The following is a 56,265-nucleotide window of genomic DNA, read 5'->3' as shown; positions in this document are numbered from 1 at the left end:
CCGAGGTGGCCGCGCACCGCGCGTCGCTGGAGGAGGCGTACATGGAGCTGACCCGGGACGCGGTCGAGTTCCGCGCCACGGCCCCCGGAGACGAGACGGCGACCTCATGACGGACCACAGGACGGGCGGGCGCGACGGCTTCCGGCGCCTGGTGCGCGCCGAATGGACCAAGTTCAGGACCGTACGCGGCTGGGTGGCCGGCATGGCCGTCGCCGTGACGCTCGTCGTGGCGCTGGGGCTGCTGTCCGCGTCGGGCAGCCACGCCTCCTGCGGCATGAACGGCGTCGAGACCGCCTGCACGCTCACGGCCGGCCCGGGCGGTGAGGCGGTGAGCGACCGCTTCTTCTTCGTCCACCGCCGGCTGGACGGCGACGGCTCGCTCACCGTGCGGGTGAACTCCATGACCGGGCAGATCAGGCTCCCCGACGCCGTCCCCGGGACGCGCAGGGTCGTGGCCGGGGTCGTGCCGTGGGCCAAGGCCGGAATCATGGTCAAGGACGGCGTCCGCCAGGGCGCGTCGTACGCCGCGGTCATGGTCACCGCCCGGCACGGCGTGCGGATGCAGCACGACTTCACCGGGGACGTCGCGGGCACGCCGGGCGGCGTCTCGCCGGGATCGCCGCGCTGGCTGCGGCTGACCCGGTCGGGCGGCACCCTGACCGGCTACGAGTCGGTGGACGGCAGGCGGTGGACCGTGGTCGGCACGGCCCGTCCGGCCGCGCTGCCCGCCACGGTGGAGGCCGGGATGTTCGTCGCCTCTCCCGGAGACCTGACGGTGAGCAGAGGCGACCTGGGCGGGGCGTCCGTCCAGGTCCGGTTCACCGAGGCGACCGCCGTCTTCGACCAGGTGCGGGTGGAGGGCCGGGCGGGCGGCACGTGGAGCCACGACGACGTCGGCGTGGCGTACGAGGCCGACGGCAGGACACCCCACCATCCGGGCCGGTTCGCCGAGGCCGGCGGCACGTTCACGATCACCGGCGTCGGCGACATCGCGCCGAGCGCGGAAGGCACGCGGATCGAGAGCACGCTCACGGGCCTGGTCGCCGGGCTGATCGCGGTGATCGTGGTGGCGGTGTCGTTCGTCACCGCGGAACAGCGGCGGGGCCTGATCCGCACCACTTTCCTGGCCGCCCCCCGGCGGGGCCGGGTGGTCGCGGCCAAGGCGCTGGTCGTCGGCGCGGTGGCCTTCGCGGCCGGCCTGGCCGCCGCCGGCGTCACCGTTCCCGTCGGCGCGGGCATCCTGCGGGCGAACGGCAACGCCGTCCTCCCGGTGAGCACGCTCACCGAACTGCGGGTCGTGGCCGGTGCCGCGATGCTGACGGCGGCCGTCGCGGTCCTCGCCCTCGCCTGCGGCGTCCTGCTGCGGCGCGGCGCCGCGGCGGTCACCGCCGTCGTCGGGCTCGTCGTGGTGCCCCACATCCTCGCGACCGCCTCGGTCCTGCCCCTGGGCGTGGCGCAGTGGCTGCTGCGGCTCACTCCGGCGGCCGGGTTCGCGGCGCAGCAGAGCGTGCCGGAGTACGCGCAGGTGCTCGGCTACTACAGCCCCCAGGGCGGCTACTATCCGCTGCCGCCCCTGGCCGGGCTCGCCGTGCTCTGCGGCTACGCGGCGCTCGCCGCCGTCCTGGCCGTCGTACGCACGAGCAGGAGGGACGCATGAGCAGGGGGGACGCATGAGACGCGAACTGCACGCGGAGTGGACCAAGACGCGCACCGCCCCGGGCACGGCCTGGCTGCTGTCCGCCGTCGTCGTGCTCACCGCCGCGGCGAGCGCCGCCGTGGCCGCGACCGTGTCCTGCCCGGAGACGGGCTGCGACCAGGACGTCGCCCGGCTCGGCCTCGCCGGGGTCCAGGCGGGTCAGGCGGCCGTGGCCGTCCTGGCCGTACTCGCGGTCAGCGGGGAGTACGGCACCGGCATGATCGCCACGACGTTCGCGGCGGTGCCGCGCCGGGGCCGGGTCCTGGCCGCGAAGGCCGCCGTCCTCACCGGCCTGACCCTGGCCGCCGGGACGGTCGCGGTGCTCGCGTCGGTGCTGGCCGCGCGGCTCATCCTGCCGGGCAACGGGTTCACGGCCGCCGACGGCCACCCGCCGCCGTCCCTGTCCGACGGCCCGACGCTGCGCGCGGCGGCGGGCACGGTGCTCTACCTCGCGCTGATCGCCCTGCTCAGCCTCGGCGCCGCCACCGTCCTGCGCGACTCCGCGACCGCCGCCGGCGTGGTGTGCGGCCTGCTGTACGTGCTGCCGCTCGTCCCGCTCATGATCGGCGATCCGGGCCTGCGCCGGCTGCTCTGGCAGGCCGCGCCGGCGAACGCCGGGCTCGCGATCCAGACGACCACGCACCTGGACGACCTTCCGATCGGCCCGTGGGAGGGCCTCGGCGTGGCGGCCGCCTGGGCCGCCGCCGCGCTGCTCGGCGCCTGGCTGCTGCTGCGGATCCGCGACGTGCGGGCCTAGAGGCGCTCGCGCCAGCGGGTGGTGATGGGCAGGCGGCGGTCGCGGCCGAAGTTCTTGGGCGTGATCTTCGGGCCCGGCGGGTACTGGCGGCGCTTGTACTCGGCCAGGTCCACCAGGCGGATGATCTGTGTGACGAGCTCGGGGTCGTGCCCGGCCGCGACCAGCTCGTCACGGCCCATGTCCCGCTCGACGTAGTCGCGCAGCAGCCGGTCGAGCACCTCGTACGGCGGGAGCGAGTCGGTGTCGCGCTGGTCGGGACGCAGCTCCGCGCTCGGCTCCTTGGTGATCGAGTTCTCCGGGATCGGGGGCTGCCCGGGCTGGGCGTTGCGCCACTCCGAGAGCTTCCAGACCACGCTCTTGAGCACGTCCTTGATCGGCGCGAACCCGCCCGCCGAGTCGCCGTACAGGGTGGAGTAGCCGGTGGCCAGCTCGCTCTTGTTGCCGGTGGTCAGCACCAGGTGGCCGTGCTCGTTCGACAGGCTCATCAGCAGCATGCCGCGCACGCGGGCCTGCAGGTTCTCGGCCGCCAGGCCGTGCAGCTCGATCTCCTTCTCGAACGCCGAGACGATGTCGGCGATCGGGACGACCTGGGAGTTGAGCCCCTGGCGGCGCACCAGCTCCTCCGCGTCGGTGATCGAGTGGTCCGAGGAGTAGCGCGAGGGCATCAGCACCACGTGGACCCGCTCCGGCCCGACGGCGTCGGCGGCGATCGTGGCGGTCAGGGCGGAGTCGATGCCGCCGGACAGGCCGAGGATGACCGACCGGAAACCGTTCTTGCGCACGTAGTCGCGCACGCCGAGCACGAGCGCGTTGTAGATCTCCGCCAGGTCGTCCAGCCGCTCGGCGACGACCGGCGTCTCCGGCTCGTACGGCTCGACCGGCGCGGCCGACAGCAGCACCCGCTCGACCGTGATGACCGTGCCGTCGTGGGCGTCGTGGCGCGACTCGCCGAGCTCGCCCGTGCCCTCCGGGAGCTCCAGGTCGGTGACGAACAGGTCCTCCTCGAACTGCGGCGCGCGGGCGACCAGTTCGCCGGAGGCGTCCACGATGAGCGAGTCGCCGTCGAAGACCAGCTCGTCCTGGCCGCCGACCATGTTCACGTAGGCGAGCGCGCAGCCCGCCTCGCGGGCCCGCCGCGCGCACAGCTCCAGCCGCACGTCGTCCTTGTTCGTCTCGTACGGCGAGCCGTTGGGGACGACGAGCAGACCGGCGCCGGCCTCGGCGACCACCGAGACGGGGCCGCCGTCCTGCCACAGGTCCTCGCACACGGCCACGGCGACGTCCACGCCGTGCAGGCGGAAGATCGGCAGGCGGTCGCCGCGCACGAAGTAGCGGTACTCGTCGAACACCCCGTAGTTCGGCAGGTGGTGCTTGGCCGACTTCGTCACGATCCGGCCCTCGTGGAGCAGGGCGACCGCGTCGAGCGGGGCGCCCTTGGGCTGTCCCACGCGCGGGGCGAGGTCGGCCCGGTCGAGGTAGCCCACCACGACGGGGAGATCGCCGAGCCCTTCGTCGGCGAGTCGCGTGGCCGCCTTCGACAGCGCCGTGATCGACGCCTCCACGAACGACGACCGGAGCACCAGGTCCTCGGCGGGGTATCCGGTCAGGAACATCTCGGGGAACACCACGAGGTGCGCGCCGCGCTCGGCGGCCCTGCGGGTCCACTCGACGAGCATGTCGGCGTTGCCGGCGATGTCACCGACGACCGGATTGGTCTGGGCGAGAGCGATACGCAGTTGAGCCACGGTCCCCACCCTAAGGTGTCCGATTAGTTGTCGTCAAAGCGACGATAAGGGTCAGGCGCCGGGTGACCCGGGGCTGACCAGCCCTCTTTCGTACGCCAGGACCACGAGCTGGGCCCGGTCGACCAGGCCGAGGCCGCGCAGCAGCGCCGTGACCTCGTCAGCGACCTCCTGTTCCGGCACGGCGAGCGTCATCGCGATCTGCCGGTTGGTGAAGCCCCGGGCGACGAGCTTGATCAGGTCGATGTCGGAGTCGGACAGGCCCTCCGGCGCCGCCGGGTCGCGCCGCCCGGCGAAGGCCGCGATGAGGTGCGTGGTGACCGCCGGGTCGAGCAGCGCGTCGCCCGCGACGGCGGCCCGGATCGCCGCGATGAGCTGCTCGGGGGCGGAGGTCTTCAGTACGAAGCCGCTCACGCCGGCCCGCAGCGCGGCGTAGAGGTTCTCGTCGGTGCCGAAGGTGGTCATCATGATCACCTTCGGCGGCGCCTCCGCCGCGAGGATCCGCCGGGCCGCCGCCAGGCCGTCCAGGCGCGGCATCTGGATGTCCATGAGCACCACGTCGGGCCGCACCGACTGGACGAGCGCGATCGCCTGCTCGCCGTTCTCCGCCTCCCCGACGAGGTCGAGCCCCGGCTCGCTGTCGAGGATCACCTTGAGACCGGTGCGCACCAGCGCCTGGTCATCGGCGATCAGCACGCGCAGGGCCGCCGCGCGGGCGGCCGCCCCCTCAGGCACGGACGGCGCGGACGGCGTGGACGGCGCGACCTCCGAGGCCCCGATCGAAGACCCTCCCACGGCCGGGTCGGGGGCGTCCAGATGCTCGGCCTGGACGAGGATGTCCTGCTCGAGCCGCTGCAAGGTGGGGCCGAGGTCGAGCCCGAGCTCGTCGCGCAGCGCCTCCCTGGCCCGCCGCAGCGCGCCGAGCGCGTCACCCTGCCGCCCGGCGCGGTAGAGCGCGAGCGCGAGCAGCCGCCAGGCCTCCTCCCGCAGCGGGTGCGCCGACGCGTGCGCCTCCAGGTCGGGGATCATCGGGCCGGTGCGGCCCAGCCGCAGCGCGGCGTCCGCGCGGCGCTCCACGGCGAGCAGGCGTAGCTCGTCCAGCCGCGTGGCCTCGGCCTGCGCCCAGGCCAGCTCCTGGAACCCGGCGAGCGCGGGCCCGCGCCACAGGGCGAGGGCCGTCTCCATCCGCTCCAGCGTCGCCGCCGGGCCCTCGTGGTCGCTCTTGACCAGATGCTCGAAGCACCAGGAGTCCACGTCCTCGACGGCCGCCCGCAGCGCGTAGCCGGGCGGGGCCGACACCAGGACGCCTGCCTCCTCGCGCGGCGCGCGGTTCGGTTCGAGCGCCCGCCGCAGCCGGGAGACGTACCCCTGGATCGTGGACAACGCCTGGGCGGGCGGCTCGCCGGGCCACAGCTCGTCGATCAGCACGCTCACCGGTACGGCGCGCCCTCCGGCCACGAGCAACCGGGCGAGCACGGCCTGTTGCCGCTGGCCGCCCAGGTCGAGCGTCTCGCCATCGGAAATCGCTTCGAACGGCCCAAGAGCACGAAAAGTCACCATCGCACGGTAAGCGTAGAGGCAGTGGCCCTCCCGGTCGTGCCGTGCGCCTCTCGGTTGGGTCACGAGGCGAGCGAGGCGGGCGGGGCGGGCGCTCAGGCGGCGAGGGGGAACCGGGCCTCGACGACCGTGCCGCCGGTCTCGGGCGCGGTGACCACACAGCTTCCGCCCAGCTCGGCCGCGCGCTCGCGCATCGAGGACAGGCCGACCCCCGCGCGCAGCCGGGCGGGCGGGCCGACGCCGTCGTCGGCGACCGTCACCCGCAGCTCGCCGCCGCCGTCCCCGGCCGGGGAGCGCGTGACGCGGACCTTCACCCGGGCGGCCCGCGCGTGGCGGCGCACGTTGTTCAGCGCCTCCTGCACGATGCGGTACACCGCGACCTCCACGGCGGCGGGCAGCCCGGCCAGGTCGCCGTCCACCCGCACCGAGACGTCCTCGACGCCGTCCGTCCCCGTGGGCAGCGTCTCCTCCGCCAGCGCCCGTACGGCTCCCTCCAGCCCGAGGTCGTCGAGGGCCGGGGGCCGCAGGCCGTACACGAGTTCGCGGATGTCGCCGGCCACCGCGTCCATGCCGGTCCGCAGGTCCCGCAGCAGGTTGTCGGCCGTGTCCGGGGACTTGGCCAGGCTGATCCTGGCCATGTTGATCGTCATCGCCATCGCCCCGAGGGTCTGGCCGAGCCCGTCGTGCAGGTCACGGCGCAGCCGCCTGCGCTCCTCCTCGCGGGCGGCGAGGATGCGCTCGCGCGAGCGCTGGAGGTCGGCGGCCATCCGCACGGCGTGGGCCACGTCCGCCACGTAGGGGAGCAGCGTGGCGAGCACCCGCTCGTCGTGGGCGGCGGCGAACCGCCGGGCCCCCGGCGGGCCGACGAGCAGCCGGCCCACCGGCTCGCCGTGCCAGACCAGCGGCACCTCGCGGGGCGACGGCCCGGTCTGGCCGCTCTCGACGTACCGCGGCCTGCCGTCGGCGATCTCGACGGCGACCCCCTCCACGGCCAGGCCCTCGCGCACGACCGTCACCACCGACGCCAGCGCGTCGGCGGGGTCGGCCCGCCGCACCTCCTGCGTCAGCCGCTCGGCGAGCAGCGCCGGATCGCCCACCCGGCCGTACAGCGCGCGGTCGACCACGCGTTGCAGGACGCGGCGCAGCGGCTGGAAGAACGCGCCGGCGAACAGCGCCGCCGCGAGCCCGGCCACCTGGTGATATCCGGAGACGACCAGGCTGGAGGCCGCCCCGACCCCGAAGTAGACGGCGCTGATCATGCCCAGGAGCCCGGCGGTGACGAACGTCCGGCTGATCACCGTGTCGATGCCGTACAGCCGGTAGCGCAGCGCCGCGAAGAGGATCGCGAACGGGATGAGCGCCGTCCACAGCGTCGCGGGCAGCCACATCGCCGGGCCGAGCAGGTACAGCGCCACGTACACGGCGAAGACGGACAGCGGCCAGGCGATCTGCCGCCGCGTCACGGGATCGGCGTGCCGCAGCCGGAGCACGAGCGAGGCCAGCGCCGCCACCACGCAGACCTGGATGACGAACTGCAGGACGTCCCACGCCGTGCCGTAGTACGGGACGAGGCCCCGGACCTGCAGCGGGTTGTGGATCACCGTCGGCCAGGGGTAGTCCGCGGGATCGGGGTCGGGCCGCAGCAGCCCCAGGACGACCTCGGCGAGGGTGGCGACGGCGCCGGCGGCGACGACCACGCGCCAGCCACGGGAGGGGAGCCTCCCGGTGGGCGAGTAGAGCGGAACCAGGACCGCCAGCAGCAGGCCTCCCACCGCCCAGCAGGTCAGCTGGACCGCCCGGGCCGTGATGGCCGCCCCCATGTCGCCCTGCGACGCCCAGTGGAACATCAGCGCGGTGAAGGACACGTTGGCCGACCCCAGCAGGCCGCCCACGCTGATCAGCCACGCCATGCTCAGCCGGGGCCGCTGGGACACCAGGAACGCTCCCGTGAGCGGGAACGTGAGCGCGACGCCGAAGTCCGGCGTGAGCGGGGGGTGTGGCTGCCACTGCGCGGGGACGCGGATCTGGACCAGCACCCCCACGAGGGTCAGGACCAGTGCCACGGCCGCCATCACCCAGGCCACCGCCCGCGCGGGAAAGGCTGGGGGGTTCTCGTCCATCCTGGGATGGATTATGTCCTGTCCCGTTCCGCTCTGACCAGGAAACGGCCAGTGGGTGAGTCCCCGCGGACCTACGCCGTCCGGGCGGAGCGGCGGCGCACGGCGCGGCCGATGAGGAGCTGGCCCGCCGCCGCGAGCAGGCCGAGGCCGCCGAGCAGGGGCCACACCAGCCCGGGGGCGGCGGCCAGCAGCCGGGTGCCCACCAGGGGCGCGAGCAGGGAGCCGGCCGACCAGGCCAGGCCGTACAGGCCCGAGTAGCGCCCGCGCAGGTGGGGCGGCGCGAGCGCCGCGACGATCGCCCCCGGGATCCCGGCCGTGAGCACCTCGCCGAGCGTCCAGACGGCCACGGCCGCCGCGTGCCCGGCCGCGGACGACATCAGCGAGGTCAGCGCGAACCCGAGCCCGACGAGCGCGAACCCGGCCGCGAGCACCCTGGACGGGTCGAACCTGGCCAGCCACGCGTTGGTGAGCGGCTGGACGACCACGATCAGCAGGCCGTTGACCGCCATCGCCATGCCGTACGCGCTCGTGGGCAGCCCCTGCCCGGTCATGGCGAGCGGCAGCGTGCTGTACGCCTGCAGGTAGACCAGCGCGTACGCCAGGTTGCCCAGTACGAAGGCCAGCATGAGCCGGTCGCGCAGCACGTCGGCGAACCGGCCGGGCTGCGTGTCCTCGCGGGCCGGGCGGGTCTCCGGGATCGCCCGCCACACCAGGAGGCCGAAGATCAGGCAGGTGACGGCGTCCACCCAGAACAGCACCGTGAAGCCCGAACGGGCGAGCCAGCCGCCGGCCACCATCGCGACCGAGAAGCCGAGGTTGATGGCCCAGAACAGCAGCCCGAACGCCCGGGGCCGGTCCTCCGGCGACACCAGGTCGGCGACGATCGCCTGCGACGCCGGCCGGTAGGCGTCCACCACGATGCCCAGCACGAGCATCCCCACGACGAGCCCCGGCACGCTGGTCGTGTAGCCGAGCGCGACCATGGTGACGGCCGTGGCGACCATGCCGCCGGTGAGCGTGACCCGGCGCCCGAGGCGGTCGGCCAGCCATCCGGCGACCGGCTGCGACAGCAGCGATCCCACGCCGAACATCGTCATGACCAGCCCCGCCGTGGCGAGGGAGACGCCGCGCGCCTGCGTGAGGTAGATGCCGATGAACGGCTCCACCATCGTGCCGAGCCGGTTGACGAACGATCCGCCGAACAGCACCCAGAACGGACGGGGCAGGCCGCCGACCTTCGACTGGATGAAGCCGGTCCTGCTGATCACAGTGGTCACGGACGTCCACCTTTGGACAACGGGGACGTGCCGTGCCAATCTTTTAGCCCTGGCTGAAACATCGGGGGGAGCGGCCGTGCCGGTGGAGTGGCGGTTCACGCCGGACGACGTGGCGCGGCTGCGCTTCGCGTTCTCCCCGATGTGGGAGCTGGTGGCCAGCCTCCGGGTGCTGCGCGCCCCCGGCCGCCACTCGCTGCACCTGCCGTGGCTGCGTGCCGTAGGACCGCGCCTGCGCGAGGTGGATCTCACCGACCTGTTCGCGCTGGTCCCGGCGAGCGGCTACATCCCCGACTTCCTCACCCCGCCGCCCGACACCCCGCTGCCGGACTTCGCCGCCGAGCTGGAGCGGGTGCGCGCCACGCCGCCCGCCACGGCGTACGAGGAGACGGTGTGGGTGCAGACATCCGATCCCGTGGCGCTGCGGCGGTTCGCCGACGACCCCGCGGAGGGCGTGCGGCGGGTGGCCGGCCAACTGCGGGAGTACTGGACGGTCGCGTTCGAGGAGTTCTGGCCCAGGATCCGCGCGCTGCTGGAGGCCGACGTCATGTGGCGGGCCCGCACGCTGGCGGCCGGGGGAGTGCGCGAGCTGTTCGCCGACCTGCACCCGGGTGTCTCCTGGCACGGGGACCGGCTCGTCACGGCCAAGAGCTGCGCCTACGACGGCGACCTCGGCGGGCACGGCCTCGTCCTCGTGCCGAGCGCCTTCGGCTGGCCGGACGTCTCGGTGATGTACGAGCCGTACCGGCCGATGCTGTGCTACCCGGCGCGGGGCGTCGGGACGCTCTGGTCGGACGGCGCTCCCTGCACGCCCGAGGCGCTGGCCGCGCTCATCGGCCGCACCCGGGCGCAGGTGCTCACCGCGCTGGCCGAACCCGGCTCGACCACCGGGCTCGCCCGGCGGCTCGGCCTCACGCCGGGCGCGGTCAGCCAGCACCTCGCCGTGCTGTCCGACGCGGGCTTGGTGGCGCGGCGGCGGCTCGGCCGCGAGGTGCTCTACCGGCGGACACCCGTCGGAGAGTCGCTCGCCGCCGTCTGCTGATCACACCCTGCCGATCACGCCCGGCTGATCAACCCGGGCCGGGCGGGGCGGGCACGGCGGGCAGCCGGGCGGTGACCGTCGTCCCGCGGCCGGGTTCGGAGGTGACGGCGCAGGTGCCGCCCAGCTCGGCCGCCCGCTCGGCCATCGAGCTCATGCCCACGCCCGACCTGCGGCCCGGCGGCAGTCCCACGCCGTCGTCGGCCACGACGACCCGCAGCTCGCCGTTCCTGTGCAGCACCACGCGCACGCTCCTGGCCCGCGCGTGCTTGCGCACGTTGGTCAGCGCCTCCTGCACGATGCGGTAGGCCGCGACCTCCACGGCGGCGGGCAGCCCGGCCAGGTCCCCCGTCACCTCGACCTCGGCCACCGACTCCGCGCCCGCGGCCAGGCCCGGGCGCGCCTCCTCCGCCAGGGCCCGTACGGCTCCCGCCAGCCCGAGGTCGTCGAGCGCGGGGGGACGCAGGCCGTACACGAGCTGGCGGACGTCGGCGGTGACGCTGTTCATGCCCTCGCGCAGGTCCCGCAGCAGGGAGTCGGCCGTCTCCGGGGACCGTTCCAGACTGTGGCGGGCCATGTTGATCGTCATCGCCATCGACGCCAGCGTCTGCCCGAGCCCGTCGTGCAGGTCGCGGCGCAGCCGCCGCCGTTCCTCCTCCCGGGCCGTCAGGATGCGCTCGCGGGAGCGCTGCAGCGCCGTGGTCAGCGTCACCGTGTGCGCGGCGTCGGCGACGTACGGCGCCAGCACCGCGATCACGCGTTCGTCGTGGGCGGCGGGGAAACGGCGCCCGCCCGGCGGACCGATGAGCAGGCGGCCGACCGGCTCGCCGTGCCAGACCAGCGGCACCTCCCGCGTCACGGGACCGGGCCGCCCGCTCGTCGTGACGGTCCCGTCGATCTCCACCGCGAGGCCGGTGACCGACAGGCCCTCCCGCAGCACCTCCAGGGCGGCCAGCAGGGCGTGCGCGGGGTCGGCGTGCTGCAGCCGCCGCCGCAGCCCGGCGGCGAGCGCGAGCGGATCGCCGCCCCTGCCGTACAGCGCGCGGTCGACGAGGCGCTGCAGGCCGCTCCGGATGGGATGGAAGAACGCGCCGGCGAACAGGGCCGCGGCCAGACCGGCGAACCGGTCGACGCCGGACAGGACCAGGCTGGAGCCCGCTCCGACGAGCACGTAGACGGCGGCCACGACGCCGACCAGGCCCGCGCCGACGAGGGCCCTGCTGATCAGCGTGTCGATGCCGTACAGCCGGTAGCGCAGCACGGCGACCGCGATCGCGGCCGGCACCAGGGGGAGCGTGAGCGAGGCCGTCCACCAGACCGGATAGCCGATCACCCAGGGGATCACCACCCCGGCCATGGCGACCAGCGGCCACAGGATCTGGCGGCGCTCGATCCCGTCGGCCCGGTTGAAGCGGACGACGAGCGAGGAGAACGCCAGCGCCATGCCCACCGCGACGACCGTGTGCATTACCTGCCGGGTGCCCTGGTAGTACGGCGCGAAGGCCGCCACCTCCAGCGCGTTGTAGCCGGTGCGCACGCTCGACGGGGCGATCAGCGAGCACAGCCAGTCGAGGGCGAGGGCCGCGGCGGTCACGCCCCCGGGCACGCACCACCGCTTGGACAGGATGCGCCCGGTGGGATAGAGCAGGGGCAGCAGCACCCCGAGCGCGTACGTCGTGAGGTTCCACACGCCGTCGGCGAACACCCAGAGCGGGTGGACCAGCGGATGGCCCCCGTTGAGGACGAGCAGCGCCGCCGTGTTGGCGGCGAGGATGTTGGCGGCCGAGCCCAGGCCGCCCAGGCACAGCAGCCAGCCGAGCAGCAGCCGGGGCCGCGAGATGACCAGCAGCGCGCCGAAGATCGGGAACGTCGTGCCCGCCACGTCCTCGGGCGCGAACGGCAGCGGCGTGTAGGGGGAGTCCGGCAACTGGGCGGTCACCCAGATGTCGGCCAGTTCCAGGCAGATCGCCACGGCCGCGATCGCCACCGCGACGGCGGGCCCGAGCACCAGCACCCGGCCCGGCCAGTCGAGCGCCCGCAGCCGCCGCGGCCGGGGTTCCGCGGAGTCGAGCAGCGGTCGTGCCACGGACGGGGGCTCCTTCGGGGTGTGCACCGGCATGCCGGCAAGGTAAGGCGCGCGGGTCGACACGCGATCAACGCCGGATCAACAGCAACGACGACCCGGCCACGCGTTTTGTTCGGTGTGATGTTCGTCACCGTATCCGCCCGGCCCTCCGGGCGCCGCCACGGTCCCCGATCCCCGGTGAGCCGCAGGACAGGCGGCTCACACCTCGTCGTAACCCCTGTGAAACACTCAGAGGGCAGACTGGTAGGCGACCAGACCTGTAACTCCGTGAGGTACGCCTTGGACCGCCAGCAGGAATTCGTCCTCCGCACGCTCGAAGAGCGAGACATCCGGTTCATCCGGCTGTGGTTCACCGACGTGCTCGGCTTCCTGAAGTCGGTGGCGATCGCGCCGGCCGAGCTGGAGGGCGCCTTCGCCGAGGGCATCGGCTTCGACGGCTCGGCGATCGAGGGCTTCTCGCGGGTCTACGAGTCGGACATGCTGGCCAAGCCCGACCCGTCGACGTTCCAGATCCTGCCGTGGCGCAGCGAGTCGCCGGGCGCCGCCCGCATGTTCTGCGACATCCTGATGCCGGACGGCTCGCCGTCGCACGCCGACCCGCGCTTCGTGCTCAAGCGGACGCTGGCCAAGGCGGCCGACATGGGCTTCACGTTCTACACCCACCCCGAGGTGGAGTTCTTCCTGCTCCGCAACCGGCCGGAGAAGGGCGACAAGCCCCAGCCCATAGACGAGGGCGGCTACTTCGACCACACGCCGCACAGCGCGGGCCACGACTTCCGGCGCAACGCGATCATGATGCTGGAGTCGATGGGCATCTCGGTGGAGTTCAGCCACCACGAGGGCGCGCCGGGCCAGCAGGAGATCGACCTGCGCTACGCCGACGCGCTGACCACGGCCGACAACATCATGACGTTCCGGCTGGTCATGAAGGAGGTGGCGCTGGAGCAGGGCGTGTGGGCCTCGTTCATGCCCAAGCCGTTCACCGACTACCCCGGGTCCGGCATGCACACCCACATGTCGCTGTTCGAGGGCGACCGCAACGCCTTCTACGAGCCCGGCGCCGACTACCAGCTGTCCAAGATCGGCCGGTCGTTCATCGGCGGCCTGCTCCGGCACGCGGCCGAGATCACCGCGGTGTGCAACCAGTGGGTCAACTCCTACAAGCGGCTGTGGGGCGGCGCCGAGGCGATCGCCGGAGCCGGCGGCGAGGCCCCCGCGTACATCTGCTGGGGGCACAACAACCGCTCCGCGCTCGTGCGCGTGCCCATGTACAAGCCGCACAAGGGCGGCTCGACCCGCATCGAGTTCCGGTCGGTCGACTCCTCCTGCAACCCCTACCTCGCCTTCGCCGTCATCCTGGCGGCCGGGCTGAAGGGCATCGAGGAGGGGTACGAGATGCCGCCGGGCGCCGAGGACGACGTGTGGGCGCTGACCAGCGCGGAGCGGCGGGCGCTCGGCATCCAGCCGCTGCCCCAGTCGCTGGACGAGGCGATCGTGGCGATGGAGCACAGCGAGCTGGTCGCCGAGACGCTGGGCGAGCACGTCTTCGACTACTTCCTGCGCAACAAGCGCGCGGAGTGGCAGGATTACCGCCGCCAGGTGACCGAGTACGAACTCGGCCGCTACCTGCCCGTGCTCTGACGGGGATCATTCCGTCACCGCGGCGTTACAGCCTGCAAATCTTCCTGACACTCCCGTCTGTTTAGCTGGTCCCTACGCCGGAACAGTAAAATCGGTTCACTTGTTACGACTTTTGCGGGTGAGCCGTATCAAGACGTGATCAGGGAGGGCGTGGGCCATATGACGGCGGCTGCGGGGCTGCAGACCGTTCTGACCGTACCGAAGCGTTTCCGGGGACCCGAGGGCACCGCCAACGGCGGATGGATCGCGGGCACCCTCGCCGGCACGCTGACGGGACGCGGTCACGACTCGCCGGTGGAGGTCACCCTTCGCAGACCGGTCCCGCTGGAGACCGACCTGCCGGTCGAGCACGTCGGCAACGCCGTCGTCCTCAGCCAGGGCGACAGCCACCTCGTCGAGGCGATTCCCGTCGCGGAGACGCTGATGCCGCCGCCGTTCGTGCGGTTCACCGACGCGGCCCGCGCGGAGGCGGGCTTCCCCGGCAGGAACGGCCACGCCATCGCGGGATGCTTCGCCTGTGGCCTGCGCGAGCCGGGCGACGGGCTGCGGATCTTCCCCGGGCCCGTGAAGGACCCCGTGAAGGACGCGGCGGAGGACCCCGCGGAGGGCGCCGAGCTCGTGGCCGCCGGCTGGCGGGTGCCGTTCAACGTGACCGACGAGGAGGGCGTGGTTCCCGACTCGATCGTCTGGGCGGCGCTGGACTGCGTCACCGGGTGGGCGCACTACCGCAGCTTCCCGGACCGGCAGCCCATCCAGCCCCCGCTGCTCGGGCGGCTGACCGGGCAGGTGTTCCGCCGGGTCTATCCGATGGGCCGATACTCGGTCGTGGCCCGCGCGGAGGGCCGCGACGGCCGCAAGCTGTTCGGCACGAGCGCCGTCTACGAGGTGGACGGCGCGCTCGTCGCCGCCGCCAAGGCGACCTGGATCCTGCCCCGCCAGTGACACGGCCCCGGCGGGTGGTCCCGGTGACCCGCGACCACCCGGCCGGTGGAGCCTCGCTCAGGAGGACGAGCCGCCGGACAGGGCCGTCCCGATGCGGCCGAGGATCTCGTCCAGGAGCGCCGGGCTCGTGGCGAAGTTGAGCCGTGCGAACCCGGCGGTGTCCACCGGCGTCTCCTGCGCGAACTCGGCGCCCTCGGCCAGTTTGACCCCCGCCTCCCGCTCCAGGCACTCGGCGGGGGCGACGCCCCCGAACGGTGTGCCGGTGAAGTCGAACCAGCTCAGGTAGGTGGCCTGCGGCGAGTGGTAGCCGAGGTCCCACGGCAGGTCCGCGGCCCACCGGTCGATCGTCCGCCGGTTGTGCTCCAGCGTCCGCATCAGGTCCGCGTGCCAGTCCGCCGACTCCCGCCACGCCGCGACCGTGGCCGCCCGGCCCACCATGGTCGGTGTGCCGAAGTAGTCGTACGGCATGCGCGCCAGCGCCTCCCACACGCCGTCGTGCCCGATGTGGGCGACGGCGCAGCGCAGCCCGGCGATGTTGAACGTCTTCGTGGCGGAGGTCGCGGTGATCGTCCGCGCCGCCGTCGCGGGCCCGAGCGAGGCGAACGGGACGTGGCGGTGCGGCGCGTAGGCGAGGTCGGCGTGGATCTCGTCCGAGACGACCACCAGGTCCAGCTCCTCGGCCGCGTCGGCGAGCGCCTCCAGTTCCTCCCGGGTGAAGACCCGGCCGGTTGGGTTGTGCGGGTTGACGAGCACCAGCATGCGGCAGCCCGCCGCCCGCAGCCCATCGGCCAGCCCTTCGACCGCGAAGCCCCAGCCGTGTCCGGTTCGGGTCATGGGCAGCGGCACGATCCGGCGCCCCGCCCGCGCGATGCTCGCCAGGAACGGCGGATAGGACGGCACGTGGATCGCCACCCCGTCGCCGGGCCTGGTGGCGTGCTCGACCATCACCTGGAGGATCTGGATCAGGTCGGTCAGCACGCGGACGCGGCCCGGCCGCGGCGTCCAGCCGTGCCGCGCGGCCATCCGCTCCGCGAACGCCTCGGCCACCGGGTCCTCGCCCCGCCAGAACGGGTAGCCGAAGTCCTCCCGCTCGGCCAGCCGGATCACGCACTCCCGCACGGCCGGCGGCACGCCGAAGTCCATGTCGGCCACCCACGCGCCGAGGACGCCGGGCGGCAGGGAGCCCCACTTGACGCCGTACCCGGACCGCAGCCGGTCGACGTCGACGTGGGCGAAGGGGTCGCGGGTCATGATCGTCCTTTCGTCCCGGAGCCGATCCCGGGGTCGACGGCGGAGGCGGCGATCCAGTCGCGCAGGATCTCCATCTGGCCGTGGTGCTGGGCCAGCTCCTCGTACACGTGCAGGAGCGCCGCCCCCTGGGTCAGCTCGCGGTCGGGGCCGAGGAACGCGGCGGGCGGCGTGCCCCGCAGCGGCTCGGCCGGCCGCGCGGCCCGCACGTCCGCCGCCAGCTGGTCCCGTACGGCGGCGGCCCGTTCGAGCAGGGGGCCGACGGGCCCGGCGGCGGCGAACTCCGCGTCGCGGTCCCGGACCACCTCCCGGCCCGCCACGAGTGCGCCCGCCCAGTACGAGACCACCCCGAGGCAGTGGGTGAGCAGGGCGTGGGGAGAGTTCGCGCCCGGGAAGGGCGGCCGGACGTTGGCGAGGTCGTCGCCGAGCTCGGCGACGATGCCGGTCATTCCGTCGAGAGCCCGGCGGGCGAAGTAGAGGTAGTCGTCTTTGTCGATCACCACGGCCTCCGATGCCGCGTCACTGGTTCAGGCGGTGACGATAGCGCTTGCCGCGGCCCGATGTCACCTGCCAAGGTGGTGACGTGGACTTCGTCTTCGTCGGCGGCAATCTGGCGCTGGACTTCGCCGGCACGCTCAAGTGGCGCCGTACCCATCCGGAGGAACTGCTGCGCACGCCCGGCGACCTGGCGCGATGGTCGGTGGAGGCGGGCGTGCTCACCCGGGAGCCGTCACTCGACGGCGAGGACCTGCGCACGCTGCTCGGCCTGCGCGAGGCGGTCTACCGGCTCGTCGCCGCCGCGCTGGACGGCCGTCCGTGGCCCGGCGAGGATCTCGGCGTGCTCAACCGGGCGGCCTCCGCCGCGCCGCCGCGGCTGACGCTCGGCCCCGGTGGCCTGGCGCGTGATGGAGGCGCGGCGGAGATCGGCGCGGAGGTCGCCCGGTCGGCCGCCACGCTGCTGGCGGGGATGTCCCCGGCGGCGGCCTCGGCGACGGTCTCGGTGCGGGTGCGGGAGTGCGCCCGCCCCGAGTGCACCCGCCTGTTCGTCGACCGGTCGCGGGGCGGCACCCGGCACTGGTGCGGCATGGAGGAGTGCGGCAACCGGGTCAAGGCCGCGAACTACCGCTACCGCAAGAAGGGATGAGCCCTCATCCGGTGAGGCGGGCGGCCACGACCGCGGCGCAGCGGGGGTCGAACAGGATCGTGTAGTGGTTGCAGTCCGGCACGACCTCGTCGCGCAGGCCGGGCAGGACGGCGGCCCACCGCGCGGTGAGGTCGTCCGGGAGCATCCCGACGTCCTGGTTCAGCAGCCCCCGCGGCGCGCGGAGCAGGAGCGGCGCCGGTTCTATGGCCTTCAGCGCCGTCCCGATCGCCTCGTGCTCGGTGAGCAGCCAGCGGCCGTCCTGCCGTACGGCGTCCTCGCGGGCGCGCGAGCGGACGGCGCCGTCCGGCCCGGTGGCGTCGTAGCGGACGTACTCCTCGATCAGCGGGGACCAATCGTGGGCGAGCGCGGGATGGGCGCGGAAGAAGTCGAGGTAGGCGTCCACGCTCGGATAGGTCTGGGAGAGCCGGGCGATGGCCGGGCCGAGCGTCGCCTCCAGCACCTCGTCGGGGTCGGCGCCGGGCGGCAGCGGCAGCGGCAGGCCGCCGTCCACGAGCACCACCCGGGCGTAGCGCCGGTGCGCGGCGTGCAGCGCCGCGACGTAGGCGCCCATCGAGTGCCCGGTGAGCACGCTCGTGCCGTCCGCGCCCACGTGCTCGGCGACCCGTTCCAGGTCCTCGGCATGCCGGTCCAGGCCGTACGGGCCGGGCAGATCGGCGCTGTGGCCGCGCCCGCGCAGGTCCACCGCGACCAGCGACCAGCCGGGCGGCAGCGCCTCGGCCACCGCCCGCCACGCCATGAGGGAGGCGGTGATGCCGTGCGCCGCGATGATCAGGCGGGGACCGCCGCCGAACCTGGCGATCCGCAGCCGTCCGCCGGGGACGGCGACCTCATCGATGTTCATGGTTCGGACTGTACGGTACGACCCTCGCAGGTATCGCCTGTCCCGTTATGTGTCTTTAAGCTCTCCCATATGGGTGAACGTCTGATCGTCATCGAGCACGAGGCCGACGCCGGTCTCGGCTTCTTCGCCGGGTGGCTGGAGGCCGCCGGAGTCGAAGCCGAGGTCGTCCGGCCGTACAAGGGGGAGCCGGTGCCCGGACGCGCCGCCGGCGGGCTGCTGGTCCTCGGCGGCTCCGCGGCGGCCTGGGACGACGAGGGGTACGGCTGGCTGCCGGCCACCAGGGACCTGCTCGCCCGCGCCGTCGACGAGGGCGTGCCGACGCTCGGCATCTGCCTCGGCGCCCAGCTCATGACCATGGCCTGCGGCGGGACCGTCGAGCGCGGCGGCGCGGGCCTGGAGATCGGCCTGGGGGAGATCGAGCCGCTGCCCGAGGCCGCCGCCGACCCGCTGCTGTCCGCGCTGCCGGGCGGCACGGTCCGGGCGATCCAGTACCACTACGACGCCATGACCACCCTGCCCGAGGGCGCCGTACGGCTGGCCACCGGCGCGCGGTACGCCAACCAGGCGTACCGGCTCGGCGACCGGGCCTGGGCCGTGCAGTTCCACCCCGAGGCCACGCCCGCGATCTTCGCCTCCTGGACGGCCGGCGGGGAACTGCCGCCGGAGCGGGCCGGAGAGCTGAACGCGCAGGTCGAGGCGGCCGGGGACGAACTGCGGGCGACCTGGAGGCCGCTGGCCGAGGCGTTCGCGGCCCAGCTCGCCCGGCGCTGACTCGCTGAAACGGGCTGACATGGGCGGAGGAGCGCGCGGGGAGAACCCGTGATGGGCCGATTACGCGGAGAAACCGCTAAGGACGCGCACAACGCGGAGGGTTAGCGTGTGCGCTGAGCCCGGCACGTGCCGGGCGGCGACATCCGAGGTCGGCTCCCCGGCAGTGAGCCGATCTCTGCGAGGAGGCTTCCGACCCATGTGTACGGTTACTGGGAAGGTTCGTCTCGGGGGGCCGACGTGATCGACGTCGGGGTGGAGGAAGGAACGGTGAACGCCGCGCCTCGGATACAGACGACGGCAGGGCGCCTGGCGGCGCTCGGATTCGCCGACGGCGCGCGGGCCGAACGGCTGCTCGACGAGCTCGGCCCCGAGGCGGTCGGCGACTTCGCGCTGCTCGACGACCTCGTCAGGGCCGCCGACCCGGATCTGGCGCTGACCGCGCTGAGCCGCCTGGTCGAGCGGGACCCGAGCGTGCTCGGGGCCTTCCGCGCCGACCCGGACCTGCGCCGCAGGCTGCTCGGCGTGTTCGGGCTCAGCGCGGCGCTCGGCGAGCACGTCGTGCGGCACCCGGAGTGCCTGCCGTCGATCCAGTGGACGCGGTGGCCCACGCTCGGCGAGCTGCGTGAGGAGATGCTGCTCGCGGTCGGGGCGGACCCCGACGAGGCCGAGCCCGTGGCCGAGCCCGCGGCCGACGGGATCACCGCCGGGCCTGGCGCGTCCGGGCCGGCGATGGAGGCGCTGCGCGTCGCCTACCGGGGCCGCCTGCTGCACCTGGCCACCCGGGACGTGACCGGCGAGTGCACGCTCGCGGAGGCCGCCGCCGCGCTGGCCGACCTCGCCTCGGCCGCGCTGGAGGCCGCCCTCGCCATCGCCAGGGCCGAGGTGGCCGACGCGGGCGACGTACGGCTGGCCGTGATCGGCATGGGCAAGTGCGGGGCCCGCGAGTTGAACTACATCTCCGACGTCGACGTCGTCTTCGTGGCCGAGCCCAAGGAGGGCGTGGACGAGACCAAGGCGCTGCAGACCGCCACGCGCCTCGCGCAGGGCCTGATGCGGGCCTGTTCGGCGAGCACCCCCGAGGGTTCGCTGTGGGAGGTGGACGCCAACCTGCGCCCGGAGGGCAAGATGGGCCCGCTCGTGCGCAGCATGGAAAGCCACCTGGCGTACTACCGCAGGTGGGCCAAGACCTGGGAGTTCCAGGCGCTGCTCAAGGCGCGCCCGGTCGCCGGCGACCTCGAGCTCGGCCAGGAGTACGTCGCCGCGGTCAACGAGCTGGTCTGGCAGGCCGCCGCCCGGCCCAAGTTCGTGGAGGACGTGCAGGCCATGCGCCGCCGGGTGGAGGCGCACGTGCCCGCGGGCGAGGCCGACCGGCAGATCAAGCTCGGGCCGGGCGGGCTGCGGGACATCGAGTTCGCCGTCCAGCTCCTCCAGCTCGTGCACGGCCGCTCCGACCCGCTGCTGCGCCGCCGTGCCACGCTGTCGGCCCTCTCCGCCCTCTCCAGGGGCGGCTACGTCGGGCGCGACGACGCCAAGGCGCTCGCCGAGGCCTACACCTTCCTGCGCCAAGTCGAGCACATGCTCCAGCTCCACCGGCTGCGCCGCACCCACGTGGTGCCGTCGGACACCGCCGACCTGCGGCGGCTCGGCCGGGGGCTCGGCATGACGACCGACCCGGTGGGGGAGTTCACCACCACCTGGAAGCGGCACGCGCTGGAGGTGCGGCGGCTCCACGAGAAGCTGTTCTACCGCCCGCTGCTGCAGGCGGTCGCCCGCCTCCCGGAGACCGAGGCCCGCCTGTCCACGGCCGCCGCCACCGCGCGGCTGGAGGCGCTCGGCTACGCCGACCCCGAGGGCGCGCTGCGGCACATCGCCGCGCTCACCAGCGGCGTCTCCCGCCGGGCGGCCATCCAGCGGACGCTGCTGCCGGTCATGCTCGGCTGGTTCGCCGACGCCCCCGACCCCGACGCCGGCCTGCTCGGCTTCCGCCAGGTGAGCGACAAGCTCGGCACCACGCCGTGGTATCTGCGCCTGCTGCGCGACGAGACCGCCGTGGCCGAGCGCCTCGCCCACCTGCTCGGCACCAGCAAGTACGTCACCGGGCTGCTGCTGCACGCCCCCGAGGCCGTCGCGATGCTGGGCTCGCCCGCCGAGCTGGCCGTACGGCCGGCCGCGACGCTCGCCGCCGAGGCCGCCGCCGCGGTGGGCCGCCACGCGGAGGACGCCGAGAGCGCCGTCGCCGCCGTCCGGGCGCTGCGCCGCAGGGAACTGCTCCGCACGGCCTGCGCCGACCTGTCCGGGCTGATCGACATCGAGGAGGTCGGCCAGGCCCTCTCGTCGCTGAACGACGTGACGATCCAGGCGGCGCTGGACACCGCGATCAACAAGGTCACGCTGGAGCGGCGGGCGCCGTTCCCGACGCGGCTGGCCGTGATCGCCATGGGCCGCCTGGGCGGCCTGGAGAGCTCCTACGCGAGCGACGCCGACGTCATGTTCGTGCACGCGCCGCTGCCCGGCGTGGCCGAGCGGGACGCGACCGACGCCGCCCACGCGGTGGCCGAGGAGACGCGCAGGCTGCTCGCGCGGCCCGCCCCCGACCCGCCGCTGCAGATCGACGCGGGCCTGCGGCCGGAGGGGCGGCAGGGGCCGCTCGTGCGCACGATCGCCTCCTATCGGGCCTACTACGACCGCTGGGCCTCGCACTGGGAGGCCCAGGCGCTGCTGCGGGCCCGGTTCTGCGCGGGCGACGCCGAACTCGGCCGCGAGTTCGTCGCGCTCGTCGACCCGCTGCGCTACCCGGCCGAGGGCATCTCGGCCGACGCCGTACGCGAGATCCGCAAGCTCAAGGCGCGCATGGAGGCCGAGCGGCTGCCGCGCGGGGCCGACCCGGCCCTGCACACCAAGCTCGGCAGGGGCGGGCTGAGCGACGTGGAGTGGGTCGCCCAGCTCATCCAGCTGCGGCACGCGGGAGCCGTACCTGCGCTGCGTACGACGCGCACGCTGGACGCGTTGCGCGCGGCGGCGGGGGAGGGCCTGCTCGACCCGGCCGACGAGGAGGTGCTCGCGCAGGCGTGGCTGTTCGCCTCGCGCATCCGCGACGCGCTCATGCTGGTGCGCGGACGCGCGGCCGACAGCATCCCCACCCCGGTCAAGGAGCGCGTGCTGCTCGCGCGGGCGCTCGGCTACCCGCCGGAGGGCACCGAGGACTTCGTCGAGGACTACCGGCGCACCACCCGCCGGGCCAGGACGGTGGTGGAGCGCGTCTTCTACGAGGACTGAATCCGGCCAAGGAGCCCGATCAAGGGGTCGGCCAAGGGCGTTTTCGCCTTGGCGCGCGGCTTGTTCCGTATGACGTATATGTATGCGGATCGGAGCGTTGCCATCGCAGCCCGTAACGTGTATCAACGGGTGCGGGTGATCTCTTTGATCTCGTATTACGCCGATCTTGCCATCGGGCTGATCCTGGCCTTCCTGCTGCTGTCGCTTGTCGTCAGCGGCATCAACGAAGGCATCGTCAGGCTGCTCGGAATCCGCAGCAAGTTCCTGTGGGCGTACCTGCGCGACACCCTCGACGGCGCGGAGACGGCGGACGGGACCTCCCGGCTCGACCGGATCCTGGACGCGCTCAAGAGGTTCGGCCGCAAGGCGCGCACGCCGCTGACGCAGGAGGCGTCGCCGGAGGAGGGCCGCTCGCGCCTGCCCGCCAGCGTGCTGGGGGTGTTCGCACGGCTGCCGTTCGGCCGGGACCCGCGGCCCGCGTTCAGTCGGCAGCCGCCGCCCGTGGAGAGCCCGCCGCTCGCCGCCGCCGCCGACTCCGTGGCCGCGGAACAGATGACGGCTTCGGCCGAGGCCCCGGCGGACGCGCCGGCGGACCCCGCGCATACGGCGGGACAGGCCGACCCCGAGGAGGCCGCCGTCCTCACGGTGGACCCGGCGGCGGACGGCGCGGCGGGCGGCGTGCTGCCGCCGGGCCAGGGCAAGTCGATGGCCGAACTGCTCCACGAACGGCTGCAGGAGATCGACCACGCCAAGCGCGGAAGGACGAGCATCGCCGACATCCCGCCCGCGCGCTTCGCCGTCGCCGTCATGGAGATCGCCACCGAGCACGGCGGCGTGGAGGCCCTCATGCGGGACCTCGACGCGCTCAAGAGCCCCTTCTCCCGGCCGCTCAAGGCCGTGTGGGACAGGGCGAGCCACGACCTCGAGGCGTTCCGGCGCGGCGTCGAGGACTGGTTCGACGGCGAGATGGAGCGGCTCAGCCTGCTCTACCGCCGCTACGTCCGCTGGGTCCTCGTCGCGCTCGGCCTCGTCGTGACTCTCGTGTTCAGCATGGACTCCCTGGAGTACGGCAAGACCCTGCTGCGCGACAACGCCTACCGCAGCGCGGTGACCGCCTTCGGCCAGGCGGGGCCCCAGGCGCTGGAATCGATACGTGAGCAGTGCCGGCCGGGCCAGGACACGTACGCGTGCGTCACCGACGTGCTGAGCACCCCGGCGTTCGTGAAGATCTTCACGAACGCCCCGGTGAGCGTCACGATGGACGCGGCCGACGGCCCGGCGTGGGCCTGGCACGGCGGGGACTGGTGGCAGCGCCTCACGTCGCCGGGCCATTGGCCGGGGTTCCTCATCACGCTGGTCGCCCTGTTGTTCGGCGCGCCGTTCTGGTGGGACATCCTGCGCCGCGTCAGCGGCCTGCGCGCCCGGACCTCCGGCTCCGCCCCCTCCTGACCTGCGCCGCCGCATGCCGCGGCCGGAGGCCGCGATATCCGGTTGCGGCGGCCGGACCTGCGTGCGTACGGTCGGCCGGGTGCGTGGGCGAGGGCCGGCCGGGTCGCTGTGGCGGCACCGGGACTTCATGCTGCTGTGGAGCGGCCACACGGTGAGCCTCTTCGGCTCGCAGATCAGCTGGATCGCCCTGCCGATGGTGGCGGTCGCCGGGCTGCACGCCACCACGTTCGAGGTGGCGGTGCTGGGGGCCATGAGCACGCTGCCGGCGCTGGTCGTCTCGCTCCCGGCCGGCGTGCTGGCCGACCGTCACCGCAGGCGGCGTCTCATGATCGCCTGCGACGCCGGATCCGCGCTGGTCATGGCGTCGGTGCCGATCGCCGCCGTGGCGGGGCGGGTCACGATGGCCCAGCTCTACGCGGTCACCCTGGTCGTCGGCGCGCTCGGCGTGGTCTTCGGCACCGCGGCCGGCAGCCTGACGCCGGTGCTGCTCGGCGGGGACCGGCTCACCGACGCCAACGCCAAGATGAACACCGCGCGCGGCCTGGCCGAAATGGCCGGGCCGAGCGTCGGAGGCTTCCTGGTGGGCCTGGTCGGCGCCGCCCGCGCGGTCGCGGCGGACGCCCTCTCGTACGCGGTGAGCGCCGCGGCCCTGGCGTCGATGCGCCTGCGGGAGCCGAAGCCCGAGCGTACTTCCCACCGCGGGCGCTTCCTCGGCGAGATCGCGGAAGGGCTGCGGTTCGTGCTCGCCCAGCCCGTGTTGCGCGTGCTCGCACTCTCCGGGGCGGTCAGCGCCGTGCTGCTGCGTGGGATCAGCTCGATGTGGCTGCTGTACGTCGTGCGGGAGCTGGGCTGGAGCCCCTGGGCGGCCGGGCTCGTCTACGGCCTGAGCCTCGTCGGCGGGGTCGCCGGGAGCATGGTGGCCGGGCGCGTGACGGCCCGGCTCGGCATGGGCCGCGTGATCGTCCTGGGCGCCCTGCTGTCGGCCCCCTTCGAGCTGGTCACCCCCCTCGTGCCGCCGGGCCTGGCCGGCCAGTGGACCGTCGGCCTGGTCTTCACCTTCCTGACGGCCGCCGGGATGGTCCAGATGACCGCGGCCCAGACCGCGCGCCAACTGCTGTGCCCGCCCGGCATGCTCGGCCGGATGAACGGCTCCACCCAGTTCATGCAGGCGGGCCTGCTGCCGCTCGGGCCGCTCCTGGCCGGCGCCCTGGGCGCCTGGATCGGCCTGCGCCCCGCCCTGATCATCCTGGCCGGCGCGACCCTGCTGTGGCCGCTCCTGCTGTCCCTGTCACCCGTACGCACGTTGGACGTGAGATGACCACGATGGACGACGACCGCCCGCGGCGTCCCGCACTTGAGCGGCTCGTCAGGGCTCGAGGTCGGTCACGCCTCTGCCGCTCGACATGTCGAGCGGCACGGAAACCTGGTCGTGCGCGATCAGCCAGTCGCCGTCGGTCTTCCGGAAGCAGAAAGTGCCCCGGACCCACATGCCGCTCGTCGCCGTCCCGTTCCTCAGCGTGCCGCTGAGCCGGCCGAAGCAGTGGCCGAACGCCACCGTGTCGCCCACGGTGATCGTCAGGTCGCGGACCTCGTAATTCACCTCCTGGAAGAACGCGAACGCGTTCGCCCAGTTCTTCAGTTTCGCGTCGATCCCCACATGCTGCAGCGGCGGCTCGACGTCGAAGGACACGACGTCCGTCGCGTAGATCTTCCTCAGGCCTTCGAGATCCTTGGCCCGGATTCCTTCGACGATCTTGTCGATCTGCTGCCTGATCGTGGCTTCGTCTTCTTCGCGGTGCGTAGGCATTGCTACCGATCCCTTTCATGCGGTGCGGCTTGTTGGCTTCTCACTGGTACGACCGAACAGCCCCCCGGAATGTGAGGTGTCACGGCGTGGTCCAGTCCCAGCCGGTGATCGTGGTGCGCATCAGCCGGGCGGCGGTCGACAGGTGACTGCCGGCGCCCCAGTGCAGGGTGACGGTGCGCCGGCAGTCGGGGCTGTCGACGGAGATCCAGGCGATGGGGGCAGGAATGTCGCCGCGGCGGGCGAAGGCGGGGACGAGACCGATGCCGAGTCCCGCTCTGATCAGTTCGGCGATGGCGCTGTGCTCGTCGCTCTCGCAGACGATCTTCGGGGTGAGATCTCGTGCGGCGAAGAGCCGGTCGAGCAGCCGGCGGAGCCAGTGTCCCTTGCGAGCGGTGATGAAGGGCTGGTCGGCGAGTTCGTCGATGCTCACGGACGTACGGCTCGCGAGCGGGTGATCGAGTGGCACGCACACCCCCACGGCATCCTCGAACAGCTGCACCGACTGCAGGCCTTCGGCGTGGATCGGCTGCGAGGCGACACACAGGTCGACGTCCTGGGCCCGCAGGCGGCGCGCCATGTCCTCGGCCAGGGACCAGTGAAGCTCGATCTCGACGGAGGGATGGGCTCGCTTGTAGGCCGCCAGCGGGCCGGTGAGGGTGAGGAAGGTCTCCGACGCCAGCCTCACGGTGCCCACGCCCTCGCTGGTGGCCTCGGCGACGGCGCGTCGTCCGGCCTCGAGCTCGCCCAGGGCGCGTTCGACGTGATCGCGGAAGAGCTTGCCGGCGTCGTTGAGCCGGAGCCGGCCGCTCCGGTCGAACAGCGGTGTGCCCAGTTCGCTCTCCAGCCGGGCGATGCTACGGCTCAGCGACGGCTGGGCGACGTGAAGCTCGTCGGCCGCCCGGCTGAGGTGCTCAAGTCGCGCCACCACCAGGAACTGCTTGAGGGTGCTCAGCTCCATCATGACTCCTCGGGTATAACCACATAGCAATATTGATCTTAGACAAGATAACTCTTAAGCCATAGTGTCGCCGTCGTTCGCGAAACGAGAACGGAGTGAGGAGGGATCCGCATGCTCGCCGTGGCCGCGCCCCGGATGACACCCGCGGGATGGACGCTGCGGGCCGTCGTCAGTGCGCACGCGGTGGCGATCGCCGGCCAGCCGGTTTTCGCCGGGATGTATCTGACCGGTGACTACGCCGGTCTGAGCCTGCATTCGGCAGGCGCCGACGTCGTCACCTCCATCGGGTATCTGCAGGTGATCGTCGCGATCGTGGTCTGGGTCCGGCTGCGCCAGGCGTGGCCGTTTCTCGCCACGTCGGCCGTGGTGGCGGCCGAGACGGTGCAGTACTTCGCCGGGCTGGACGGAGCGCTGTGGTTGCACCTCCCGCTGGGAGTGACGACCGTCGTCGCGGTCGTGGTGCAGTTCATCGACGTATGGCGGCGGCCTCTCCTGCGTCAGGGGGCCGCCGATGCCTAGCGGCCGTGGCGTGACCAGGCGGCAGATGCTGGGCATCGGCGGGGCGCTCGGGCTGATGGCGGCCACCGGGCTGACGAGCGCGGCGGCGCTGGCCCGCCGACCGTCGATCACCGGCGCCCAGCTGCGCAGCGCCGTACCGCTACCGCCTCCGTTCCAGGTGCCGCTGCCGGTTCCCGCCGTGCTGAAGCCGGTCGGCACCTCGGGCGGCGCCGACCGTTACGAGATCACCCAGTGCGAGGCGAGCGCGGAGATCCTGCCCGGGGTCACGACGCCGATGTGGACGTACAACGGGACCTTCCCGGGGCCGACGATCGAGTCGCGCCGCGGCCGGCCGGTCACCGTGTCACACCGCAACGAGCTGCCCGTCCCGACGGTCGTGCACCTGCACGGCGGCCGGACTCCGGCGGCCTCCGACGGGTACCCGACCGACCTGCTCCTGCCCGAAGGCCGGCAGGAGCACTCCATGCACATGGGGCATGGCTCCGAGCACGGTATGCATGACCCGAGGGCCGTGGTGACCGAGCTGACGCGGGACTACACCTTCCCGCTGGACCAGCGGCCGACGTTGCTGTGGTATCACGACCACCGGATGGACTTCACCGCCCCCGCGATATGGCGGGGCCTGGCGGGGCTGCACATCGTGCGCGACGACGCCGAGGACGCCCTCGGCCTGCCCGCGGGGCCGCGCGAGCTGCCCCTCATGATCGCCGACCGGGCTTTCGCCGCCGACGGCAGCCTCGCCTACCCCGCCCTCGACCCCACCCTGCGCGTACGGCCCGGCGTCCGTGAGCCGTACCTCGCCGGGGTCCTCGGCGACGTCATCCTGGTCAACGGCGCGCCGTGGCCCGTGCACGAGGTCGACGCGGCGCGCTACCGGCTGCGCATCCTCAACGCATCCAACGCCCGCCACTACGAGCTCGAAGCGGTCACCGGCGACGGGCACCGCCTCGACCTCGTCCAGATCGGCGCCGACCAGGGACTCCTCGCCGCCCCGGTCGTCCACAGGCTGCTGCCGATCGCCCCCGCGGAACGCTACGACGTGGTCGTCGACTTCTCCGGCGTCCCGATCGGCGGACTCGTCAAGGTGGTCAACCGGCTCGGCTCCGGCCGTACCCGCGACGTGATGGCCTTCCGGGTCGCGCGTAAGGCCGCCGACGACAGCCGCGTCCCCCGCACCCTGTCCACCGACCTGCCGGCCTGGCGGCGCTCGGACGCCGTCAGGGTGCGCGATTTCGCCTTCCGCGCCGGACGGATGCACTCTGGCCACGGCTGGCTCATCGGCGGCCTGCCGTTCGACCCCGCCCGCACCGACGTCACCACCCGGCTCGGCGACGTCGAGGTCTGGCGGCTCATCGCCGACGTCCACCATCCCGTCCACCTGCACCTGGTCGGCTTCCGGGTGCTCTCGCGCAGCGGCAGGCCGCCGCTGCCCCACGACGCGGGACTCAAGGACACCGTCTCGCTACGGCCCGGCGAAGCCGTTGAGATCATCACCCGGTTCGACGGCTATCGCGGCCGCTACCTCTTCCACTGCCACAACGCCGAACACGAGGACATGGGCATGATGGCCAACCTCGAGATCGTCTAGCCCGCCCGGGCCCTGCGTCCCGGCCACGGCTACGCAGGGCCCCGGCGACGTCACGCCACCTTGGAGGACGGGGCGCTCCACGTGTTGCAGGCCCCCGGGTCGCCGGACTTGAACCCCTCGTTGGCCCAGTAGGTGATCGACTTCCGGCTTCCGTCGTTCTTGCCCGCCCAGCCGCGCACATAGAAGAGCAGATCGTCCCAATCCTCGCGGCCACGCCGCAAGGATTTCCAGACGCTTCGCAGGGAGACTCCGGCGAAGCAGTCGGCCTGGAGGCTGTATCGCCGGTTCTGCTCGGCGAGTTCGGCCTTGCTCCGGTAGCGGAGGTCCACCCAGGCCCGGTAGATGCCGGCGCGGTTCTGCACGTGCTCCCCGTACTTCGCCGCCAGCAGGTTGAACAGGTAGAGATCCCCCGGGTCCTCCAAGAGGTCCTTGGAGAGCACGATCAAGATCGTGTGAGACGCGTCGCAGTAGTAGGCGGCCCAATCGTCCTTACGCCACTTCGCGCCGCAGAACTTCGCCGGCACCTTGGTCGCGTACGTGAGCTTCACCCGGGACTGCTTCAGACCCGCCTGGTCCAATTCCGCGGTCCAGGCGTCGGTGAGGCAGGCGAATACCTCGTTCAGATAGAGCTTCGCGGACCTCGCGTCCGCCTTCTTCACCCGCCTTTCCCGGCATTCGGTGTCAGGCAAGGGTCCCGCGCTGTACAGGCGGTTGTCGGTGAGGGTCTTGTCCTTGACCGGGTGGGCGGCGGCCGTGCCGGACACGGCCGGGAGGAGCCCCAGTGCCACCGAACCGGCGAGCGCAATCTTGGCGAGTTTCACGGACGACGAGGCTAAACCACCCAAAAGGCCATCGGAAGCCTTTTGTGAATATCGATCCGCTTGTTTCGCGCGTGTGGTGTATAACGGGGCGCCGGCAGCCGAAAGCGTATATGGAGCGTGCATGGTCATCAGACGCGCCGAAGCGGCGGACGCGGAGGCGATCGCGGCCGTCCACGTCCGGTCGTGGCAGGCCGCCTACCCGGGGCTCATGCCCCAGGCGTATCTCGACGGCCTCACTCCGGCCACGCGTCTGCCCGTCTGGAACCGGCTGCTGGGGGAGTCCTCCCCGCCGCGTACGGAGGTCCTCGTGGCGGAGGCGGACGGTTCCGTCGTCGGGTTCGCCGCGTTCGGCCCCGGACGGGACGACGACGTCGATCCGGCCTCGGTGGCGGAGATCTCGGCTATCTACCTGCCGGCCGAGGTGTGGGGCGCGGGGGTCGGCAGGCGCCTCATGGCCGCCGCGCTGGACAGCCTCGCCGCCGCCGGATACGAGCAGGCCACCCTTTGGGTCGTCGACGGGAACATGCGCGCCCGGCGGTTCTACGAGCGTGGCGGCTGGCGCCCCGACGGCGCCGTACAGCGGGACGAGTCGGACGGCTTCCCGCTGACCGAGGTCCGCTACCGGCGGGTCCTGCGCCGTTGAACGGTCGGCCGACCCGATGACAGACCCTCCGGATCCTGAGCGGGACGGCGTCAGTCGAAGTCGACGCAGACCGCGTACCAGCCGTCCGACAGGTGCTCGGCGCTGGAGACGTCGAGAACGCGCACGTCACCGACCGGCAGGTAGGCGAAGCCGCACTCCTCCAGCATGCCGCCCGAGCCGGCCACCCGAAGCTGGGTGGCGCCGTTCCAGCGCTGGACGCCGTCGATGGAGAACAGGCCGACGCGTTCTCTCACGCTCGCCCATTGTTCGTCTTCCGGCAGCGACCGCGCGTAGCGGGTGAGGGCCGGTTCGGAGACCAGGAAGGCCACTTTCATGGGAACGTCCAGGCTCACCAGTGCGAGGGTGAGGGCTCCGGCGAGGGGCGGCACGAGGGCCCAGAAACTGCGCCTGTAGTCCCGGAAGAAGAGGAGGACCAGCCACATCAGCCCGGACAGGAACCACGCGGGTACGATCACCAAGGTCAGCGTGAAGCTGCCGCCGGGGCGAGCCGCGGCGACGATGGTCAGGGCATAAGCCGCGGCCATCGGCGTGGTGAGCACCAGGCCCCACCACCAATTCCCGTGCTTCACAGTGCCGGCCATCCTCGCATCCTGGCCCGGCAACCCCCGTCACAACTCGAAATTCCGGAAATCCGTGGATATCTAGTCGTCGGGCTTCGTCCAGGTCAGGGAGTACCGGCGGAGCACGTGCCGGCGGTAGCGCACGCCGGGCAGCAGGCGGCGTGCCGCCGCCCGCACCTGCCCGTAGCTCATCAGCGGTTCGGCCACCGGCATCCCCTCGGGCCCCCGCGCGCGGCGCAGCACCTTCGTGATCCGTACGACGGGGGCGGCCGCGATCGTCGCCGCCCACTCCGCGGGGGAGCCCTCGCGGGCCAGGCCGACCACCACCAGCGTGCCGCCGGGGCGCAGCGATTCGCGCATCCGGACGAGGGCCGCGTCGAAGTCCATGTGGTGGATCGTGGACACCGAGCAGACGAAGTCGTACCCCTCGACGGGCAGGGCGGCGGTGAGGAAGTCGCCCTCGACGAAGGTGAGATCCGGCTGACCGGCGGACAGTTCGCGGGCACGCGCGATCATCTCCGGTGATCTGTCGACGCCGGTGACGCGCTTGGCCCGGGTGGTCAGCTTCCGCGCGAGCAGGCCGTCCCCGCAGCCGACGTCCAGCGCGTCACCGCACCCTTCGGGGACGGCGCGGAGGATGCCCGGGTGTCGGGCGACGTTGGTGTTCCAGTACGGCTCCGAGTCGGCCTGGTGCATCTGATCATCCTAGGGCCGGCGTCATGACGAAGTCCCGGAAGCGGGTGGCGGGTGCGGCCGGGGCATGGTCCGTACGCCAGGTGAGGCCGATGGTGCGGCGGGCGGCCTCCGCCGCGATCCTGACGCCGACGGTGCCGGACTGGCCGGCGAAGGGCTCCGGCACGATGGCCACGCCGAGCCCGGCCGCGACCAGGCCCTCGATGGTCGCGAGGTCCTGGCTCTCGAAGGAGACCGCCGGGGACACCCCGGCGTCGCGCAGCAGCGCGTCGACCAGGGCGCGGTAACCGAAGCCGACCGGCGTGGTGACGAGGTCCTCGTCCGCCAACTCCTGGAGTCCCACCTCCTGCCGATCGCGTAGCCGGTGACTTGGCGGCACGACGAGCACCAGCCGCTCCTCCTGCAGGGGATGCCAGCCGAAGTCTCCGGATGGGCGCGGGGAGGTGATCGCGAGGTCGGCGGCCCCGGTACGCAGGTCCTGGACGATCTCGTGCGCCGGTTCCTGGCGCAGCAGGATGCGCATCCGGGGAGCGTGCTCGTGGAAGGAGCGCAGCAGCCGCGGGACGAGGGAGGTGGCGATGGAGTCGAGGAAGGCCAGGCGTACCACCCCGGTGTCCGGGTCGAGCAGGCTCCGCAGATCGGCCAGCAACTGCTCGTAGCGTGCCGTGAGGTCGCGCGCGGCCGCCACCACGAGTCTGCCGTTGGGCGTCAGGTGGACGCCGTCCGGCGCGCGCTCGAACACCCGGGTGCCGAGCTCGTCCTCCACCCGGGCGAGGGCGCGCGAGAGCGTCGGCTGGCTGGTGCGGAGGATGGCGGCGGTGTCGGTCACGTGCTGGTGGTCGGCGAGGGCGACCAGCCAGGCCAGGTCCCGGAGCAGCATGCCCGACATCATACGCATCACGTATCGGATCCGGCTGTTTTCAGCATTGGACGCATATCGCCAGGAAGCGCACAGTCGTTGGGGTGACCGCTGTTCTTGAGACCTCCGCCGTGGAAGGACATCTGCCGGGGACCACCGGGTACCGGCGGGTCGTCGTCGCGCTGTTCGCCGCCGGGGTGGCGACCTTCGCGCTGCTGTACAGCACTCAGGCGATCCTGCCCGAGCTCGCCGCGCAGTTCGGGGTGTCCACCGCGGAGAGCACGCTGAGCGTGTCGCTCACCACGCTCGGTCTCGGCGTCGCGCTGCTGGTGGCCGGCCCCCTGTCCGACGTCGTCGGACGCACCCGGCTGATCCATCTGTCGCTGACCGCGTCCGCCGTCGTCGCGGCGGCGTGCGCGCTGGCGCCCGGCTGGCCGGCGCTCATGGTCCTGCGGTCACTCCAGGGCATCACGCTGGCCGGGCTCCCCGCGGTGGCCACCGCCTATCTGCGCGAGGAACTGCATCCGTCCACGCATGCCCGCGCCGCGGGCCTGTACGTCGGGGGCACGGCGCTGGGCGGGATGGCCGGCCGCCTCCTGACTGGTGCCGTCGCCCAGGCCGCCGGCTGGCGCTGGGCCCTGGCCGCGGCCGCCGTACTCGGCCTGCTGTGCGCCCTGACCGTACGCGTGCTGCTTCCGCCCTCCCGGCGCTTCGCCGCGGCCCCCACGGGCGTACGCGCCCTGCTCCGCGGGAGCCTGCGCGCGGTGTCGGACCGCGGACTGCTGGCGCTGTACGGCATCGGCGGCTGCTCGATGGGCGCCCTGGTCGCGGTGTTCAACACCCTGGGTTTCCGGCTCGCGGGCGCGCCGTTCCACCTCGGTGTCGGAGCCGCCGGCCTGATGTTCCTCGTCTATCCCATCGGCTCCGTCAGCTCCGCCGTGTTCGGCAGGCTGGCGGACGGCTACGGGCGGCGGACCGTGACGCCGCTGGGCTGCCTGCTGGCCGTCGTCGGCGCGCTGGTCACGCTGTCGTCCTCGCTGCCGGTCCTGGTCCTCGGACTCGCGCTTCTCACCGCGGGGTTCTTCGCCGTCCACGGGGTGGCCAGCGGCTGGGTCCCGGCCCGGGCGTACGCGGGAGGGGTGTCCACAGGGCAGGCCGCGTCGCTCTACCTGTTCACCTACTACCTCGGGTCCTCCGTCTTCGGCAGCCTCGCGGGCCGCGCCTGGACGGAAGCCGGTTGGCCGGGCGTGGTCGCCCTCGCCATACTCCTGCTCACCGCCACCGGCGTCCTCGCCCTCCTGCTGCGCAGGACCCCCGCCCTGGGGGAGGGACGCTCCCGATGAGCGCGGCAGGCGGTGCTTCTCAGCGAGTGGCACCGGAACTGGTTGTCCCTTGGGCCTGTGAGCTGTTGCGGGTGCCGCGGGCTCTCCGTGCGAAGCGAGCTCGCTCCGCCTCCACCCATTGGGTGGGATCCTCGGCGTCGAATCCCTTGGTCACGCGGACAAGCCGCTCGCCGACATCGGGGGCCGCAGGGGGATCGCGCATGCGAAAGGCCATCGGCCGTGCCCTGGTGGAGGGCGGCCGATGGCCTTTCGTCACGACGCCGTCGCGTGCCCCGGGTGGGCGTTCCCCGCCCAGGGCAACAGCTCAGCGGATCACACGTCGTAGTAGAGCTCGAACTCGTGCGGGTGCGGGCGGAGGCGGATCGGGTCGACCTCGTTCTCACGCTTGTAGGAGATCCAGGTCTCGATGAGGTCCGGCGTGAACACGCCGCCCTCCAGCAGGTAGTCGTGGTCGGTCTCGAGCGCGTCGAGCACCTTCTCCAGCGAGCCCGGCACCTGCGGGATGTTGCGGGCCTCCTCCGGCGGCAGCTCGTACAGGTCCTTGTCGACGGGCTCCGGCGGCTCGATCTTGTTGCGGATGCCGTCGATGCCGGCCATGAGCATGGCGGCGAAGGCGAAGTACGGGTTGCAGGACGGGTCCGGCACGCGGAACTCGATGCGCTTGGCCTTCGGGTTCGAGCCGGTGATCGGGATGCGGACGCAGGCCGAGCGGTTGCGCTGCGAGTAGACCAGGTTGACCGGGGCCTCGTAGCCGGGCACCAGGCGGTGGTAGGAGTTCACCGTCGGGTTGGTGAAGGCCAGCAGCGACGGGGCGTGCTTGAGCAGGCCGCCGATGTAGTAGCGCGCGATGTCCGACAGACCGGCGTAGCCGACCTCGTCGTAGAACAGCGGCTCGCCGTCCTTCCAGAGGGACTGGTGGCAGTGCATGCCGGAGCCGTTGTCACCGAAGATCGGCTTGGGCATGAACGTGACCGTACGGCCCGCCTGGATGGCCGTGCTCTTGATGATGTACTTGTACAGCATCAGCTTGTCGGCCGTCTCGAGCAGCGTGCCGAACCTGAAGTCGATCTCGGCCTGGCCGGCGGTGCCCACCTCGTGGTGCTGCATCTCGGTCTCGATGCCGGCCTCGATGAGGTTGCGCACCATCTGCGAGCGCAGGTCGGTGAAGTGGTCCATCGGCGGGACGGGGAAGTAGCCGCCCTTGTAGCGGGGCTTGTAACCCAGGTTGCCGCCCTCGGAGGCCTTGCCGGTGTTCCAGGCGCCCTCGATGGAGTCGATGTAGTAGTAGCCGGCGTTCTGCCTCGTCTCGAAGCGGACGTCGTCGAAGATGTAGAACTCGGCCTCGGGGCCGAAGAACACGGTGTCGGCGATGCCGGTGCCCTTGAGGTACTCCTCGGCCTTGCGCGCGACGTTGCGCGGGTCGCGGCTGTAGGCCTCGCCGGTCAGCGGGTCGTGCACGAAGAAGTTGATGTTCAGCGTCTTGTGCTGACGGAACGGGTCGAGCACGGCCGTGGAGGGGTCGGGCAGCAGGAGCATGTCCGACTCGTGGATGGCCTGGAACCCGCGAATCGACGAGCCGTCGAACATGAGGCCGTCGGTGAAGACGTTGGGACCGAAGTTCTCGGACGGGAAGGTGAAGTGGTGCGTCGTCCCCGGCAGGTCCGTGAACCTGACGTCAACGAACTGCACACCCTCGTCCCGGATGAACTTGAGGACGTCATCGGCGGAGTTGAACACTCTCGAACCTCCCAGGGGCATGGGCTAGCAACCCGAAAATAGGCCGATGCCGTTTCCGCCCCATGTCTCGATTGTTTCGCGCGTGTTAAGGGAAAGCGCTACCCGGGCGGTCGCGGCGATAACGTCGGCCCGCCGTTCCCCGGGCTCCATCGTACGGCCTTATCGCAGGTCAGGTGCCTAACGCGGCCGGGCAGCGCGGCCCGGCGGAAACGCCGGAGACGCGGTCGTAGGGGTCGACCGGCGCGCCGGAGGGCCGCGCTCCCCGCGGGTCGCCGGGGAAGCGCGGATGAACGAATCCGTCATCCGGGTCGCAATTCGCACCGAAGAGCGCAGACTTGTCCGCGGCCAGCCAGACGACGAGCTTGCCGCCCTCCCGGTACGCCGAGAACTCGCTCCTGTGGTGCTCGACGACCCTCGTCACGGTCAGGGGTGCGCCGGGGCGGCTGACCGGGTGGACGAACAGGTAGTCCGTCTCGATCGTGACGCCTCCGCCGGCCCTCTCGGAGACCGTCGTCTCGCCGGAGACCTTCACGACGTCCCCCACCGGATCGGCCGTGTCCGGGGCGAGGCTGAACAGCCACGACCGGGTGCCGGAGGGGCCGCCGGCGTCCAGGTGGCGCAGGAACTCCTCGCGCTGCCGTGGATGCAGCAGACGGGCGAACTCCTCCGGGCGCTCACCCCGCACGGTGGCCGGATCGAGGTGCGCGGCCGACAGCAACCGCCGTACACGCTGCAGGGCCTGGCCGACCTCCTTCTCCGTGAGCCCGCCGAGCGCGCGGGCCGCGGGCATGGTCAGCCCCTGCTCCCCGTCGGCGTAGTCGACGGCGGGAGTGCCGGCGAAGGGACCGGCGGACGGCGCCGGGACGGGGCCGTGGTCGAACAGGCCCTCCTCGCCGTCGGGGATCGGCGTCAGCAGGGGCCCGGGCCGGGCGACCACCGGGCCGGAGATCATCAGGTCCTCGCCGCCTGCGGCCGGGCGGACGATGCCGAGCCTCTCCAGGACGTCGGGCCGCAGGACGACGACGAGCCCCACGAGCACGACCAGGCCCGCGATCACCGCCAGCACGGCCGGGCCGCGCCGCCGTCCCGGCGGTGACGCGACCGACTCCGCCGCCGCGGTCATCCTCCGGATCTCGTCCTCGCCGAACTGCGCGACCAGCGCCTCGAAGCGCGCGTCGATGTCATCGGGGTCCGCCGGCCGCACGGTTCCCTCCAAGCGCTTAGGTCGGAAACGATTCACGATATCGGGATTTAATGCGATAAGCCTGCCCATGATGTACGGCTTCGCGGCCGGACGCCAGACCGGTGACCCTCCCCGATACGCTGGGAAACCATGAGTGACCGGCAGCCGCGTTGGACGCAGACCTGGATGGGGGGCCCGCGGGCCGCCGGGGTGGACCTGGGCTATCCGGGGCAGCGCCTCGGCCTGCCCGAGCAGGGCCCCGGGGCGGTCGCGGGGTGGGGGCGCAGGATCGGCGCCGTCGTCGTCGACTGGCTGCTGTGCACCTGGGCCATCGCCGGCGGCCTGCTGCGCTTCCAGGGCAACGACATCGGCGCGGTCGGCCTCGGGATCTTCGCGGCGGAGTACGTCCTGCTGGTCGGCACGATCGGCATGACGCTGGGGATGCGCCTGTTCGGCATCCGCGTGGCCGGGCTCGACGGCGGGCGGCCGGCCTTCTTCGGCGTGCTGGTGCGCACTCTGCTGCTGTGCCTCGCCGTGCCCGCGCTCATCTGGGACCGCGACCGGCGCGGCCTGCACGACCGCGCGGGCGGCACGGTGGTCGTCAACCTCTGACTCCGCGGGGCGGCCGCGGTCACGGCTCGACGAGGCCGGCGCGGATGGCGTAGCGGGTCAGTTCGAGCCGGTCGCGCATGCCGAGCTTCTGCAGGATGTTCGCGCGGTGCCTGTCCACGGTCTTCACGCTGATGAAGAGCGTCTCAGCGATCTCCTTGGCCGAGTTGCCCTCGGCGATGAGTTTGACGATCTCCTCCTCCCGGGGCGTCAGGATGCTGTCCGGTATGCGCTCGCCCTGCCGGGCGCGCTGGAGGTAGTCGCGGATGAGGGCGGTGACCGCGCCGGGGTAGAGGAAGGGCTCCCCGCGCATCGCCGCCCGGCAGGCCTCCAGGAGGTCCTGGTCGGCGACCGACTTGAGCACGTAGCCCGAGGCGCCGGTCTTGAGCGCCTCGAAGAAGTACTGCTCGTTGTCGTACATCGACAGGATGAGTATGCGGATGCCGGGTGCGCGCCGCGAGATCTCCCGCGCCGCCTGGATGCCGGTCATGCGGGGCATCGCGATGTCCAGGATGGCGAGGTCGACCTCCTCGGCGCGGGCGGCCTCGACCGCCTCGGCGCCGTCGGCGGCCTCCGCGACCACCACGAGATCGGGTTCCGCGTCGAGGATCAGGCGCAGCCCGCGGCGGACCAGCGCGTGGTCGTCCGCCAGCAGGATGCGGGTTCTGCGGTTCTCCACGGCTCAGCTCTCCTTCACCGCGTGCGGAGGTACGACCAGGCGCACGTCCGTGCCGCCGCCGGGCGGGGAGTCGACGGTCAGCCGGGCGCCGATGAGAAGGGCGCGCTCGCGCATCCCGCGGATCCCCGCTCCCTCCGTGCGGACGCCCCCGCGCCCGTCGTCGGCGATGCGCAGCGTGAGCTGTCCCTTCTCCTCCCTGAGTGACAGCTCCACATGGCGGGCGTGCGAGTGCCTGGCCACGTTCGTCAGCCCCTCCTGGGCGATCCGGTAGAGGACGAGTTCGACCTCTCCGCTGAGGGCGGGCAGGCCGCTGTCGACCTCACGGGTGACCGGGATCCCGCTGGCCTGCGAGAAGTCGCTGCTGAGCGCGCTCAGCGCACTGTGCAGCCCGAGGTCCTCCAGGACACCGGGCCGCAGCCGTCTGGCGACCTGCCGCACCTCGTCCAGGCTGGCACGGACCGTCTCCTGGGCGGAGCACAGCTCGTCCTTGAGCTCCTCCGGCGCCCGGTCGACGACGCGCTTGAGCGCCAGCAGCGCCACGGTGAGGCTCTGACCGATCTCGTCGTGCAGTTCGCGCGCGATCCGCTGCCGTTCCCCCTCCTGCGCGGCCAGTGCGTACGCGCTGCTGGCGCTGCGCTCGGCCTCGAGGCGTTCGAGCATCTCGTTGAACGTGCCGATCAGTTGGGCGAGATCGCCGTTGCCGCTGTCGGTGAGCCGGTCGCCCGTCCTCAGCAGGTCGACCCGCCGCATGAGGGTGGTGAGCGCGTCGAGCGGGGCCAGGCTCTTGCGGATCAGCAGCGCGTTGGCCGCGATGATCAGGGCCAGCCCCACGGTCAGGACCGGTATCTCGGCCAGCAGGACCGGTGAGGACACGGTGGCCGGGGAGAGCGCGAGCACGAAGGTCCCGGCGGTGAAGACCAGTCCGTTGATCGCGAACAGCCGCCAGAACAGGGCCCTGGCCGGGTGCCGCGCCCGCGGCGCCCTCGTCTGCCGGCAGGTCTGCGGGTCGGTGCGCTCGTTCACGGCTCACAGCCTGTTCGTCCTCGTACGCGGGTGTCCATGCGGGGTGCCCCCCATCGTGCGGGCGTTCCTACATGTCATACCTCTCCCGATATGGGTGCCGGACCCGATGGTGCCGGCCCACGCCCTCTCGAAGACTGGAACAGAGGCGACGACGGACGGGAGAAGGAGACGCGATGGCGGCGAACGTACCCCGATCCCGGCCCTCGCCGACATCCTGCACAGCAGGCCCGTCCTCGATCGGCTCGCCCATCTCGAACGCCGCTTCGCCGAGTTCACCGAAGCGGCCCGGTGACCATGCAGAGAACCGTACGTCTCCCCGATCGATGTGGTGACCTGATGCGAGCGCGCGATGTCGTTGTGAACCTGCCGACGGTGACCGTCCACGACCCCGTCGCCCGGGCCGTACGGATCATGGTGCTGAACCGGATGCCGGGGTTGATCGTGGTGGACGACAGGAGGCGGCCGGGGTGGGTGCTTCCCGGCACGCAGGTTCTGCGTCTCGCGGTTCCCGGGGCCTTTCAGGAGGATTCGGCGCTCGCGCGGGCGATCGACGAGGCCCACGCCGACCGCTTCTGGCAGGAGCTGGCCGGCATAACGGTGGGAGACTGCCTGCCGTCCCAGCCGCCCAGGCCGGTGACGGCGCCCCTCGACGCCACCCTGCTCGAAGTGGCCGCCCTCATGACCCGGCTCCGCAGCCCCATCGTCGCGGTCGTCGGCCGCGACGGCACCCTGGCGGGGGCGATCACGCTGGAGCGGCTGCTCACCAGCCTGGCGATTCTCCCGCCGGGTGACTGACCGCCACGAGTGAGCCCGCGAGTGAGCCGCGAGTGGGCCGCGGGCCGCCCCCGCCCTCTTCGGTCGCAGACCCCGTCGCGTCTGTCACGTGGCGTCATGCGACATGTCCATGATCCGGAGGTTTCGTCATTCACCGCTTCGCCATGCCGTCGTCGCGGCGCCTTCCCACCGGGACGCCGCACCGGGACTCCTGCCGCCGCGCGCTGACCGCCGGACCCCCGGGGCGCCGCACGTGAGCGCGGTCGTCTCCTTCACAATCTTCCTGGTGGCCTTCGTCTTCATCGCGTCGGAGAAGGTGCACAAGGTCAAGGTGGTTCTCGTCGCCGCGGGCGCGATGGCCGTCCTGGGGCTGATCCCCGGCGACGAGGTGTTCTTCTCCGAGACCGCCGGCATCGACTGGAACGTCGTCTTCCTGCTGCTCGGCATGATGATCATCGTCGGCGTCGTCAAGCACACGGGGGTCTTCGACTACCTCGCCATCTGGGCGGCGAAGAAGTCCAAGGGCCGGCCGTACCGGCTGATGGTCATGCTCATGGTCATCACCGCGATCGCCTCGCCGTTCCTCGACAACGTCACCACGATCATGCTCGTCGCACCGGTCACGGTGGTCGTCTGCGACCGGCTACGCATCCCGGCTCAGCCGTACCTGATCGCCGAGGTCCTCGCGTCCAACATCGGCGGTGCGGCGACGCTCATCGGCGACCCGCCGAACATCATCATCGGCAGCCGCGCCGGGCTGACGTTCAACGACTTCCTGGCCCACATGGCACCGGTCGTGGTCGTCATCTTCGTGGTGTTCGTGCTGCTCACCCGGGTGCTCTTCCGCACGTCGTTCCGCTACCGGCCGGAGCGGGTGGTCGCGGTGATGGCGCTGCAGGAACGGCGGGCGATCACCGACCCGCGCCTGCTCGCGCGGTGCATGATCGTGCTCGGCGGGGTCGTCGCCGGGTTCTGCCTGCACGCCGTGGTGCACGTGGAACCGTCGATCGTGGCCCTGGTGGGCGCCGGGGTGATGCTGCTGGTGTCCCGCGCCGACGTGCCGGAGGTGCTGAGGGAGGTCGAGTGGAGCACCCTGGTCTTCTTCATGGGCCTGTTCGTCATGGTCGCCGGGCTGGTGAACACGGGTGTCATCGCGACGATCGGCGGCTGGGCCGTCGGTGCGCTCGGCGACGACCACTTCCTCGCGGCCACGGCGCTGCTGTTCGGTTCCGGCGTGCTGGGCGCGTTCTTCGACAACATCCCCTACGTCGCGACGATGGTGCCCGTCGTCGAGGAGATGGTCGCCCAGGCCCCGGACGCGCGGACCGGGCAGGCGCTGTGGTGGTCCTTCGCACTGGGGGCCGACTTCAGCGGCAACGGCACCGCGGTGGCGGCGAGCGCCAACGTCGTGGCCGTCGGCATCGCCGCCAGGACCGGCCACCGCATCGGCTTCTGGCAGTTCACCAAGTACGGCGTCCTCGTCACCGCGCTGAGCATCACGATGGCCTGGGTGTACGTCTGGGCGCGTTACTTCGTCTGACGCCGCCCCCGCCGGGTCCTACGACGCGGGCCTGACGCACTGGAAGATCGCCGTGCCGGGGAGCAGGCGGCCGCGCAACGGGCTCCAGCCGCCCCACGTGCGGTCGTGGCCCGGCGGCCACTCCGGCTCGGTCAGGCCGGTCAGGACGAGGCCGGAGGCGGCGATCAGGCCCACCCAGTCGCCCATCGTCCGGTGGTGCTCCACGTACGACGGCTCGCCGTCCTCGCCGAACTCGACGTACGGCGAGCGGTCGAAGTAGGGCCGGTCGGCGGTCAGGCCGCCCGGGCCCGGATCGTCGGGGAAGGCCCATCGCACGGGGTGGCTGACGGAGAACACGAACCGCCCGCCCGGCCGCAGCACCCGGCGCACCTCGGCCAGCACGGCCCCGGCGTCCGCGACGAACGGCAGCGCGCCGTAGGCCGAGCACGCGAGGTCGAACGACTCGTCCGCGAACGGCAGCGTCTCGGCGTCGGCCTGGACGACGGGCAGCCTCATCCCGGCGGACATGTCGATCCGCCGGGAGTGCTGCAACTGCCGGTAGGACAGGTCGACGCCGACGACCGTCGCGCCGCGCCCCAGCAGCCACCGGCCGCACTGGCCGGCGCCGCACCCGATCTCCAGAATCCGGCGCCCCGCCACGTCGCCCAGCAGCCGGGCCTCGGCCTCGTCCAGTCCCTCGGGGCACCACACGAAGCCGTCGTCGCGCAGGAACCCGCCGTGCTCGGCCTGGTATTCGTCGGCCGCGCCGTCCCACCAGCCCCGGTTGGCCCGGGAGGTCTGCGACCGGGAGACCGGCCGCCTTCCCACATCCAACGCGATCAGCGCATCTTGGGGCCGCGCGGCATCCGGGCGCCCTTGGGGATGGGGCCCTTCGGCATCGGGATGGCCGGGGTGAGGGCGCGCATCCGGTTGTTGACCTCGGACACCGCGCCCTTCTTCAGGTTGCGGGGCAGCTTCATCATGTGCCGCTGGAGCTTGGCCAGGGGGACCTGCCCCTCCGCGTCACCGCACTGGACGTCGTACACGGGCACGTCGACCGCGACCCGCTGCACGCGCTTCTTCTCCGCGACGAGCATGCGCTGCACCCGGTTCGGCGGGCCCTCGGAGACCAGGATGACCCCCGGATATCCGACGACCCGGAAGACGAGGTCCTGGTCGCGGTTGACCGCGACCGGCTTCTCCTCGACGTACCAGGTGCCGCGCAGGCTCTGCAGGATCGCGTACGTCGCCCCCGGCTGGCCGTGGAGCATCGAATACTGCGCCTTCTGCGCCAGCCGGCTGAAGACGATCATCCCCACCAGTACGGCGGCGAAGACGCCGAACACGATCCACGTCCAGCTGAAGATCACGCCGATGACGACGAACAGGACGAGCGTGCCCAGAGCCGACGCGTAGACGATCGGCATCCCCTTGGGGTTCGCCTGCTGAATGATCTGTGCGACCATCCGGAGCTGCTTGAGGCGTCCCGGAGCCGCTGCGTCTTTCGCCATGGTCTGAAGGATACAAACGCCGAGCTGACTTAATGAAAACGAGACTCTCCCACGCGGGCGGCGATCGCCTGCTGGTACAGGCGGCCGGCCCGGTAGGACGAGCGGACGAGCGGGCCGGACATGACGCCGGCGAAACCGATCTCCTCGGCCTCCCGCTGGAGCTCCACGAACTCCTCGGGCTTGACCCAGCGGTCCACGGGGTGGTGACGCGGGGTGGGACGCAGGTACTGCGTGATGGTCACCAGGTCGCATCCGGCCTCGTGCAGGTCGCGCAGCGCCTGGGTGATCTCCTCGCGCTCCTCGCCCATGCCGAGGATGAGGTTCGACTTGGTGACCAGCCCGGCCTCGCGGGCCAGGCTGATGACCTGGAGCGATCGCTCGTAGCGGAACGCGGGCCGGATCCGCTTGAAGATCCTGGGCACGGTCTCGATGTTGTGCGCGAAGACCTCGGGCCTGCTGGAGAAGACCTCCTCGAGCTGGCCGCGGTCGCCGTTGAAGTCCGGCACGAGCAGTTCGACGCCGCAGCCGGGCACCATCTCGTGGATCTGCCGGGCGGTCTCCGCGTACAGCCAGGAGCCGCCGTCGGGCAGGTCGTCACGGGCGACACCGGTCACCGTGGCGTAGCGCAGGCCCATCTGGCGCACCGACTCGGCGACGCGGCGCGGCTCGTCCCTGTCGTACTCGGCCGGCTTGCCGGTGTCGATCTGACAGAAGTCGCAGCGCCGGGTGCACTGGTCACCGCCGATGAGGAAGGTGGCCTCGCGGTCCTCCCAGCATTCGGAGATGTTGGGACAGCCCGCCTCCTGGCACACGGTGTGCAGCCCCGCGCCCTTCACCAACGACTTGATCTCGTTGAAGTTGGGGCCGTTGCGCAGCCGCGTCTTGATCCACGGCGGCTTCTTCTCGATGGGGGTCTGGCTGTTGCGCACCTCCAGGCGGAGGAGCTTTCGGCCTTCAGGAGCGACGGTCATTCGACTTCCTTCGCAGCACTCCGCGGCAGCGGTCCGCGGGCCCGGGGTCCGAGCGGGAGCACGCGGCCCTGCGCCGTACGCGGGCCTGCGTGCCTGTCGGAACGCTCGTTCACGAGCCCAGCTTATTACCTGCCCTCAGGTGATCCGGGACAGCTCCCGGACCGTCCGCGCGAGGTGGCGCGACAGCTCGGCGTCGATCCGGTCGGACTCGCCGGAGCCGAGGCCCACCGAGCCCTCGTCGACGCCGGCCGACTCGAGGAGGACGGCCCGCAACGCCGTCGGCGGCTCCGCCTGCCAGGCGGCCTGCCCGGCCAGGGAGTCCTCCCGGCGCGCGGCCACCAGGCCGGGGTCGGTGTCCCTGGAGAGCACGGCGCCGCGGATCTCCTCGGCCGTCTCCCCGCGCCTGGCCGCGGCCATCACGGGGGTGAGGCGGCTTTCCCCCATGGTGAGCGCGTCGACGTACTCGACGACGGCCCGCGACGAGACGGCGCGGGCCGCGACCTGGTCGGCGTAGTAGACGGCGTGCTGCGACTGGGCGGAGACGAGCCGGCGCAGCGCGAGCTCGGCGAGGAACAGCGGCCACGCCAGCACCCAGCCGGTGACCTTGCCGATCGCCTGCGACGCCATCCTGCCTGCCGGAACGCCGCTGTGTACGTCCAGGTGGGGGTCGCCGAAGTCGCGATAGCGGTCCACCCGCATGCCCATCAGGGCGTGCCGCCACTCTCCCGTGGTGGCGAGGGCGGACGGGACGAACAGGCCGCGGCCGGGGTCGCCGCTCACCTCGCGCGCGAGCTCCGCGCCGAGCATGCCCGCCCGCTCGCGCGGCGTCAAACTGAGCAGCAGCGGAAGGCCGACGAGCAGCACGGGCCGCCGCCGTATCCCCGCCCGCAGGTGGGCGCACCAGAAGAGGCGGTCATGCAGATAGATCGCGGCCGGGGGCGCGGCGCCGACGGCCCCGGAGATCCGGTCGGCGGCCTCGAACAGGGCGGGCGCCTCCGCCCTGGTGACCTCCTCCGCGCCGTCCGGGAGCCGGACCGTCCGCGGCCTGGTCAGGATCGCGATGGCGACGAGCACGCCGCCGAACAGCCAGCCGAGCACGTTGCCGTGCCAGTTGACGACGATGAGGACGCCGCCGGCCAGGATGGCGGCGGTCACCGCGTGGACGACGGCCGACAGGGCGAAGGCGGCCAGCCTGGCGGCCGGCCGGCCGGGTCTGTCCAGCCGCCGGCCCCGCAGCCGGAGGAACCTCCTCCTGGCGTCACGGGGGAGCAGATCGGCACGGACCTCGCCGGGGGGTGAGGAGAGGGTCATGCCGCGAGTATCTCCGAGGCCAACCCGCTCGGCGAGACGCCGAAAACTGCAATCGATTGCAAATTTGCAGTAGAGTTCAGAAATGGCCGAGGGACTTCGGGAGCGCAAGAAACGGCAGACCCGGCGGCGCATCGCCGAGGTGGCGGTCGGGCTGTTCGTGGAGCGCGGCTTCGACAACGTCACGATGGCCGAGGTCGCCCAGGCCGCCGAGGTCTCCGTGAACACCGTCTACAACTACTTCCAGGCCAAGGAGGACCTGGTGCTCCCGCCCGAGGAGGCGTCGCCCCGGAGGCTCGCCGACATCGTGCGGGAGCGGCCGCCGGGCGAGTCGGCGGCCGTCGCCGTGCTGCAGCGCCTGCGCCGGGAGATACGCGGGCGAGAACGCGTGGTCGGGCTGAGCGCGGGATTCGGGCGCGTGCTGGAGATGATGCGGGCCGCCCCCACGCTGACCGCCCGGCTGGAGGACCTCGGCCGCCAGATGACCGACGCGCTGGCGGTCGCGCTGGCCGAGGAGACCGGCGCCGACGCCGGCGACCCGCTGCCGCGCGTGGTCGCCTGGCACATCGGCTGCCTCCACTCGCTTGTGTACGCCGAGATCGGGCGGCGTACGACGGAGGGGGAGAGCCCGGACGCCATCGCGGCCGCCGTGCTGGAGTTGCTCGACGTCACCGAGAGCCTCCTGGGCGAGCGCGTCCGCACCTATGCCGTACGAGAGGGACGACCGTGTTCAGAGTGACGATCAGAGGAAAGTTCAAGGGCCTCGACGACGCGGGCCGGGCCGCCGTGACGGCGGCGGGCGGCACCGCCTACACCGAGGGCGGCACGTTCACCCACGACGCGAGCGTGTCCGCCTTCACCTTCCGCTGCCAGGTGCCCGCGGGGCCGGACGACGGTGAGGACGAGGCCGCGCTGGGAGCGATGACCGCGCTGGACGCGCACGGGCACCCGTACGAGATCCTGCGGGTCGCGGTGACCGACATGCGCCAGATCAAGATCCGCCGGAAGGGCCGCGGCGCGTAGCCGTCAGGCGAGATCCTCCTCGTACAGGTCGTACGGCTCCTCGCCGAGGGCCTCGGCGAGGCGCTTGCCGGCGAACGGGATGACCTCGTCGACCGTGATCCGCCGGCCGGTCTCGGCCGCCAGCGACGTCACCCCGGCGTCGTCACCGGCGATGCGGGTGTACCAGCTCAGGTCGTTGACGCAGTTGAGCGCGAAGCCGTGCATGGTGACCCCGCCGGAGACCCGGATGCCGATCGTGCCGAGCCTGCGGTCGGGCAGCCCGTGCGCGGGGTCGCCGGGCACCCACACTCCGCCGCGGCCCTCGACCCGGCGCGCGGTCAGCCCGAAGTCGGCGCAGACCTGGATCAGGACCTCTTCCAGCAGCCGGATGTAGGAGACCACGTCGCCGATGCGGATGATGGGGTAGCAGACGAGCTGCCCCGGACCATGCCAGGTGATCTTCCCGCCCCGGTCCACGTCGATGACCGGCGTGCCGTCGACCGGCCGCTCGTGCGGCAGCGTCCGCTTGCCCGCCGTGTAGACGGGGGCGTGCTCCAGCATGAGGCACAGGTCGGAGATCTCGTCGGCCGCCCGCCGGGCGTGCAGCCGCCGCTGCAGGGTCCACGCCTGCTCGTACGGTACGTCGACGCCCAGGCGGACGATGGCCACGCCCTTCACGTTCCCATCGGCCTTCACGTTCACAGAGTAGAGGTGAGCAGCCGGGGCTCGATACGCAGCTCCTTGACGGCGGGGCCGTCCCGCTCGATCCGGTAGGCGTACCCCTCGGGGTCGGTGGTCACGGCCTGGATGAACTCCGTGCCCACGTAGTGCAGCGCCACGCCCTCGTCGGCGGCGTACCCCTCGGGCAGCTCGCCCGACGCGACCGACTCGTGCAGCAGCGCCCGCCGCTGGGGGTCGGAGTTGTAGTGGACGCCGCAGGAGTAGGGGAGCAGGCCCAGCCCCTCGGCCCAGGGCCGCAGCCTCGGCCCGAACGAGTCGGTGTTGCCGCCGACGTGCCAGCACAGCGCGCCGGCGCTCTGCCCGGACAGCACGACCCCCGCCCGCCACGCCTCGGCGAACGCCTCGTCCAGGCCGTGCAGCCGCCACAGCGCGGCGAGGTTGGCGACGCTGCCGCCGCTCACGTAGATCGCGTCCTGCTCCAGGATCCACTCGCGGGGATCCTCGACGTTCGGCATCGGGAAGACCGTCAGGTGGCTCACCTCGACGTCCCAGCGGGAGAACGCGCCGTACATCTTGAGCAGCCACTCGGCGTCGTCGCCGGTGGCCGTGGCGAGCAGCCCGAGCTTGGGGCGGTCCTGACCGGTCAGGTCGAGGACGTAACGCAGCAGCGCGGTCGGCTCGATGAACCCGTACCGCTCCGACTGCCGGAATGATCCGCCTCCGATGGCGACGATGTGCGACTGCCCGATGCGGCTCATGCGCATCACTCCTGTTCCCGGATCGAATGACTCTTTAGAGTACGGCGGCCAGCGCCTCGCCGATGGTGGGATGGGCGAACCGGTGACCTGCGTCGAGCAGCCGCCGGGGGAGCACCCGCTGACCGGCGAGCAGGGCCTCCTCCGCGAACTCCCCGAGCGCCAGGCGCAGCGCGAGGCGCGGGGCCGGCAGCGGCATCGTCGGGCGGCGCAGCGCCCTGGCGAGCGCGGCGGTGTACTCGGCGTTGGTCACCGGCTCGGGAGCCGTGAGGTTCACCGGCCCCGCCAGTTCGTGCGCGAGCAGGAAGCGGACCGCGTCCACCCAGTCGGGCAGCGAGATCCACGAGACGTACTGCCTGCCGCTGCCGAGCACGGCGCCCGCGCCCATCTTGAAGATCGGCAGCATCCGGGCGAGCGCGCCGCCCCGGCCGCTGAGCACGAGACCCGTGCGCAGCGGCGTCACCCGCACGCCCGCCTCCGCGGCGGGCGCGGTGGCGGCCTCCCAGCCGCGCACCAGGTCGGCCAGGAAGCCCGTGCCTCCCGGCGCGGACTCGTCCACCGCGCGATCCCCGGTGTCGCCGTAGAAGCCGATCGCGGAGGCGGACAGCAGCACCCGCGGTCCGCCCTCGGCGCGGGCCAGCGCCTCGGCGAGGGTGCGCGTGCCGCCGACCCGGCTGTCCACCAGTTCCCGCTTGTACGCCTCGGACCACCGGCGGTCGCCGATCCCGGCACCGGCCAGGTGGACGACGGCGTCCGCGCCCTCCAGCGCCCCGGGGTCGAGCACGCCGCCCGCCGGGTCCCAGAAGCGCTCGTCCGGCCCGGCGGGCGGGCGCCGTACGAGGCGGCGCACCTCGTGCCCGTCGGCGCGCAGCGCGCGCACCAGGGCCGTTCCGAGCAGTCCCGAGGAGCCCGTCACCACTGTCGTCATCGTCTCCACGCACGGGTCACTACCCGGAAACGCAGGGGGCCGCCCCGCGAAGCGCGGGACGGCCCCGATGGCGTCCAGGCGGTACGGCTCGCGCCGCCCCCGGGCGTACGGCTACGCCAGGCCGAGCTGGGCCTCGAAGCGGCCCTCCTCGAGACGGTGCTTGATCGTCGTGAGGAAGCGGGCCGCGTCGGCGCCGTCGACCAGGCGGTGGTCGTAGCTGAGCGCGAGGTAGACCATCGAGCGGACCGCGATGACCTCGCCCTCCGGGGTGTCCACGACGACCGGGCGCTTGACGACCGCGCCGGTGCCCAGCATGCCGACCTGCGGCTGGTTGAGGATCGGCGTGTCGAACAGCGCGCCCCGGCTGCCGGTGTTGGTCAGCGTGAACGTGCCGCCGGTGATCTCGTCCGGGCTCACCTTGTTGGTGCGGGTGCGCTCGGCGAGGTCGGCGATCTTACGGGCGAGCCCGGCGATGTTGAGGTCGCCCGCGTTCTTGATCACCGGGACGAGCAGGCCGCGCTCGGTGTCGGTAGCGAAGCCGAGGTGCTCGACGTCGAAGTAGGTGACCTCGTTGGTCTCGCTGTTGATCGTGGCGTTCAGCTTCGGGTGCTGCTTGAGCGCCTCGACCGCGGCCATCGCGAAGAACGGCATGAACGACAGCTTCACGCCCTCGCGCCGCAGGAACTCGTCCTTGGCCCGGTCGCGCAGGCGCGCGATGCGGGTGACGTCGACCTCGACCACGGTGGTGAGCTGCGCCGAGACCTGCAGCGACTCGACCATGCGCTTGGCGATGGTCTGCCGCAGGCGCGACATCTTCTCCGTACGGCCGCGCAGCGTGGTGTCCACCCGCACCTCCGACGCGGCGGGCGCGGCGGCGGCCGGGGCGGCGGGCGCCTGGGCCGGGGCGGGCGCCGCCTGCGGGGCCGCGGGAGCGGCGGCAGCGGCGGCGGCCTGCTCGCGCTGGACGCGGGCGGCCTCGATCACGTCCTGCTTGCGGATCCGGCCGCCGACGCCGGTGCCGGTCAGCGAGTCGAGGTCGACGCCGTGCTCGGCGGCGAGCTTGCGGACCAGCGGCGTGACGTACGGGCCCTCGCCGGACGAGGGCAGCGGGGTCGGCTCGCTCGGCTGCGCGGCCGGGGCGGGCGCCTGCGGCTGCGGAGCCGGGGCCTGCTGGGCCGGAGCCTGCGGGGCCGGCGCGGGCGCCGGGGGCACCGGCTGCGGCGTCACCACGGCGGGCGCGGGCTGCGGGATCGACGAGATCGGCGCGGCGGGGGCGGGCTCGGGCGCCGCCGTCTGCGCCGGGGCCGGAGCGGGCTCCGGCTCGGGCTGCGGAGCGGGAGCCGGCGCCGCCGGCTCGGCGGCGGCCGGAGCGGCGCCCGCCTCGGAGTCGATCAGGGCCAGCTCGGCGCCGACCTCGACCGTCTCGTCCTCGGCAACGATGATCTTGGTCAGGTAGCCGGCGGACGGCGAAGGGATCTCGGTGTCGACCTTGTCGGTCGACACCTCGAGGAGCGGCTCGTCGGCCTCGACGCGGTCGCCTTCCTTCTTCAGCCAGCGTGTGACGGTGCCCTCGGTAACGCTCTCGCCGAGCTGGGGCATGGTTACGGAGACCGGCATGGTGTGTTCTTCTCTCGCGTTCGCTAGGAGGGCTTCAGTTGTGGACGTGCAGCGGCTTGCCGGCCAGGGCCAGCATGGCCTCGCCGAGAGCCTCGGACTGGGTCGGGTGCGGGTGGATGAGCTGGGCGACGTCGGTGGCCGTGGCCTCCCAGTTGAAGATCAGCTGAGCCTCCGCGATCAGCTCGCCCACCCGGCTGCCGACCATGTGGACGCCGAGCACCCGGCCGTCGCGCTCGGCGACGACCTTGACCTCGCCCTGGGTCTGCAGGATCTTGCTCCTGCCGTTGCCGGCGAGGTTGTAGTTCAGCTCGACGACGTCGTGGCCGCGCTCGCGGGCGACCGACGTGGCGATGCCCACCGACGCGACCTCGGGCTCGGAGTAGGTGATGCGCGGAACGCCGTCGTAGTCGATCGGCACCGGGTTCAGCCCGGCGATGTGCTCTGCGACCAGGATGCCCTCGGCGAAGCCGACGTGGGCGAGCTGCAGCGTGGGGATCAGGTCGCCCACGGCGTACACGCCCGGCACGCTGGTCTGGCAGAACTCGTTGACGAGCACGTAGCCGCGCTCCATCGTGACGCCGTTCTCCTCGTAGCCGAGGCCGGCCGAGACCGGGCCGCGGCCGACGGCGACGAGCATGATCTCGGCGTCGAGGGTCTTGCCGTTCTCCAGGGAGACGACGACCCCGGTGTCGGTGGTCTTGACGCTCTCGAACCGGGCGCCCAGCTCGTACTTGATGCCACGGCGGCGGAAGGCGCGCTCCAGCAGCTTGGAGCTGGACTCGTCCTCCAGCGGCAGCAGGTGCGGCAGCGCCTCGACGATCGTGACCTCGGCGCCGAACGAGCGCCAGACGCTGGCGAACTCGACGCCGATGACGCCGCCGCCCAAGATGACGACCGAGGACGGGACGCGGTCGAGGACCAGCGCGTGGTCGCTGCTGATCACCTTCTCGCCGTCGATGTCGAGGCCGGGCAGCGACTTCGGCACCGAGCCGGTCGCCAGCACGACGTTGCGGCCCTCGTACACCTGGTCGCCGACCACGACGCGGTTGGGACCGGCCAGGCGGCCCTCGCCCTCGACCACGGTGATCTTCTTGCTCTTGATGAGCCCGGCCAGGCCCTTGTAGAGGCCCCCGATCACCTTGTCCTTGTACGCGTGGACGCCGGGGACGTCGATGCCCTCCAGCCGGGTGCGGACGCCGAACGACTCGCCCTCGCGAGCCTGGTCGGCGAGCTCGGCCGCATGCAGCAGCGCCTTGGTGGGGATGCAGCCGCGGTGCAGGCAGGTGCCCCCGACCTTGTCCTTCTCGATGAGGACGACGTTCATGCCGAGCTCGGCCGCCCGCAGGGCACAGGCGTAACCACCGCTACCGCCACCTAGGACGACGATGTCGTAGGGGCCGCTGCCATCAGCCACTGGAATGCTCCTTGGTCGTATTCACACCGCCGGATGGGCCCGGCAGCATCTTTTCACTTGTCCCGGAAGATCGTGGCCCCGGCCCGGGCCCACGCGGGCACGCCGCGGCGGAGCCGTCTTCCGTTGTCGAACCACCCGCACGGGCTCTTTCTGGTTAAACAGCCTGCGCGGACGTGCCGTTCCCCGCGTAGCGCTCGGCGACGGCGACGAGCGTGCGGGTCAGCGCGCCGGTGCCGCCCTTGGGCGTGTAGCCGTGCGGCTCGCCCTTGTTGAACGCGGGCCCGGCCATGTCCACGTGCGCCCAGCGGACGCCCGCGGGGACGAACTCCCGCAGGAAGATGCCCGCGGCGAGCATGCTGCCCCACCGCTCGGGCTGGAGGTTGGCGATGTCGGCGACCGCGGAGTCGAGCCCCTTGCGCAGCTCGGCGGGCAGCGGCATGCCCCAGGCGCCCTCGCCCTGCTCGCCGGCGATGCGGACGATCTCCTCGCGCAGCGCGTCGTCGTTGGCCATCACGCCGGCCGTACGCCATCCGAGCGCCACGATCTGCGCGCCGGTCAGGGTGGCGACGTCGATGATCACGTCGGGCTCGTCCTCGACGGCGCGGGCGATGCCGTCGATCAGCACCAGGCGGCCCTCGGCGTCGGTGTCGAGCACCTCGACGGTCTTGCCGCTGTAGGTGTGCAGGACGTCGGAGGGGCGCTGGGCGCTGCCCGAGGGCATGTTCTCGGCCAGGCAGAGGTAGCCGACCGCGTTGACGCGCAGGCCCAGCCGGGCGATCGCGACGAGCGCGCCGAACACGGCTCCGGCGCCGCCCATGTCCGACTTCATCCAGTCCATGGAGGCGGAGGGCTTGAGCGACAGGCCGCCGGAGTCGAAGGTGATGCCCTTGCCGACGAACGCGACCTTCTGGGACGCCTCGGGGTGGCTGTAGGCGACGCGGACCAGGCGGGGCGGGTTGACCGAGCCCTGGCCGACGCCGATGATGCCGCCGTAGCCGTCCTCCTTGAGCCTGACCTCGTCCAGCACCTCGACCGACAGGCCGGCCGCGCCGCCGGTCTCCTGGGCGATCTCGGCGAAGCGCGCGGGCCACAGGTCGGACGGCGGCGTGTTCACCAGGTCGCGGACGAGGGTGACGGAGTCGGCGAGCGTCGCCGCGTGCGCGACGGACTCCTCGGCCCCGGCCGCGCCGGACAGGACGGTAAGCTCGCCGACCGGCGGCTTGAGGTCGCCGCCGGTGCGATAGCGCGCGAAGTCGTAGGCGCCCAGCAGGCCGCCCAGCGCCACGGCCTCCGCCTCGGCGGCCGTACGGGCGGGCAGGGCGAGCGCGGCGGACGGCGTGCCGGCGAGGGCGCGGACGGCCGCTCCGGCCGCGCGGCGCAGGGTTTCCAGGTCGTAGCCGTCCTCGTCCTGCGGGACGTCGCCGAGGCCCACGGCGACGGCGACGGGCGCCGGTAGCGCCCCGAGAGTCGGGAACTTGACGACCTCTTCGGCCTTGCCGGTGAACCCCATTGTGGTGAGGATCTCGGCGAGTCGTCCGTCCAGGGCCTGGTCGAGGCCTTCGCCTCCGGGAGCCGGGCGTGGACCCTCCGGGGTCGTGTGGACGCCGATTATGAGAGCACTGGTCTCGATGGAGACCGCGTCAGATGCGTTTATGCGCACTGTGGTCACGTGAGCCGATGCTAGCTGGGCTTACTCGGCTACGCATAAACGAGGGTTCATCCTACCTATCGGTAATCGCGATGATGCCAATGAAAGTAGCACCATCGCGATCTTCCGGGCGTATGGTGCTAATGTCGATAGCATCATGTTGCTCACGCTCGATCTCAACGATCCGCGGCCCCTGCACGAACAGGTGGCCGCCGCCATAAGGCGTGCGATCGGGGCCGGGGACGTCGCGCCCGGCGATCGGCTGCCGCCGGCCCGCGACCTGGCCCACGCGCTGGGCGTCAACGCGAACACCGTGCTGCGCTCGCTGCGCGACCTGCGGGACGAGGGACTGCTGGAGTTCCGCCGCGGGCGCGGGGTGTCCGTGCTGCGGCGGCCGGACGGCCGCGAGGCGCTCAGGACGCGCGCGCGTGACCTGCTCGACGAGGCCGCGAGGTACGGCCTCACCACGGACGACGTCGTCGCCCTCATCAAGGACGTCATCAAGGACCTCGGTGAGGACCCCGGCGATGACTCCGGCAAGGAAATGGCATGACCGACCCCCACGACCGCTCCGTCACCGGCTTCCGCACCCGGTTCCTGCTGGCCGTCTCGGCCTGGGCCGTGCTGGTCGCCGCCGTGCTCGTGGCGGTGCCGCTGGCGTTCGCCGATCGCCTGCCCGACCCGCTGGCCACCCACTGGGGGCCGTCCGGGCGGCCCGACGGCTCCATGCCGTTCGCGGCCTTCGTGCTCGTTCTGGTCGTGCTGTGGGTCGTCGTCGCGGGGGTCGGCGCAGGTGTCGGGGCGCGGGCCCGCACGCTGGTCCGCCGTACGCCGCGCGCCTGGTACTGCGCCGGGCTGGCCTGGGCGGGCGGGCTCATGGTCGTCACGCAGGCCTTCACGATCGCCGCCAACCTCGACCGCGGCGACTGGACCCGCGCGGCGGGCATGAGCTGGCAGGTCGTGGTGATCGTCGCCGCGCCGATCGCGCTCGGGGCGCTGGGCCGGCTCGCCGGCCTGCGCGGCCCGGACGTTCCCCCGGCGCCACCGCGGACGCGACCGCGGATCGACCTCGACCCGGGGAAGCGGCCGGTGTGGGTCTCCACCACCACCGCGCCGTGGGCGGCCTGGCTCGCGATCGTGGCGCTCGCCGCCGCGGTGGCGCTCGCGGGGACGGCCCTGTCCGGCCTGTTCCCCGGCGGCTGGCGCGCCGTGGTGCCGCTCGCCGTCGTGGGCGTGGTCGGCACGGTGCTGTCGTCGGTCTCGGTGCGGGTCGTCCCCGAAGCGCTGACCGTGTCGGTCGGCCCGTTGCGGTGGCCCTCGCGCAGGGTGCGGCTGGATCGCGTCGAGCGGGCGTGGGTGGAGGAGCGGTATCCGGCCCAGGTGGGCGGATGGGGCTACCGCGGCCTCCCGGGACGGGCCACGATCATGATCCGCGGCGGCGAGTGCCTGGTCGTGCGCTACACCTCCGGCGGGCGGCTCGCCATCAGCGTGGACGACGCCGAGGCGGGCGCCGCCCTGCTCAACGCCCTCATCGCCCGGCAGCGCCCCTCCGTCGAAAGGTGATGACCGTGATCCGGCGCAACGCCGATGTCTGGCTCTTCCTCCTCGTCGCGTTCGGGGCCTCGTGGCTGATCGCGCTGCCCCTCTGGCTGGGGGCCGTACGGCTCGGCACGCCGGCCTTCGCACTGGTCGGGGGGCTGATGATGCTGACGCCCTCCCTCGGCGTACTGGCCGTGTGGCTCGCCCGGCGGCGTGGCACGCCGCTGCGGGAATGGGCGCGGGCGACCGGGCTCACGCTCGGACCGGATCGGGGCGGGACGGCCGCGCTCCTGGTGACGGCGCTGCTCGGCGTGCCGCTTCTCGTGGCCGTCGCCCTCCTGGTCAGCGCCGCCGTCGGCGTGGTGAGCCTCGACTTCGCCGGGCTGAGCCTGTTCCACGCGCAACTGGGCGCGGCCCTCGACAAGGTGCCGCTGGACCCGCGGGTCCTGTACGCCGTCCAGGTCGTGCAGGCCGTGCTGATCGCCCCGTTCCTCAACGCGATCCCCGCGCTCGGGGAGGAGTGGGGCTGGCGGGGCTGGCTGCTGCCGCGCCTGCTCGGAGACCCGGCCGTCTCATCCGCGCCGGGACCCCGCCGGGTATGGCCCGCGCTGGTGCTGTCCGGGGTGATCTGGGGTCTCTGGCACGCTCCCCTCACGTTGAAGGGCTACAACTACCCGGCGCTCGGCGCCTGGGCGGCGGCGCTGTTCGTCGGCTTCTGCGTCATCTTCGGGGCGCTGCTCGGCTGGATGCGGCTGCGCTCGCGCAGCGTGTGGCCCGCGGTCATCGCACACGGCTCGTTGAACGCCGTGACGGGCCTGGCGCTGCTCCTCGGCGACGCGGCCGCCCCGCCGAACGCGGCGCTCGCCGGGATCACCGGGGTCGTCGGCTGGGTGCTGCTCGCGGCGGTCGTCCTCGCCGCCTACCGGCTGCGTCCCGTCGCCGCGCCGCGCTGACGCGTGTTCACGCGCCTCAGACGAGCAGGACGGAGGCCAGCAGCGTCACCGTCGTGGCCGTCTCCACCAGGGCGCCGAGCACGTCGCCCGTGACGCCACCCAGCCGCCGTACGGCCCGGCGGCGCAGCAGCGCGGCGGCCCCCAGCCCGGCCGCCATCGCCGGCAGCAGCCCGGCCACCGTGATCAGATACGGATCGTCCGACAGGCGATGCAGCAGCCCGGCGGGCCGCGGGTCCGCGTAGACGGTGTACCCGTAGGTCCCCTCGGAGTAGGGGACTATGGCGGAATAGTCCGGATAGGCGCGGCCGAAGGGGTTCGACAGGCCGAACGGCCAGCAGTATTCCAGCAGCGACGGGCCGGCGGCCGCCACGAGGGCGAGCACCACCACGACGACGGCCGTCGCGAGGGTGGCCCCGATCGCGGAGCCCCGCCGTACGGTGCCGGCGACGAGCGCGCCGAGGCCGGTGGGACGGGCGGCGGGCACGCCCTCGCGGCACGCCCACGTGACCGCCAGCCTGCCGGTCGCCGCCGCCGCCACCAGCGCGACCCAGGCGGCCGTACCGCCCCGCGACAGCACGGCCACCTGCACGAGCAGGGCGATCACGACGGTGACGACCCCGAACGGCCCGATGTCGGAGCGCTTCATCACGTCCAGCGCGCCGTCGGCCGGCTTGCCGCTGCCGAGCCCGTCGGCCAGGTCCGCGAGGCCGTCCAGATGCAGGGCCCGCGTCAGCCACGCCAGGGCCCCCACCGCGAGGACGGCGCCGAGCAGCGGTGAGCCCGACACCGCACCGGCGGCCTCGAGCACCACGGCGGCGGCCAGGCCGAGCAGCACGCCGACGAAGGGCGCCAGCGACATGGCGCGTCCCGCCACGGCGCGGTCGACCTCCACCGGCCGTACGGGGAAGACGGTGAGGGTCCCGAGCGCGAGCCGCCAGGCCGCGCCGGGATTCACGCGGGGTTCGTCGGGCACGAGGGCAGATCGTAGTAGTCAAAGG

53 protein-coding genes (2 of these 53 cut by a window edge) are annotated in these 56,265 nt (G+C 72.6%); 23 read left to right on the top strand and 30 right to left on the bottom strand.

The genetic code is table 11. The features are described 5' to 3' along the window. The 3 genes in view from Msi02_RS02555 to Msi02_RS02545 are tightly spaced (at most 13 nt apart) and all read left to right on the top strand, a layout consistent with a single transcriptional unit that may run on beyond the window. Positions 1–110 carry the final stretch of an ABC transporter ATP-binding protein gene (locus tag Msi02_RS02555; protein WP_204046865.1) on the top strand. The gene continues 829 nt to the left of window position 1, outside the view, so only the last 110 of its 939 coding nucleotides appear in the window; its start codon lies beyond the left edge, outside the window; its stop codon occupies positions 108–110. Beyond that, entirely contained in the window at positions 107–1,657 is a 1,551-nt protein-coding gene (locus tag Msi02_RS02550; RefSeq protein WP_204046864.1) for a DUF1349 domain-containing protein, read from the top strand. The genes Msi02_RS02555 and Msi02_RS02550 overlap by 4 nt, the downstream gene beginning before the upstream one ends. A gap of 13 nt (positions 1,658–1,670) precedes the next feature. Continuing rightward, positions 1,671–2,453 carry an ABC transporter permease subunit gene (locus Msi02_RS02545; RefSeq protein WP_204046863.1) on the top strand — a complete coding sequence of 261 codons (783 nt, stop codon included), beginning with the start codon at positions 1,671–1,673 and terminating at the stop codon, positions 2,451–2,453. On the opposite strand, the gene Msi02_RS02540 is transcribed toward Msi02_RS02545, so the two are convergent. The 4 genes from Msi02_RS02540 to Msi02_RS02525 all read right to left on the bottom strand — a co-directional run bounded on the left by Msi02_RS02540 (position 2,450) and on the right by Msi02_RS02525 (position 9,149). Further along, entirely contained in the window at positions 2,450–4,198 is a 1,749-nt protein-coding gene (locus Msi02_RS02540) for an NAD+ synthase (protein ID WP_079317744.1), read from the bottom strand. The genes Msi02_RS02545 and Msi02_RS02540 overlap by 4 nt on opposite strands. A 51-nt stretch (positions 4,199–4,249) precedes the next feature. Continuing rightward, a complete protein-coding gene (locus tag Msi02_RS44250) occupies positions 4,250–5,755 on the bottom strand; it encodes a BTAD domain-containing putative transcriptional regulator (RefSeq protein ID WP_204046862.1) in 1,506 nt (501 codons plus the stop codon). Between the two features lie 92 nt (positions 5,756–5,847). After that, entirely contained in the window at positions 5,848–7,872 is a 2,025-nt protein-coding gene (locus tag Msi02_RS02530; protein ID WP_239108052.1) for a sensor histidine kinase, read from the bottom strand. Between the two features lie 71 nt (positions 7,873–7,943). Beyond that, positions 7,944–9,149, bottom strand: coding sequence for an MDR family MFS transporter (locus Msi02_RS02525; RefSeq protein WP_239108051.1), 1,206 nt, complete (start codon positions 9,147–9,149; stop codon positions 7,944–7,946). A 76-nt stretch (positions 9,150–9,225) separates the two neighbouring features. On the opposite strand from Msi02_RS02525, the gene Msi02_RS02520 reads away from it, so the two are divergent. After that, entirely contained in the window at positions 9,226–10,188 is a 963-nt protein-coding gene (locus tag Msi02_RS02520; protein WP_239108050.1) for an ArsR/SmtB family transcription factor, read from the top strand. A gap of 28 nt (positions 10,189–10,216) precedes the next feature. Here the strand turns inward: Msi02_RS02520 and Msi02_RS02515 are convergent, their stop codons facing one another. Beyond that, positions 10,217–12,304, bottom strand: a complete 2,088-nt coding sequence (locus Msi02_RS02515; RefSeq protein WP_204046860.1) for a sensor histidine kinase — start codon at positions 12,302–12,304, stop codon at positions 10,217–10,219. 246 nt (positions 12,305–12,550) lie between these two features. Here Msi02_RS02515 and glnA2 point away from each other — a divergent pair, with 246 nt between their 5' ends. Beyond that, positions 12,551–13,912, top strand: a complete 1,362-nt coding sequence (gene glnA2 / locus Msi02_RS02510) for a gamma-glutamylpolyamine synthetase GlnA2 (RefSeq protein WP_193203042.1) — start codon at positions 12,551–12,553, stop codon at positions 13,910–13,912. 159 nt (positions 13,913–14,071) lie between these two features. Beyond that, positions 14,072–14,854 (top strand): hypothetical protein, encoded by a 783-nt coding sequence (locus tag Msi02_RS02505; RefSeq protein ID WP_204046859.1) that lies wholly within the window; start codon positions 14,072–14,074, stop codon positions 14,852–14,854. Between the two features lie 57 nt (positions 14,855–14,911). Here the strand turns inward: Msi02_RS02505 and Msi02_RS02500 are convergent, their stop codons facing one another. Further along, positions 14,912–16,105 (bottom strand): MalY/PatB family protein, encoded by a 1,194-nt coding sequence (locus tag Msi02_RS02500; RefSeq protein ID WP_239108049.1) that lies wholly within the window; start codon positions 16,103–16,105, stop codon positions 14,912–14,914. Then, entirely contained in the window at positions 16,102–16,602 is a 501-nt protein-coding gene (locus Msi02_RS02495; RefSeq protein WP_204046858.1) for a DinB family protein, read from the bottom strand. The genes Msi02_RS02500 and Msi02_RS02495 overlap by 4 nt, the downstream gene beginning before the upstream one ends. Before the next feature lie 83 nt (positions 16,603–16,685). Between Msi02_RS02495 and Msi02_RS02490 the strand changes: the two genes are divergently transcribed. Beyond that, complete coding sequence (locus tag Msi02_RS02490) at positions 16,686–17,246, top strand: CGNR zinc finger domain-containing protein (RefSeq protein ID WP_204046857.1); 561 nt, start codon at positions 16,686–16,688, stop codon at positions 17,244–17,246. Between the two features lie 4 nt (positions 17,247–17,250). Here Msi02_RS02490 and Msi02_RS02485 read toward each other — a convergent pair whose 3' ends face one another. Continuing rightward, positions 17,251–18,108 (bottom strand): alpha/beta hydrolase, encoded by an 858-nt coding sequence (locus Msi02_RS02485; RefSeq protein WP_204046856.1) that lies wholly within the window; start codon positions 18,106–18,108, stop codon positions 17,251–17,253. Positions 18,109–18,177: 69 nt separating this feature from the next. Here Msi02_RS02485 and Msi02_RS02480 point away from each other — a divergent pair, with 69 nt between their 5' ends. The 4 genes from Msi02_RS02480 to Msi02_RS02465 all read left to right on the top strand — a co-directional run bounded on the left by Msi02_RS02480 (position 18,178) and on the right by Msi02_RS02465 (position 24,922). Further along, entirely contained in the window at positions 18,178–18,879 is a 702-nt protein-coding gene (locus tag Msi02_RS02480) for a type 1 glutamine amidotransferase (protein WP_204046855.1), read from the top strand. A 267-nt stretch (positions 18,880–19,146) separates the two neighbouring features. Beyond that, positions 19,147–22,155: a bifunctional [glutamine synthetase] adenylyltransferase/[glutamine synthetase]-adenylyl-L-tyrosine phosphorylase gene (locus Msi02_RS02475; protein ID WP_204046854.1), complete on the top strand. Its 3,009-nt coding sequence runs from the start codon at positions 19,147–19,149 to the stop codon at positions 22,153–22,155. Between the two features lie 144 nt (positions 22,156–22,299). After that, positions 22,300–23,604 (top strand): hypothetical protein, encoded by a 1,305-nt coding sequence (locus tag Msi02_RS02470; RefSeq protein WP_204046978.1) that lies wholly within the window; start codon positions 22,300–22,302, stop codon positions 23,602–23,604. Positions 23,605–23,683: 79 nt separating this feature from the next. Then, positions 23,684–24,922, top strand: coding sequence for an MFS transporter (locus Msi02_RS02465; protein ID WP_204046853.1), 1,239 nt, complete (start codon positions 23,684–23,686; stop codon positions 24,920–24,922). 48 nt (positions 24,923–24,970) lie between these two features. Here Msi02_RS02465 and Msi02_RS02460 read toward each other — a convergent pair whose 3' ends face one another. Beyond that, entirely contained in the window at positions 24,971–25,411 is a 441-nt protein-coding gene (locus Msi02_RS02460; RefSeq protein ID WP_204046852.1) for a YybH family protein, read from the bottom strand. A 79-nt stretch (positions 25,412–25,490) separates the two neighbouring features. Next, positions 25,491–26,372: a LysR family transcriptional regulator gene (locus Msi02_RS02455; protein ID WP_239108047.1), complete on the bottom strand. Its 882-nt coding sequence runs from the start codon at positions 26,370–26,372 to the stop codon at positions 25,491–25,493. Between the two features lie 108 nt (positions 26,373–26,480). Between Msi02_RS02455 and Msi02_RS02450 the strand changes: the two genes are divergently transcribed. Continuing rightward, positions 26,481–26,888 (top strand): hypothetical protein, encoded by a 408-nt coding sequence (locus Msi02_RS02450; protein WP_204046851.1) that lies wholly within the window; start codon positions 26,481–26,483, stop codon positions 26,886–26,888. A gap of 10 nt (positions 26,889–26,898) precedes the next feature. After that, complete coding sequence (locus tag Msi02_RS02445) at positions 26,899–28,476, top strand: multicopper oxidase family protein (protein ID WP_239108046.1); 1,578 nt, start codon at positions 26,899–26,901, stop codon at positions 28,474–28,476. Positions 28,477–28,526: 50 nt separating this feature from the next. On the opposite strand, the gene Msi02_RS02440 is transcribed toward Msi02_RS02445, so the two are convergent. Then, positions 28,527–29,297 (bottom strand): neutral zinc metallopeptidase, encoded by a 771-nt coding sequence (locus Msi02_RS02440; RefSeq protein WP_204046850.1) that lies wholly within the window; start codon positions 29,295–29,297, stop codon positions 28,527–28,529. A 121-nt stretch (positions 29,298–29,418) separates the two neighbouring features. Here Msi02_RS02440 and Msi02_RS02435 point away from each other — a divergent pair, with 121 nt between their 5' ends. Then, positions 29,419–29,940 carry a GNAT family N-acetyltransferase gene (locus tag Msi02_RS02435; protein WP_204046849.1) on the top strand — a complete coding sequence of 174 codons (522 nt, stop codon included), beginning with the start codon at positions 29,419–29,421 and terminating at the stop codon, positions 29,938–29,940. A 50-nt stretch (positions 29,941–29,990) separates the two neighbouring features. On the opposite strand, the gene Msi02_RS02430 is transcribed toward Msi02_RS02435, so the two are convergent. The 3 genes from Msi02_RS02430 to Msi02_RS02420 are packed head-to-tail and all read right to left on the bottom strand — an operon-like array spanning position 29,991 to position 32,094. Beyond that, positions 29,991–30,542 (bottom strand): hypothetical protein, encoded by a 552-nt coding sequence (locus Msi02_RS02430; protein ID WP_204046848.1) that lies wholly within the window; start codon positions 30,540–30,542, stop codon positions 29,991–29,993. Positions 30,543–30,602: 60 nt separating this feature from the next. Then, a complete protein-coding gene (locus Msi02_RS02425) occupies positions 30,603–31,217 on the bottom strand; it encodes a class I SAM-dependent methyltransferase (RefSeq protein WP_204046847.1) in 615 nt (204 codons plus the stop codon). 4 nt (positions 31,218–31,221) lie between these two features. Next, the gene (locus Msi02_RS02420) at positions 31,222–32,094 is read right to left on the bottom strand and encodes a LysR family transcriptional regulator (protein ID WP_079317753.1); all 873 of its coding nucleotides are present in this window, start codon (positions 32,092–32,094) and stop codon (positions 31,222–31,224) included. Between the two features lie 83 nt (positions 32,095–32,177). On the opposite strand from Msi02_RS02420, the gene Msi02_RS02415 reads away from it, so the two are divergent. Further along, complete coding sequence (locus Msi02_RS02415) at positions 32,178–33,416, top strand: MFS transporter (protein WP_204046846.1); 1,239 nt, start codon at positions 32,178–32,180, stop codon at positions 33,414–33,416. Between the two features lie 312 nt (positions 33,417–33,728). On the opposite strand, the gene glnA is transcribed toward Msi02_RS02415, so the two are convergent. Then, entirely contained in the window at positions 33,729–35,153 is a 1,425-nt protein-coding gene (gene glnA, locus Msi02_RS02410) for a type I glutamate--ammonia ligase (protein WP_079317708.1), read from the bottom strand. 169 nt (positions 35,154–35,322) lie between these two features. Further along, positions 35,323–36,357 (bottom strand): hypothetical protein, encoded by a 1,035-nt coding sequence (locus Msi02_RS02405; protein ID WP_204046845.1) that lies wholly within the window; start codon positions 36,355–36,357, stop codon positions 35,323–35,325. Between the two features lie 129 nt (positions 36,358–36,486). On the opposite strand from Msi02_RS02405, the gene Msi02_RS02400 reads away from it, so the two are divergent. After that, complete coding sequence (locus Msi02_RS02400; protein WP_204046844.1) at positions 36,487–36,948, top strand: RDD family protein; 462 nt, start codon at positions 36,487–36,489, stop codon at positions 36,946–36,948. A 19-nt stretch (positions 36,949–36,967) separates the two neighbouring features. Here the strand turns inward: Msi02_RS02400 and Msi02_RS02395 are convergent, their stop codons facing one another. Next, a complete protein-coding gene (locus Msi02_RS02395; protein ID WP_204046843.1) occupies positions 36,968–37,624 on the bottom strand; it encodes a response regulator in 657 nt (218 codons plus the stop codon). A 3-nt stretch (positions 37,625–37,627) separates the two neighbouring features. Continuing rightward, on the bottom strand, positions 37,628–38,647 hold the full coding sequence (locus Msi02_RS02390; RefSeq protein WP_204046842.1) for a HAMP domain-containing sensor histidine kinase: 1,020 nt from the start codon (positions 38,645–38,647) through the stop codon (positions 37,628–37,630). Positions 38,648–38,983: 336 nt separating this feature from the next. Between Msi02_RS02390 and Msi02_RS02385 the strand changes: the two genes are divergently transcribed. Both Msi02_RS02385 and Msi02_RS02380 read left to right on the top strand, forming a co-directional pair. Further along, positions 38,984–39,442, top strand: a complete 459-nt coding sequence (locus tag Msi02_RS02385) for a CBS domain-containing protein (RefSeq protein WP_204046841.1) — start codon at positions 38,984–38,986, stop codon at positions 39,440–39,442. Positions 39,443–39,674: 232 nt separating this feature from the next. Continuing rightward, on the top strand, positions 39,675–40,961 hold the full coding sequence (locus Msi02_RS02380) for an ArsB/NhaD family transporter (protein WP_204046840.1): 1,287 nt from the start codon (positions 39,675–39,677) through the stop codon (positions 40,959–40,961). An 18-nt stretch (positions 40,962–40,979) separates the two neighbouring features. On the opposite strand, the gene Msi02_RS02375 is transcribed toward Msi02_RS02380, so the two are convergent. The 4 genes from Msi02_RS02375 to Msi02_RS02360 all read right to left on the bottom strand — a co-directional run bounded on the left by Msi02_RS02375 (position 40,980) and on the right by Msi02_RS02360 (position 44,733). Beyond that, the gene (locus Msi02_RS02375) at positions 40,980–41,774 is read right to left on the bottom strand and encodes a class I SAM-dependent methyltransferase (RefSeq protein ID WP_239108044.1); all 795 of its coding nucleotides are present in this window, start codon (positions 41,772–41,774) and stop codon (positions 40,980–40,982) included. Between the two features lie 5 nt (positions 41,775–41,779). Then, positions 41,780–42,451 (bottom strand): DUF4191 domain-containing protein, encoded by a 672-nt coding sequence (locus Msi02_RS02370; RefSeq protein ID WP_204046839.1) that lies wholly within the window; start codon positions 42,449–42,451, stop codon positions 41,780–41,782. 29 nt (positions 42,452–42,480) lie between these two features. Then, a complete protein-coding gene (gene lipA, locus Msi02_RS02365) occupies positions 42,481–43,422 on the bottom strand; it encodes a lipoyl synthase (RefSeq protein WP_079317717.1) in 942 nt (313 codons plus the stop codon). Positions 43,423–43,557: 135 nt separating this feature from the next. After that, positions 43,558–44,733 (bottom strand): M48 family metalloprotease, encoded by a 1,176-nt coding sequence (locus tag Msi02_RS02360; RefSeq protein WP_204046838.1) that lies wholly within the window; start codon positions 44,731–44,733, stop codon positions 43,558–43,560. 82 nt (positions 44,734–44,815) lie between these two features. Here Msi02_RS02360 and Msi02_RS02355 point away from each other — a divergent pair, with 82 nt between their 5' ends. Together Msi02_RS02355 and Msi02_RS02350 are read left to right on the top strand one after the other, a co-directional pair. Beyond that, on the top strand, positions 44,816–45,469 hold the full coding sequence (locus tag Msi02_RS02355; protein ID WP_204046837.1) for a TetR/AcrR family transcriptional regulator: 654 nt from the start codon (positions 44,816–44,818) through the stop codon (positions 45,467–45,469). Next, entirely contained in the window at positions 45,466–45,753 is a 288-nt protein-coding gene (locus tag Msi02_RS02350; RefSeq protein WP_239108043.1) for a DUF6204 family protein, read from the top strand. Before Msi02_RS02355 ends, Msi02_RS02350 begins: the two co-directional genes overlap by 4 nt. 3 nt (positions 45,754–45,756) lie before the next feature. Here the strand turns inward: Msi02_RS02350 and lipB are convergent, their stop codons facing one another. The 6 genes from lipB to Msi02_RS02320 form a co-directional block, all read right to left on the bottom strand. After that, a complete protein-coding gene (gene lipB / locus Msi02_RS02345) occupies positions 45,757–46,428 on the bottom strand; it encodes a lipoyl(octanoyl) transferase LipB (RefSeq protein ID WP_239108042.1) in 672 nt (223 codons plus the stop codon). A gap of 2 nt (positions 46,429–46,430) precedes the next feature. Further along, positions 46,431–47,171 carry a Type 1 glutamine amidotransferase-like domain-containing protein gene (locus Msi02_RS02340; protein WP_079317738.1) on the bottom strand — a complete coding sequence of 247 codons (741 nt, stop codon included), beginning with the start codon at positions 47,169–47,171 and terminating at the stop codon, positions 46,431–46,433. Positions 47,172–47,205: 34 nt separating this feature from the next. Beyond that, positions 47,206–48,096 carry a TIGR01777 family oxidoreductase gene (locus tag Msi02_RS02335; protein ID WP_204046835.1) on the bottom strand — a complete coding sequence of 297 codons (891 nt, stop codon included), beginning with the start codon at positions 48,094–48,096 and terminating at the stop codon, positions 47,206–47,208. Between the two features lie 111 nt (positions 48,097–48,207). Next, positions 48,208–49,713 carry a 2-oxoglutarate dehydrogenase, E2 component, dihydrolipoamide succinyltransferase gene (gene sucB / locus Msi02_RS02330; protein ID WP_204046834.1) on the bottom strand — a complete coding sequence of 502 codons (1,506 nt, stop codon included), beginning with the start codon at positions 49,711–49,713 and terminating at the stop codon, positions 48,208–48,210. Positions 49,714–49,747: 34 nt separating this feature from the next. After that, entirely contained in the window at positions 49,748–51,127 is a 1,380-nt protein-coding gene (lpdA, locus tag Msi02_RS02325) for a dihydrolipoyl dehydrogenase (protein ID WP_079313370.1), read from the bottom strand. Between the two features lie 154 nt (positions 51,128–51,281). Continuing rightward, positions 51,282–52,796 (bottom strand): leucyl aminopeptidase, encoded by a 1,515-nt coding sequence (locus tag Msi02_RS02320; protein ID WP_204046833.1) that lies wholly within the window; start codon positions 52,794–52,796, stop codon positions 51,282–51,284. Between the two features lie 136 nt (positions 52,797–52,932). On the opposite strand from Msi02_RS02320, the gene Msi02_RS02315 reads away from it, so the two are divergent. From Msi02_RS02315 to Msi02_RS02305, 3 genes are read left to right on the top strand one after another with little or no spacing between them, the layout of a single operon-like run. Then, positions 52,933–53,328, top strand: a complete 396-nt coding sequence (locus Msi02_RS02315) for a GntR family transcriptional regulator (protein ID WP_079313369.1) — start codon at positions 52,933–52,935, stop codon at positions 53,326–53,328. Next, positions 53,325–54,338, top strand: coding sequence for a DUF1648 domain-containing protein (locus Msi02_RS02310; RefSeq protein WP_204046832.1), 1,014 nt, complete (start codon positions 53,325–53,327; stop codon positions 54,336–54,338). The genes Msi02_RS02315 and Msi02_RS02310 overlap by 4 nt, the downstream gene beginning before the upstream one ends. A 5-nt stretch (positions 54,339–54,343) precedes the next feature. Then, positions 54,344–55,267 carry a CPBP family intramembrane glutamic endopeptidase gene (locus Msi02_RS02305; RefSeq protein ID WP_204046831.1) on the top strand — a complete coding sequence of 308 codons (924 nt, stop codon included), beginning with the start codon at positions 54,344–54,346 and terminating at the stop codon, positions 55,265–55,267. A gap of 16 nt (positions 55,268–55,283) precedes the next feature. Here the strand turns inward: Msi02_RS02305 and Msi02_RS02300 are convergent, their stop codons facing one another. Further along, positions 55,284–56,240, bottom strand: coding sequence for an adenosylcobinamide-GDP ribazoletransferase (locus Msi02_RS02300; protein WP_275414071.1), 957 nt, complete (start codon positions 56,238–56,240; stop codon positions 55,284–55,286). Positions 56,241–56,258: 18 nt separating this feature from the next. Further along, positions 56,259–56,265 carry the 3' portion of a bifunctional adenosylcobinamide kinase/adenosylcobinamide-phosphate guanylyltransferase gene (locus Msi02_RS02295; protein WP_204046830.1) on the bottom strand. 1,055 nt of this gene lie beyond the right edge of the window, so only the last 7 of its 1,062 coding nucleotides appear in the window; the start codon falls outside the window, past its right edge; its stop codon occupies positions 56,259–56,261.

Source organism: Microbispora siamensis, from assembly GCF_016863095.1.
Lineage (GTDB): Bacteria > Actinomycetota > Actinomycetes > Streptosporangiales > Streptosporangiaceae > Microbispora > Microbispora siamensis.
The sequence above is the reverse complement of the archived record's forward strand: the minus strand, read 5'-3'. Positions and strand labels throughout refer to the sequence as shown.

Excerpts from the sequence above, each read along its gene's own strand:
- Msi02_RS02550 (WP_204046864.1), top strand. The coding sequence starts at position 107 with ATGACGGACCACAGGACGGGCGGGCGCGACGGCTTCCGGCGCCTGGTG.
- Msi02_RS02545 (WP_204046863.1), top strand. The coding sequence starts at position 1,671 with ATGAGACGCGAACTGCACGCGGAGTGGACCAAGACGCGCACCGCCCCG.
- Msi02_RS44250 (WP_204046862.1), bottom strand. The coding sequence starts at position 5,755 with ATGGTGACTTTTCGTGCTCTTGGGCCGTTCGAAGCGATTTCCGATGGC.
- Msi02_RS02530 (WP_239108052.1), bottom strand. The coding sequence starts at position 7,872 with ATGGACGAGAACCCCCCAGCCTTTCCCGCGCGGGCGGTGGCCTGGGTG.
- Msi02_RS02515 (WP_204046860.1), bottom strand. The coding sequence starts at position 12,304 with ATGCCGGTGCACACCCCGAAGGAGCCCCCGTCCGTGGCACGACCGCTG.
- Msi02_RS02505 (WP_204046859.1), top strand. The coding sequence starts at position 14,072 with ATGACGGCGGCTGCGGGGCTGCAGACCGTTCTGACCGTACCGAAGCGT.
- Msi02_RS02500 (WP_239108049.1), bottom strand. The coding sequence starts at position 16,105 with ATGACCCGCGACCCCTTCGCCCACGTCGACGTCGACCGGCTGCGGTCC.
- Msi02_RS02485 (WP_204046856.1), bottom strand. The coding sequence starts at position 18,108 with ATGAACATCGATGAGGTCGCCGTCCCCGGCGGACGGCTGCGGATCGCC.
- Msi02_RS02480 (WP_204046855.1), top strand. The coding sequence starts at position 18,178 with ATGGGTGAACGTCTGATCGTCATCGAGCACGAGGCCGACGCCGGTCTC.
- Msi02_RS02460 (WP_204046852.1), bottom strand. The coding sequence starts at position 25,411 with ATGCCTACGCACCGCGAAGAAGACGAAGCCACGATCAGGCAGCAGATC.
- Msi02_RS02455 (WP_239108047.1), bottom strand. The coding sequence starts at position 26,372 with ATGATGGAGCTGAGCACCCTCAAGCAGTTCCTGGTGGTGGCGCGACTT.
- Msi02_RS02450 (WP_204046851.1), top strand. The coding sequence starts at position 26,481 with ATGCTCGCCGTGGCCGCGCCCCGGATGACACCCGCGGGATGGACGCTG.
- Msi02_RS02435 (WP_204046849.1), top strand. The coding sequence starts at position 29,419 with ATGGTCATCAGACGCGCCGAAGCGGCGGACGCGGAGGCGATCGCGGCC.
- Msi02_RS02430 (WP_204046848.1), bottom strand. The coding sequence starts at position 30,542 with ATGGCCGGCACTGTGAAGCACGGGAATTGGTGGTGGGGCCTGGTGCTC.
- Msi02_RS02425 (WP_204046847.1), bottom strand. The coding sequence starts at position 31,217 with ATGCACCAGGCCGACTCGGAGCCGTACTGGAACACCAACGTCGCCCGA.
- Msi02_RS02420 (WP_079317753.1), bottom strand. The coding sequence starts at position 32,094 with ATGCTGCTCCGGGACCTGGCCTGGCTGGTCGCCCTCGCCGACCACCAG.
- Msi02_RS02400 (WP_204046844.1), top strand. The coding sequence starts at position 36,487 with ATGAGTGACCGGCAGCCGCGTTGGACGCAGACCTGGATGGGGGGCCCG.
- Msi02_RS02385 (WP_204046841.1), top strand. The coding sequence starts at position 38,984 with ATGCGAGCGCGCGATGTCGTTGTGAACCTGCCGACGGTGACCGTCCAC.
- Msi02_RS02370 (WP_204046839.1), bottom strand. The coding sequence starts at position 42,451 with ATGGCGAAAGACGCAGCGGCTCCGGGACGCCTCAAGCAGCTCCGGATG.
- lipA (WP_079317717.1), bottom strand. The coding sequence starts at position 43,422 with ATGACCGTCGCTCCTGAAGGCCGAAAGCTCCTCCGCCTGGAGGTGCGC.
- Msi02_RS02360 (WP_204046838.1), bottom strand. The coding sequence starts at position 44,733 with ATGACCCTCTCCTCACCCCCCGGCGAGGTCCGTGCCGATCTGCTCCCC.
- Msi02_RS02355 (WP_204046837.1), top strand. The coding sequence starts at position 44,816 with ATGGCCGAGGGACTTCGGGAGCGCAAGAAACGGCAGACCCGGCGGCGC.
- Msi02_RS02340 (WP_079317738.1), bottom strand. The coding sequence starts at position 47,171 with ATGAGCCGCATCGGGCAGTCGCACATCGTCGCCATCGGAGGCGGATCA.
- Msi02_RS02335 (WP_204046835.1), bottom strand. The coding sequence starts at position 48,096 with ATGACGACAGTGGTGACGGGCTCCTCGGGACTGCTCGGAACGGCCCTG.
- sucB (WP_204046834.1), bottom strand. The coding sequence starts at position 49,713 with ATGCCGGTCTCCGTAACCATGCCCCAGCTCGGCGAGAGCGTTACCGAG.
- Msi02_RS02315 (WP_079313369.1), top strand. The coding sequence starts at position 52,933 with ATGTTGCTCACGCTCGATCTCAACGATCCGCGGCCCCTGCACGAACAG.
- Msi02_RS02310 (WP_204046832.1), top strand. The coding sequence starts at position 53,325 with ATGACCGACCCCCACGACCGCTCCGTCACCGGCTTCCGCACCCGGTTC.